Consider the following 57671-nt stretch of genomic DNA (forward strand, 5'->3'; position numbering starts at 1 on the left):
TACGGGCTGTCATTGGCAATACGGATAGCTTCCTCTTCATCATCGAAGGCAATGACCGAAAGCACCGGTCCGAATATCTCATCCCTGGCAATTGGGTCGTCATGGGAATGGCCGTCCCAGGCAAGTTGGGACCGGCTTAACCAGGAGGTCGAGGGCCAACTCGTAAAGGTTCGCTCACCGCTCGCCGCGTGCATGGAAGCGCCGTCGAGCCCCCGCTGCGCCGATGTCTTCAAGGAACTGAAGAATCCCTATTACCTCGGCGACGAGGTCGGGCTGACGCAGACCCTCGGCTGGGTCGATGGCTGGACGTCTCAGCCGAGCGCCTATGCGGTGGCCGCCCGAACGACCAGCGACGTCGTGGCGGCGGTCAATTTCGCCCGCGAGAACAATTTGCGGCTGGTCGTGAAGGGCGGCGGGCATAGCTATCAGGGCACCTCCAGTGCCCCCGATTCCCTGGTGATCTGGACACGCAAAATGAACGCCGTCGCCTTGCATGATGCGTTCGTCGCCACGGGATGTGCCGGGCAACAGCCGCCGCAGCCGGCCGTCACCGTCGAGGCAGGCGCGATCTGGGGTCACGTCTACGACGCCGTCACGACGAAGGCGGGCCGCTACGTCCAGGGCGGCGGCTGCCTGACGGTGGGCGTTGCGGGCCTGATCCTGAGCGGCGGCTTCGGCAGTTTCTCGAAGGCCTACGGGATGGCCGCGGCGAGCCTGCTGGAGGCAGAGATCGTTACCGCCGATGGCGAAGTGAGGATCGCCAACGCCTGTACGAACCCTGACCTATTCTGGGAAATCAAGGGCGGCGGTGGCGGCAGCCTCGGCGTGGTAACGCGGCTTACGCTGCGCACACACGAACTGCCAGAGTTCTTCGGTGCGGTGTTCGCGACGATCAAGGCGGCATCGGACGCCGCCTTCCGCCGGCTGATCGGCCAGATCCTGGAATTCTACGGCGCGGCGCTGTTCAATCCGCATTGGGGCGAGCAGATCCGCCTCCGGCCGGGCAACGTTCTCGATATCGCAATGGTGTTCCAAGGGCTCGACCAGCTGCAGGCGGAGACGGTCTGGCGGCCGTTCTTGAGCTGGCTGGAAGGCGCTCCGCAGGATTTTCAGCCTCGACTCGGTGCCGATGATCATGGCGGTGCCGGCCCGAAATTTCTGGGACCCCGCGTTTCTCACGCAACTTCCCGGATTGGTGATTGCCGACGATCGCCCCGGCGCGCCAAAAGCCAACCTGTTCTGGGCAGGCAACCTGGGGGAAGCGGGACAGGTCCTGCACGGTTATCAGTCCGCCTGGCTTCCGTCCTCCCTCCTGCAACCGGGCCAGCAGGGCCATCTCGCCGATGCTCTGTTCGCGGCGACCCGGCATTGGGGCATCTCCTTGCACTTCAACAAGGGCCTGGCCGGCGCCTCTGTGGAGGCGATCGAGGCGGCCCACGACATGGCGACGAACCCGGCGGTGCTCGACGCCTTCGCGCTGGCCATCAGCGGCGCCGAAGGGCCGCCGACCTACCCCGGCATTCCCGGTCACGAGCCCGACGTGCCGACCGCCCGCCGGCATGCAGCCGCGATCGACAACGCAATGACCGAGGCGCGTAAACTGCCGGCCGTCGGCTCCTATGTGTCGGAAAGCGATTTCTTCGACGAGGCGTGGCGGGAATCTTTTTGGGGCGCGAACTACGCAAGGCTCCTCGCCGTGAAGGACAAATACGACCCGGGCGGCCTCTTCTTCGTGCATCACGGCGTAGGCAGTGAACGCTGGAGCGCCGACGGCTTCACGAGAGGGACCTGACATTTGGCGATGGAACCTCACCGGACACCTCCACCAGATCTCATCATGATTCAATGTGCGACCTTTGATGGGCGAGTTCGCCACGGTCAACAGAATGATTTGGCTTCATGGGCAAAATGACGGCCGACGGATGAGCCGGGTCGCGGAAGATGCTCTGCTCAGCCAGCATCATCGTGGTCGCCGTTCCGAGCGGCTCCCCCGTTCCCAGATTTCGCGCAAATCGCGGCGCCGCTGGAAACCTGCACTCTGACGTGATGCCCCTTCTTAAAGCGATAGGCCATGGGCCACAGATCGACTAGCACCCCCCGACACCCATCCGGATCGGCGACGGGCCGGTCGGGCAAGAGGCGAAGCAGACCGTCGCCGACGTTCAGCGACTCGCCGGATGGGCGGACGTCGCACAGGGGACGAAGAAATCGGTATGCTCCAAGTTTGAACGGACGAACAATTCGGCGGAATCTCCTGACGCTTTGTGGGGACCTGAGACGCAACAATAACAAAATTGGCTTCCAAGTTGCCGTTCCCCTGTGCCCCGATCTATAGATCGCTTCGGACTCGACTCGTGACATTGGCTGCGTTCGGCGCAAACGTCAGCAGGTGGCGCTCCATGGTAGTTCCCATCGACGAGTGGCAACATCCCACCCCGGCCGGACCTTCCCGAGCCTAATCAGGCAATCTGAAGTCTGAACACACCAACCGACCATGCGCGCCAAATGCGGAAGTTGGGGTAGGCTGCCACCCGTTTGTCGAGCGTTCTGCTCGCCAGCATCGAGGGCGGACGCGTCCGATCGGAGTTACGCTCCTACCAATCGGTCATCATGCGGGACAGCCGAAGGCGGGTGACGAGCGCGGGGAGTTCCGCCTGGCGGTGTGTGTTGGTCTTGCCGAATACCGCTCTGAGCTCGGTGCGCGCGGTTTCGCGGCCGATGCCGAGAGCAATTGCCGCCACATTGATGCCATCCCCCGACGCGAGGCGCGCGGCCCGCCTGGCCTCGGCTGCCGTCAAGCCGAATGCAGCGCTCAAGCGCACTGCATCCGGGCGCGCCAGAGACCTCAGGTCGGTCACCAGGAGCCTGGGTTCAGACATTCCGCATCAAGCCAGCCGATCGCAGGGCATCCTCTATAACCTTTCGGATCTCTGCGGCGGAGTTGGGCTCCTGAGAAGGTAGACCATTTCCCCTCGCAGCGCGTGGCGCAGGGTGTGGCATTTTGGGAGTCTCGATTTCGGGCATCGACAAAGTAGTTGAGAGACGGGCAGAGCGAGTCTCGCCGTTGGCTTTCACCGGCCTGGTTTTCGCCGCCCGGTTCCTACCTGACTTCGCTATGCCCCAGAAGCGCGCAATATGCGAGGTGGACGAGATGCCGATGTCGAGCATGAACGGTCCCTCAGCGCCCAGCGCCGCGTCACCGGCCGTATCAAGCGGCGTACCGTGGCCCATTCCGGCGATGCGATATTCCTCAATGATTTCCTGCCCTTGGGCATTGCACCAGACACGCCGTGAATAACCATGCACAATTTCTGATCGGACTGAACGTGCATCGAGCCCGTGAATGGCTCGCCATTGTCCGACGATGGCATCAGCATTGGAGGATGCTACGGTTTGATCGGTGGAGCCGTGCCAGACCGATATAGATGGCCAAGGACCTTTGTGCGGCGAGGCACCGCGCAGGGCCTTCTGCAATTGCCTTTCCGAGGGCGCGCCATGACCGCGCATGCGGTCGAAGGCTTCCGGGATAGTCTTTGCGCTCCCATACGGCAGGCCGGCGATGATCGCGCCACCGACGAAGACCTCCGGGTAGCAAGCCAGCATCACCGATGTCATGGCGCCTCCGGCGGAGAGGCCGGTGATAAAGATACGCTTACGGTCGAGGCCATCTTCAGCGACAACCGCCTCAATCATCTGGCGGATCGAAAGGGCCTCTCCGCCGTTCCGCTTTGTATCGCTGGGCACGAACCAGTTGAAGCAGAGGTTGGGATTGTTGGCGCGTTGCTGCTCGGGAAACAGCAGGGCAAAACCTTCCTGGTCGGCCAGTTGCGACCAGCCGGAACCATGGTCGTACCCGGCTGCGGTCTGCATGCAGCCATGCAGCACCACGACAAGAGGCGCCGCTTCAGGCAAAGCATCCGGAACGTAGATCCTCGCCCGCAAGGCGCCCGGATTGGAGCCGAAATCCGCCAGATCCGATAACCGATCGCGGCCTTGGCCGTGGCTTTGAAAACTCTGCCCGGCGCGGAATGCCGCAAAGCAGGTGATCGTGTCGGAGATTTTTCGCAAATTAGTATCCTTTGTTCCGGCCGCCAAAAATGGCGGCAGCGCTGCGCACAACGCACAGGCAGCAATATCGTTGCTGCACTGCACAATAACAAGCGCACTATGACTTAGGGTCAGGACTCACTGATCAGAGCCAGAAGATCACGGCCGCTGCTATGCATATGCTTGAGAAAAGGTGTGGGCGCAGCGGTCGTATCGAGTGTGAATACGACGCCAGTCTTTGAGTTTTCTGAACATGTTTTCGATTTGTGACGTTGCTTGTAGAGCACAACATCGTGCGGGATTGGGACCTTTCTGTTGGCCTTTGACGGAATGCAGGCGGTGATTCTGCGATCAGCCAGCGCCTTTCGAAACCAGTCGGCGTCGTATCCCTTGTCTGCAAGCATTGCTTTGGCCTTGTGGCAAGGCTTTGAGCATAAGAGCGGCCCCTCTGAAATCGCTCATCTGGCCTTCGCTTAGCAACATGATCAAAGGTCGGCCCTGGCTATCGCACACCGCGTGTAGTTTCGAATTCAAACCACCTTTGGTCCGCCCGATACGTGTAGGAACATCCCCCTTTTTTAACAGGCTGGCTGCCGTCCGATGTGCTTTCAATGGGTAGCATCGATCATCAATTGTTCCGGCTTGCCGCGTCTGGCTGCGAGTTCGGCTAAGATTCGACTGAACACACCAAGCCTGCTCCATCGGATGAAGCGATTATAAATCGTCTTGTGGGGACCATATTCTTTAGGCGCGTCGCGCCAGCGCAATCCGTTCCGAATAACGAAGACAATACCACTGATGATCCGGCGGTCGTCCACTCGCGGAATACCGTGCGACAATGGAAAGTATGGCTTAATGCGGCGCGTCTGCGCCTCAGACAACAGCATCAAATCACTCATGGCAGCGCCTCCTCGCGCAACCGTTGAATCAATCCGTCGATGCCGCCGCAAGTGGCAAATGCCACCGTCCCCTGTTGGCCCAAGCCAGACATCGGGGTAAACTGGACACCGTACTTCGCGTCTCCTTTGAGGTGGCAGGTAGCGGATGCCCGTCTCGGCTTACTTCAAGGCAGGTTTGTTTGTGGTCGCCGCGGCCGCCGCATTGTTCTCAGCGGCCGGCACGATCGCTGTCCCGGGCTTTTGGGCCTATCTCGCAATCTTCGCTGTCGTCATGATCGTTTCGTTCGCGGCGCTCGATCCGGACCTCCTGCGCGAACGCATGCGGCCGGGTGGCAAGAAGCCGCCGCTCTCGCTGAGGGTCTTTTCGCTCGTTCTGTTCATGCATTGGATCGTTGCGGGGCTTGACCGTGGCCGTTTCCATTGGAGCGACAACGTGCCCGATTGGCTTCAGGGCGTTTGCCTGTTCACGGTCGCGGCCGGCTACGCCCTTGCACTATGGGCTATGCGTGTGAACCGGTTTTTCTCCTCAGTCATTCGCATCCAGGCCGACCGCGGCCAGCACGTCGTCAGCACGGGGCCTTATGCCTTCGTCCGCCACCCTGGTTACACCGCTGGATTTCTGATCATAGCGGCAAGCGGACCCGCGCTCGGATCGTGGCTTGCGGCTGCGCTCGTTGTGCTCTTTACCCTGCCGTTTCTGCTCTACCGCACCATCACGGAGGACCGAATTCTTCGCGCGGAGCTTGCGGGCTATTCGGATTACGCCGCGCGGGTCCGATGGCGGCTTCTCCCGGGTATTTGGTGAGAGCCAAACCTCCTTAGGAAGCGTGCTTCGAAGGTCGTCGCGGCCTGCCAATGCAGCTAATTTTTGCCGTGGTTTAGGCTCACGTTTTGGTTCCGATGTCTGCAATTGGCGCTTTTGAGACCTTGGTCTAATCTCATAATGGCGGGAAGTTGCCGTTCGAGGCCTATTCCGAAAGCGATGGCTCTTGGCAGTTGATGCCAGATTAATAGGTCCTGACCCTAGGCCGCATGAAGATAATCGTCGTTGATCCCGAGCGCCGCATCGCCAGGGCCGAAGCCGGCCTGACCCTCGGGCGAGTTCGACGCAGCCACACAGGCGCACGGCCTCGCGACGACCATGGGCGTGAACGGCGACACCGGTATTGCCGGCCTCACGCTGGGTGGTGGCTTCGGCAAGCTCGGGCGAAAGCACGGACTGAGCTGCGACAATTTGATCGCGGCTGAAATCGTCACCGCCGAGGGACGGCTGTTGCGGACAAGGGCCAGCGAGCATCCCGACCTGTTCTGGGCCTTGCGAGGCGGCGGCGGCAATTTCGGCATTGTGACGGCGTTCGAATACCGGCTGCACCCGCTCGGCCCGGCGCTTCTCGTGGGCACCGTGCTGCACGCCTACAGTCACGCGCGCGAGGCCATGCGGTTTTACGATGAATTCTCCCGCGACGCCCCGGACGGGGTGAGCGTCGATGCCGCGCTCGTCACGCTGCCCTCGGGCGAGCGGGCCTTCAGCATCTCGGCTTGCTATGTCGGGTCGCCCGAAGCGGGCGAACCAGCCATCGCGCCGCTGATGAAATTCGGATCCCCCACCGAAAGTCGCCTTAAAGCCATTCCTTACCTTCAGATTCAATCGGCGGGCGACAGCCTCTTTCCACGCGGGCGACGCTATTACTGGAAAGCGCAGTTCATGCGCGAGATCAGCGATGGTGCGATCGAGGCGCTGCTCGACAGTTACGCGAGGGCTCCCAATCACTTCCCTGCTGGTTTTCCAGCAGGTCGGCGGCGCGATCGCTCGCGTGCCCGCGTCGCACTCGCCCTATGCCAACCGCGATGCGGCCCTTGACTGCTTCCCGATCGCCATCTGGGACGATCCGGCCGATGACGAGGCAAATATCCGCTGGGCGCGCGACCTGTGGAATGCGGTCAGACCATTCTCAACCAGCGGAGTCTATGCCAACAATCTCGGTGATGAGGGTGACGACCGCGTGCGTGATGCCTACGGCGCCAATTATGCGCGCCTCGTCGCCATCAAGAAGCAATACGACCCGACCAATTTCTTCCGATTGAATCAAAATATCAGTCCTGGATAATTCGAAAATCCGTGGGGGAACCGTGCGCAGTCGCTGGACGATCCTTGCTGTTCTGTTTGTCGCCCGCACCGCAATGGCGTTTCAGTTTCAGAGCGTCGCCGCCGTCGCGCCTCTTATCAGCGATAGCGTCGGTGCGAGCCTGGCCGACATCGGCATTCTAATCGGCCTCTATCTTGCACCGGGAGTCGCATTGGCCCTGCCTGGCGCGACCATCGGCCAGCGCTATGGCGATAAGGCGACCGTTCTCGCTGGGCTCCTGATGATGCTGGAGGGTGAAATGCTGATGACGGCGTCGGCGTCCTGGAGCCTGCAGATCGGCGGCCGATTGATAAGCGGCACTGGCGGTGTCCTCCTGAATGTCCTGATGACCAAGATGGTCGCCGATTGGTTTGCCGGACGGGAAATCGCAACCGCCATGGCCATCTACATCAACTCGTGGCCAGCGGGCATCGCCATCGCTCTCATGCTGCTGCCGGCAATCGGAATGACATTCGGGGTGACCTCGGTGGGCATTGCCGTTTCGGTCCTGGTCATCGTCGGCATCGGCTTGATGACCTTCATCTATCGCACCCCGGAGGTATCGCCCGCCGGTGGGATCGAACGCCGCGGCATTTCTGCCGGGACCACCTTCGCCCTCATCACTGCCGGCCTGATCTGGTGTCTCTACAATGTCGGCTTCGCAATGGTCTTCAGCTTCGGCCCCTCAATGCTTGTCGAGCGCGGCTGGTCCAGCCCGGAGGCGGGATCGGCGACCAGCCTGGTGCTTTGGCTGGCCACCCTTTCGGTCCCCCTGGGTGGCTTGCTGGCCGATCGCAGCAAACGCGGCGACGCGGTCCTCACCGCGGGCTGTGTCGGTTTTGCACTCCTAATGCTCGTTCTGTCGCGAAGCGGACCAGTGCTTCCCCTCATCATTACCATGGGGGTCGTATGCGGCCTGCCTGCCGGCGCGATTATGAGCTTGCCCGCACGGGTGCTCGATCAAAGAACGCGATCGATCGGGATGGGAGTGTTCTACACGGTCTACTATGCCGGCATGTTGGCCGCCCCGGCGATCGGCGGCAAACTTGCGACTTGGGCCGGTACAGCAACCATCGCGCTCGATTTCGGCGCTGCCGCACTCCTCCTTTGCCCTTTCCTCCTTTGGTCATTCCACCGGATCAGCCGTCTCCCAAGGGCGATGGTGGTTCCATCCAGGTAAGGCGGCTAGTCGCGCCGATACCGCTGGTACCGCGACATCAGCACGGTTGTCCCGGCTCCCGGTCTGACCGATTCTATGGCACTACTCTGGCAGTCCAGCAGTACGCAGCGCATCACCAAGGCACTCCACGAGCGCTGGAGCACAATTCACGCCCGCAAACTGGCGGCTATAACTGAACCTTGGATGCAGTTCGAGCACCCGCGCGGCAGCTGCCCTCGCTTCTTCCAGCCGGCCGAGTTTGGCAAGGGCAGCGGCCAATTGCACGTAAGTGATGCTATGTGCGGGATTGGCCTGAACGGACCGGTAAGCGGCGCGACTCGCATAGGCGTCCGTTCCGGTGCAATTCCGGCCACCGGTGCCGTTGCCGTCTGCTTTCAGCACTAGACGAAACTGATCTCTACAGCCGACGTGGGGCGCAAAGCCGTCGTTGAAAATTGATGGGACGGCGGTCGCCTGTAGGTCAGAAATTGACGCTACCCCAACTCGGGTTCTGACCGTCGTCGCGAGTATCGTCGTGACCTGACCCATTGCATACGGTCAGACTAGTTCTGTGCAAGGGCCGACTGAAAGTCCCTGGTGTTGTTGCGATTGGGATAGGACTGGTCCGGTACTGGGACACCGAGATGCCGACAGAGCGGCGTCCACCCATCTCCCAGATTGTGGACCAGCAGCCGACCCGGCGGCACTGTCGCAATGACCGCCCTTACATTGGCTTCGTAGACGGCTATGGCATTGGCGCGATCGTGCGGCAGGCCGCCGAAGACCTGCCTGGAGATCAAGGTAAGGCCCAGCGACTCCTGATCCTTGCTCTGGCTGATGCCTGCCAGGATCGTTTTCTCGAAGCTTTTCCACCAGCTTTCCGGCGATCGGTATGTCAAGATGACCCGGGCGTCCGGATAGAACTCAATCAGATCACGCCAATAGTGCGCCGAGGGCCAGTCGATGCAGGACGCGTAGCCCGCAAACAGCTGGTTCCAGTCTGGTGCCGCGCCCTTCGCCAGCGCACGCCAAAGCCGCTTCTGGTCTTCATTGGCCATGACTTCGAACATGTGGTGACAGGGGCCGAAGCCAAGGATCGTCAGCGCCTCGCGCATCGAATCCGTTCCTGTCCGGCCAAAGCCCGTTCCGATTACCTTCATCGCCATTGTGCCCCCCGGTTCAGACCTACACCCGTCAGACCAATCGCTTGCGAGCACCATCCGCAGGCGGTTTCCCTCAGGGTCGGAGAGGTCCAGCGCCCCCTCCGTTTGCAGCGAGGGCACGTGCGCCTCGCCGAGACGTCGCGCGACGGCCGCGATGTCTCCCCGGCTGGGAAGCACGACGGTAAAATGCTCCAGACCTGCCGCGCCGAGCGGTGGCTCCTTCAGCTCGTCGCGGGCCCAGATGTTGAATGCCACCATGTGCGGACGTTCCTCGGTGCCGCAGTCGAACAGGCCAAACGTTGCGGACTGGATATGTGGCCTGAAGCCAAGCACGCCGAGGTAGAACGCCATCAGCGTTTCGGGCGACCGCACGCGCAGTGTGACCGATGAAGGTGTCCGCCGCCAGCGGAACTTTGACACGGTCCGCCGGGTCGAGCTCCTGCAGCAATCGATCGATATCCAGAGGTTCCAGCCCGGAATGCCTTGTGCCGTCCTTGGCGACAAGCGAAACACCGCCGCCAGCCATCGCTTCCCTAGACGCGAAGCGCCCGGCCGTGTCGAAGCAGATCTCGATCCCATTGCCGGAAGGGTCGGAAACGTAAAGGGATTCCGAGATTAGGTGATCCTGGGCGCTGTGCCTCAGGCCGGAGGCCCGCAGCCGGGCGGCGACTCGGGCCAATTCCTTGCGTGTCGTGACATGGGTGGCGACATGAAAAAAATCGCGGGACTTTGACGGCAGGACGTTTGTAGCCCCGGCGTGCAGCACAATAAGGCTCTTGCCGTCGACGCCGAGTTCGGCGATCCCGCCGTCCCTGGTCAGGGTCGAGAGGCCGACCACGTCACGCCAGACCGGTAAGGCGGCTGGAATGTCGACGACGCGCAGATGAACCGGGCCGAGACGGGTGGTGTCGGCTAGAATTTCTTGGCTCTTCATCGGCCGTTGTTTCCCTGCAGCGCTGGAACATATAAATTACCAGATCGTATCCTTATGTGATATGGTCAAATCCTGGCCGAGAAAAATTAATAGAAACAAAGGAGGCCGCGATGAGAGAGTATTTTTCATTTCAGCTATTCATGAGAATGTCGACTGCGTTATTTATTGGTGCCGCTATCTATTCCATCGTTTTCGGGAATACATGATAGCGCTTGGAGTCCGCGCTTAGACTTTCTCGAGACCAAGTCGCTGACATTTCCCGATCCTGAGCAGTAGCTACGACGCGGCGGGACGCGCTTCGCGAACTGCTCCGACCTGCCAGCAGATCACTCAGGGAAGAAACCACCCTGCGGCGCTAGGTGCAACCCAGTGTGGCCATACCCGCGGCAGCTCGTGGCCCCTGAGCAGACGTTGATGTGTCGAGGTGCCGGCTGGTGAAGCCCAGCCTTCCCAAGCCCTTGCGCACTTCCGGCGCGCCCATGAACAGTCTCCACAAAAGCCCTGTACGATGGTTCTCGATCATCGCGATGATTGGCCCCTGATTGATCGCTAGATATGTCCGGGAGTACCAGTTGCGAGGTTCGCAAAACGCGTCGACAAAGCCGAAGCGGTCCCATATGCGGTTTCGAGGCTTGGTCAGGAAACCGCGCAGTGCGCGCATCGCTTCCCCCGGAGCATAAGGGAAACTCGACAGGGCAGCGGACGGGGCGATTACGCCAAAGTCCCTGTCAGGTGCACTTGCGATGTATCCTCGCGGCCCATGGCTCGCGGTCAGACCCCAGCAGTCAGGGCCGTATCCCAGATGGTTATGGGGATTGCGGACGCAATGCCGATAATTGATCTGCGTATGACGGAGGTTCTGTTGCCAGTAGTCGGCGTAGCGGTCGCTTAGGCCTCGTGGATCGAGCCCGCAGAAGGAATATTGCGAAAAGAAGAGCGGACCACCAGAATCCATTCCCAATGGCAGGACGATCCCGTCATGATCGCGCCCGTTTCGAAAGTCGGATCCGCCAGCAAAGCCTTCGTGATAGATGCCCGGATCAATGGGGTGGCGAGTTGATCCCGCCGCCAGCACGAAGGTGAGCATGCATTCGTTCCAACCTCTGATCGGGCTGTCCATCGCCCAGCCGTGGTTCGGGCTCCAGTGCCACATCAGTTGCCGGGCCCCGCGTGTGAACCAGTTCCACTCGGCCTGTGACAACAGCGCGTTCACGCTATGGCGAAGGCGTGCTTCCTCGGTTGCCATCCCGGCGAAATACTCGCGGGCGCAGATCAGACCTTGAAACAGGAAAGTGGTTTCGACCAGATCAGCGCCGTCATCCTTGCGACGGAATGGAATTATCGCACCGGTACGGCCATTGATGAAATGCGGGAACACGCCGTGGTAGCGCGGCGAGCTTTCCAGGAAATCCAGCATTCGATGCAATCGGCATAATGCCGCCGCGCGATCGATCCAACCGCGTTCAACAGCAACGATGATTGCCATGATGCCGAAGCCAGAGCCGCCAATGGCTGCGAGATCGTTGGCCGGAGCACCGGTGGTCTTCTGTCGATCTCGGGCAAGACCACTGACGGGATGTGCGCCTTCCCAGAAGTACCGGGCCGTTTGCCGTTGCACGATATCCAGCAGCGCTTCATCTTCGAGGTCGCGAACGTTTGCCGGGAAGTCGGGTGCTTGGAGCGTGCTGGGAATCATCGAGCCGGTGTTCCTGAAATGGGCATACAGACCGCCGGTCAATATGAAGGATTGCCGCGTGGAGATACCCGGTCTCCGCAAGCGTAACACCACCTGCATCCGTCAAATGCAAGGTTTCTCAATGCGGATAAAAAGATCGCCGCGTTCGTCGAAATCATGCGCGCGAGTGTACTCCCGCATCGACGATATCCGGCGGTCACGGATCAAATCGAGCTAGGTGATGCGGAAATCCGCATTCATGAAACGCCGACGGTTCTGCTCCACCCAGCTCTTCCACGAGCGGAACCCGCAAAAACAATGAGCCGGAATGTTCGAGTTCCACACTGCCTGTTTATGCGACTTTTGGAAGCACAAAAGGGGAACATCTAGCGGCTTATGTGTTTTCGACGTCAACAGCCTCTGGCGGTCAGATCGGCGATCGGCCGGCATTGTGAATGCCTGGAAGGGGCCGGAACCGGACTGTCAGCTTTCAAGATGACTGGACAAGATAGCCGGCCCTTGCGTCCAGCCTCGTCTGACCGCTGTGCGCCAGAAGCGACCTTTCGGACCACCGGGGCTAATGGACGACCTCCTGGCTTTGGCCGGGCGGGCTCGTCAGGGCGCCGCGATAGGTGTACAATTTTAGCCATGTTGGGTCCGGGGCCGGATGATGATCGTCCCTCCATTGAACCGGAAACTGCTGGCGATCCTTGCAGCGGATATGGTCGGCTATTCAACGGCGATCGAAATTGACGAAGCTGGCACCATCGGACGCCTGAGAGCTATCCGGGCCGACGTAACCGATACGGCGATCGCTCGGCACCAGGGTCGAATTGTCAAACTATTAGGAGATGGCGCACTTGTCGTCTTCGACAGCGTGGTCGATGCGGTAATCTGCGCAGCCGAAATTCAAAAAGCTGTGGCCGTTCGCAATGGTGGACTGCCGGAGCATGAGCGGATTGTGTTCCGCATCGGGATAAATCTTGGCGATGTGGCGCTCGTGGATGGCGATGTGTATGGCGACGGCGTCAATATCGCCGCTCGGTTGCAGCAACTCGCTGACCCGGGCGGCGTGATCGTATCGGGCACGGCCTTTGACCATCTGCAGGGCAAGCTTGATTGGCCCCTCGATTTCGCTGGCGAGCAGCAAGTCAAGAATATCAATCGCCCCGTGCGGATGTACCGGCTGAGGCTCGATGGCAAGCCGGTGCGCCGCCCGCTTCTCGGAATGATGCCGCGCTGGGCCAGGACGGCTGCGGCGGCCATCGTGGTGCTGGCTCTGGCGGGTGGAGGGACATGGTGGGTCTTTCAGCCTGCGCCACTGGGGGCCAAGCCGTCGATCGCGGTGCTGCCCTTCAATAATTATGGCGGCGACGAGGCCACCGGGCGTTTGGCCGATGGCCTCACCGAAGACATCATCACCGATCTCGCGCAGTTTCCCGAACTCGACGTCGTGGCACGCAATTCGACGCAAGCGTACAAAGGCAAGTCGCTGGATGTCCGCCAGGTCGCGAGTGCGCTCGACGTCGGCTATGTGCTGGAAGGCTCGATCCAGCGCCTGGGCGGTCGGCTGCGGATCACCGCGCAGCTGATCGATGCAAAAACCGGCAACCATCTGTGGTCGGAGCGATGGGACCGGCCTGCTGAAGACGTATTCGCCGTTCAAACCGAGATCGCCGAGCAGGTCACCAACCGCCTCGGCAACGGCGTGGGGCTGATTCAAGGCGCGGGGCGGGCTGCAGCGAAGCGTAAACGGCCGGACAACTTGACTGTCTATGATTACTATCTGCTCGGAACCGAAAGGATTGAAAAGATTACTGTAGCGGATGAGGAGGAGGCCATCAGGCTGCTCAACCTCGCTGTCGAGCTGGACCCGGGGTTCGCCCGCGCCTGGGTGGAACTTTATCATGCTCATAACATATTGGCTGGCTTCGGTATCAATCCCGAGAGCGAGATCAAGGCGGCTGCCGATGTAGCCGAACGCGCGGTGCGGCTCGATCCGAGCGACGCCGAGGCACACGCCGTTTTTGGCATGAGCCTCAAAGACAAGGGCGACAACGCCCGCGCCAAGGTCGAGCTGGACACGGCCCTCCGCCTCGCTCCGGGTTCGGCCGAAATCCTGACATTCTATTCCGGCTTTGCGGCAGGCTTCGACGAACCCGAACGCGGCGCTCAGTTGGTCGACCAAGTTATACGGCTCGACCCGAATTACCCGATGTGGGCAACTGCTTTCTACTCCACTGCCTATTTTATGGCTGGTCGCTATGAGGACGCCTTGAAGATGCTGGAGCGCAAGACGCCCGATAACTACGGCAAAGGGGGTTGGGTGGTGCGTAGCAGCTCCTTTGCGGCTCTGGGTCGAATCGATGAGGCGAATGCTTCGGTCCGGGAAACCCTCAAACGGTATCCGGACCTGACCGTCGAGGGCATGGTCAATGAATTCAGCTTGAGCAAGACGGAGCGCGGTCGTTTCATCGAGACAATGCCGCTAGCCGGCTTCCCGGCGTGCGCCAAGACCGGGTCGCTGGCAAAACTCGCCAAACCTGTGCGGCTGCCGGAATGCGAGGCGGGGGAGGCGCAGCCTCTCGGGCAGCCATAGAACAAGCTCGGCGCAAAAGGGAGACGTGAGCCGCGAATCGCCCCGGCACTGGCGGGCGCTGTCGCCGAAGGTTGGAGGCGATGACGCGTATGGTTGTGACGCCGCGCGAGGCTCCCGCTAGCGAACGAAGAACTCAGGGTCAAACGCTCAAGTGAGTATCCCTACGGTGGAAGCCGGCTGAGCAAGTGATTTTCTGAGCAGTGGCGACTATGTCAGGAATGGGCCGGAAGCGGCCGGTCCGGTCTGCGGACAAATCGGTAAAAAAGCAGACATCTCTATGCTAAACATCGCAAGAGACACATGGACCCGCTGAATACGTCAGGCTCACGCAGCCATCGAATCGACGAACAATGCTAACCGAACGTCGCCGTTGCCGTCGAGGCTCCTATCTGCACCATCGCCGATCGACCGAGGGTGACGCAAGTCCGAGCCCATCGGTTGTTCAAGATGGCGCCAATGGCTTCCAGATGTGGGTGGAAATGATGTCCCGCAGCTCCGTGCGCACCGCACGGAAGAGTGGGCGAAAGTTCGAGGACATCGGTCGGTGCGAGGAGGTCGCGAGGATCAGCTGTCGGGTAATCGGCGGGTCGAATGGCCAGACCTCGAGGCGGCCAGCCTCAACGAGGAGATGGACCGACGCATAGGGCAGAACCGTGTAGCCGGCTCCCTCCTCCACCAGGAGCAGAGTCGAAGGCATGGCCTCAAGCTCCATCTCGACGCGCGGATAGATGCCATGCTCAGCCAATGTGTTGTCGATAAGCCGCCGCAGCCCGTGCGGGCGGCTGGGCAGGATCATCGGCAGTTCGGCGAAGATGTTGAGGCCAACCGGACCGCGCGGCAGCACGCGCTCGTGCAAGGCCGGTCCGATCAGGTACAGTTCGTCATCGGCCAGCGGTTCGGTCAGCACGGAAGGATGGTTCGGCGAATTGTAAAGTACGGCGGCATCGATGCGGCCGGCAATCAGCCATTCCAGGATATGACCGCTGAAGCCTTCGATCACCTGCAGCGCGACATTGGGAAACTCGTTCTTGATCTTCTTGACCAGCGGCACCGTCAGCACGGTACCGACCGAGGGCGGCACGGCAAGCACCAACTTCCCCTTCGGCGAGGATTTGAGGTTGGACACCGCATTCTGCGCCAGCCGCATCCGCTCGACGATCTCGTCGGCATGGGCCTTCAGAAGCACGCCCGCCTCGGTCAGCACCACACCGCGGCCGTTGCGATAGAACAGCTCGACGCCGAGCTCCTCCTCAAGCCCACGAATATGGCGCGTGACCATCGGCTGGGTGACGTTGAGGTCGAGCGCGGCCTTCGAGAAGCTGCCCGCCGCACCAACGGCGATGAATACCTGTAGCTGCTTCGTGTCCAACTCTCACCCATCTGGCCATCCGCTGCGGCAAAGCTTTCAGGAATTTTCCGTGGTGTCTTCTTACTTCCCGAATGGAAATCTCAGGCCTCGGACATTCAGGAAGACTGCATAGACCGAAGTCGTCGCCGTGATGAACAGCCGATTGTTGCGCGGCCCGCCGAACGCCACATTCGCAACCATTTCAGGCACTTGAATCTTTCCGATCAGCTCGCCATCCGCTGTATGGCACTGGACGCCGTCCCAGGCGCTGATCCAGAGATTGCCCACGACATCGATGCGGAAGCCATCCGGTATGCCCGGAGAAATCTCGGCGAACACGCGGGAATTTATCAGTTTTTCGCCCTCCACGTCAAACAACCTGACGTGGTGAGGCGCATTGCGGTCAGTGAGAAATCCGGAGTCCGAAATATAGAGCTGTTTTTCGTCTGCCGAGAACGCAAGCCCGTTCGGCATGAAGAAATCGTCGGCGACGACGGTGACCTTTCCCGATAGCGGCTCGATCCGATAGACGCGGCAGCCCGGCTGTTCCTGAAGGCTCCTGCGACCAACATAGTCGGAGATGATCCCGTAATTCGGATCGGTGAACCAGATGCTGCCGTCCGACTTCACCACCACGTCGTTCGGCGAGTTCAGCCGCTTGCCGTCGAACGCATCGGCCAGCACCGTGACCGAGCCATCCCATTCGGTGCGCACAACCTGGCGCTCGCCCTGCATGCAGGTGACGAGCCGCCCTTCCCGGTCGCGCGTATTGCCGTTCGGATTGGCGATGTTGCCGCGAAAGAGAGACACTGCGCCAGTTTCTTCATCCCAGCGCAGCATGCGGTCATTGGGAATGTCGCTCCACACCAGCGACCGGTGGTCGGCGAAATAGACCGGCCCCTCCGTCCAGCGATTCCCCGTATGGATGGTTTCGAGGAAAGCGACAGGATCGATCAGATCGCCGAACCTCGCATCGATGATCTCATAACAGGACATCGACGGTCTCGCTTACGGCAGGCGGATGGCGACGGTCTTGGTCTCGGTGTAGAGTTGGAGCGCCTGCTCGCCGAGTTCGCGCCCCCAGCCGGATTGCTTGAAACCGCCGAAAGGCATGGTGACGTCGTTGAAGTTGTGGCAGTTGATCCAGACCGTGCCCGACTTGATCTTCGCGGCCAACCGGTGCGCGGCACCGAGATTGTTGGTCCAGATCGAGGCGGCCAAGCCATATTCCGTGTCGTTGGCGTCCCTGGCGAGTTGATCTAGGTCCTCATCGTCGAAGGGCATCGCACAGGCCACGGGCCCGAATATTTCTTCGCGGATGACCGACATGTCAGGCCGCGTGTTGGCAATTAGGGTTGGCTTGACGAAATAGCCCACCTCGCCGGCGCGTGCACCGCCGGTGACGATCTCGGCGCCGTCGGATCTGCCTTCCCAGATCAGCCGCGTGATGCGTTCCATCTGCTGCTGCGAGACGACGGGGCCAAGTTCGGTCGAGGGGTCAAGCCCGGCGCCGAGCTTCAGCCTCTCGGCACGCTCGGCGACGCCGGACATCACCTTGTCGTAAATCTTCTTGTGAACGAAGAAGCGCGTTCCCGCACCGCAACTCTGGCCGGCATTGAAGAACGCGGCGCTGGAAGCGCCTGCCACCGCCATTTCGATATCGGCATCGGCAAGCACGATGGTCGGCGCCTTGCCGCCGAGTTCGAGACTGACCTTCTTGAGATTGCCTGTCGCCGCGCGCGCGATCAGCCGGCCGACTTCGGTCGAACCGGTGAAAGCGATCTTGTCGATATCCGGATGGGCCGACATCGGAGCGCCAACGGCCTCGCCAAAACCTGTCAAAATGTTGACCACGCCTTCCGGGAATCCGGCTTCCTGGACCAGCCTGCCGAAATAGAGCGCGCCGAGCGGCGTCTGCTCTGCCGGTTTCAGGATGATCGTGCAGCCGGCCGCCAATGCCGGCGCCACCTTCCAGGCCAGCATGGCGAGCGGAAAGTTCCATGGAATGATCTGGCCGACCACGCCGGCCGGTTCGCGGCGCGTGTAGGCATGCCAGTCGCCCGGCGCATTGATGGTCATGGCCTCGCCGTTGATCTTGGTCGCCCAACCGGCGTAGTAGCGGAAGGTCTCGGCGGTAAACGGCACCTCGCCATTCCTGGAATCGCCGATCGGCTTGCCGCTTTCGTAGGAGTTGAGTGTCGCCAGCATGTCGAGATTGGCGTCGATGAGATCGGCCAGCTTCCAGATCAGCTTGGCGCGCTGGGCCGGCACCATTTTCGACCATGGACCGTCGAGCGCCTTGCGCGCCGCCTTGACCGCGAGATCGACGTCGGCCCTGTCGCCCGCCGGCACCGCAGCGATGACCTGGCCGTTCGACGGATCGACCACGTCGAGCGTCTTTCCAGAATTTGCCGGCAGCCATTCATTGCCGACCAACATCGCGTGCCTACCGCCCACGAACTTGGCCACCTCGGGATCGAGTTGCGGCACGGCGTCGAAACGTATGGCCATGGCTTTCTCCTCGAAGGTCGTGTCCGATCAGCGCTGAACGAACGGCGCCGGAATGGAATTCCCGCCGTCGATCCAGACACTTTTTTCCTGGAGATATTCGTAGATGGCGGTGTGGCCGTTCTCCCGCCCGAAGCCCGACTGCTTGTAGCCGCCGAAGGGCGAGAGATAGCTGGTCGCACGATACATGTTGACCCATATGCTGCCGGCTTCGAGCCGTTCAGGCAGGCGGATCGCGCGGCCGAGATCCTGCGTCCACAGACCGGCCGCAAGGCCGTAAATGCTGTCATTGGCGATCGCCACCGCCTCGTCCTCATCCTCGAACGGAATGATCGAGAGCACCGGTCCGAAGACTTCTTCCTGCGCGATGCGCATGGACTGCTTGACGTTGCCGAAGATCGTCGGCTCGACGAACCAGCCGTCGGCGATCGACTCGTCCTCGGGCACCTTGCCGCCCAGCAATTGCGTTGCACCCTCGCCATTGGCGATGCCGATATAGTCGAGCACCTTCTTACGCTGCGGCAGCGTCGTGATCGGACCGACCTGCGTTTCGGGATCGAGCGGATCGCCAATCTTCGCGGTCCTTGCGAACTCGACCAGTTTTTCCGTCACCTGGTCATAGACGGAGCGCTGCACGAGCGCGCGCGAGCCGGCGATGCAGGTCTGCCCCGTCGCTGCGAAGATGCCGGAAACGAGGCCGGGTATGGCCGCTTCCATCTTGGCGTCGGCGAAGACGATGTTGGCGGATTTACCGCCGAGCTCCAGCGTCACCTTCTTCAGCCCACCTGCGGCCGATTGATAGACGCGGCGGCCGGTGGCGTCGCCGCCGGTGAAGGCCACTTTCGCGACATCGGGATGCGTGACCAGCCGGTCGCCGATCTCGTTGCCGAAGCCGGTTATGATGTTGACGACGCCCTTGGGAAAGCCGGCTTTTTCGAAGAGCTGGCCGAAGAACAGCGCCGAGACAGAGGAGAATTCCGATGGCTTCCAGACGATCGTGTTGCCGGCGGCAAGTGCTGGAGCCAGCTTCCAGGTCGCCAACATCAGCGGCGAATTCCACGGCGTGATCGCGGCTACGACCCCGAGCGGTTCCTGGCGCGTGTAGTTGAACACGCCCGGCTTGTCGATCGGGATAACACGCCCCTCGATCTTGTCGGCAAGGCCGCCAAAGAAGCGGAACCATTGCGGAATATATTTGCACTGCATCCGCATTTCATTGATCAGCTTGCCATTGTCGCGGGTTTCGAGAATGGCCAGATTTTCGGCTTCCTCGGCGACCAGATCGGCAAAGCGCGCCATGATCTGTCCGCGCGCGCTCGGGCTCATTTTGCGCCATTCGCCGCGGAAGGCGTCGACGGCGGCCTGAACGGCCGCGTCGACATCGGCAACCCCGGCGCGCGGAACCAGCGCCCAGGCCTTGCCGGTGAAGGGATCGAAGGATTCGAAACGATCACCCGATGCCGAGGCGACCAAGCGCCCGCCGACCAGCATCGAAAGTTTTTCCGCGGCGAGCGGCGGGCGCGTCGTCATGCCTGGGCTTCCTGCATGGCCTCGCGGGCGAGCCGGAAGGCATCGACCCCTGCCGGCACGCCGGCATAGATCGCTACCTGCAGCAGCACCTCGCGGATCTCATCCTTGGTGACGCCGTTGCGAAGCGCGCCCTTCACATGCATTTTCAGCTCGTGTGGCCGGTTGAGCGCAGCCAGCATGGCAAGATTCAGCATGCTGCGCGTCTTCTTGTCGAGCGTATCGCGGCCCCATACGGCGCCCCAGCAATACTCCGTCACCAGTTCCTGCATCGGTCGATTGAAATCATCGGCGCTGGCAAAGGATTTCTCGACGAACTCCGCGCCCAGAACCGATTTGCGGATCTCAAAACCCTTGTCGAATACGTCCTTGCCCATTTGGGTAGTCCTTTCCTGTTTGGTGGAGGTCAGAGGCCGGGGGTCGGCCGATATTTGCGGCCACGCGCAATCACATGACCGAGCGAACCATTGGTCAGATAGATCTGCGTTGCCTTGGAATCATACTGGACATTTTCCTGCCCGGGATAGCCGATCAGTTCACGCACGCGGGGGTTCATGTAATAGGTGGCGATGGCAATGGTGGTGATCGCGGAGAAGGCTTCGCCGTCTTGCCTGTTGATTTTTTCCAGATGTGCCTCCGCGCCGGTGGACGGATCTATGGCGATGGCACGGGCAAAGGCCTCCTTGAGATCGATGCGGAAATCGAGGGATTTCTCGACGTCCGCGTACGTGCAGACATCGCTGAATTTCGGCATCTTGCCATGCGCCGGGATCAGAAAATCGGCGAGCGCGAAAAAGACTTGTTCCTTCGCCATTTCAGGCCACCTTCTGATTGCGGCGCTCGGCAATCATGCGCTGCGTATTGCGCAACGCAACGGCCATGATGGTCGCCGTCGGATTGGTGGCGCCCGAGGTCGGGAAGGTCGAGGCGTCCATGACATAGAGGTTCGGCACGTCATGGCAGGCGCCCCATTGATCGACGACGGAGCGCTTGGGGTCGTCGCCCATGACGGTTGTGCCGATCAGGTGCCAGCCGGATTCGCGCACCGGTGTCGAAACCAGCGTCTCGATGGCCCCGGCGGCACGCACTGATTCCAGGCAACGGTCGATATTGAACTGCAACAGCCGGTTGGAATTCTCGTTGACCTTGTAGACGATCTGCGGTGCCGGCAGGCCATCGGAATCCACCAGATCCTTCGACAGCACCACTTGGTTGCTCTCCTCCGGCAGGTCTTCGCCGACGATTCCCCAGATCAGCGAATGGCCGAAGCGGCGGGCAACGTTCTCATGCAGTTTGGCGCCCCAGAAATCCTGGAAGCGGCCTTCCTCGGCGACATAGACCTTCGAGCCGGTCGCACCGGACACGCCGACCGGTCCGCCCGACGGCATGCAGTTCCATTTTGAGCCGCGCACGAAGCCGCGGCTTTCGTCCGTCTCGTAGAATTCCAGCGAATAGACCTGCTGACCGAAGGGGCCACGCCAGGAATCAAGCGGATCCTCGTAGGAGGCGAGCACGCTTGCGAAGGGATGCATCATCAACCGCTTGCCGACCATGCCCGAGGAATTGGCGAGCCCGTCCGGATTCCTGGAGCCACCCGACATCAGCAGCAGCCGCGGCGTGCCGACGCCATTGGCGCACAGGATGACGACCTTGGCGCGCTGGCGCCGCTCGCGCCCATTGGCGTCGATATAGACGACGCCGGTGGCGAGCCCCTGGTCGTTGGTCTCGACCTCCTTCACCCGTGCACGGGTGATCAGCCGCGCGCCGGCCTTCAACGCCAAGGGCCAATGCGAGCGGTCGGTCGTCGACTTCGCCCCCTCGGGGCAGCCGGTAAGGCAGGTGCCACGGCGCACGCATGGATTGAGCTCACCGAACTTCTCCGACGGGATTGCATTGCTTCCCGGCCACCAGTGCCAGCCCATCTTCTCCATGCCGAGCGCGCCGCGCAGGCCGACGGACCCCATCGGCAGCGCCGGAAAGGGATAGGCGCCGCGCGGCGGAAAGGCCGGATCGCCGGATAGGCCTGAGACCCCCACTTCGCGCTCAATCTCGAGCTGATAGGGCAAGAGGTCCTCATAGCTGAAGGGCCAGTCCTCGGCCACGCCGTCCATCGAGCGTACCCGGAAATCGGACGGCAGGAAATGCATCCACTGCGCGCCATAGAGCGTGGCGCTGCCGCCGACGCCGGCGAACATCAGCGGATTTATATCCGTCGTGGACGTATCGACGGGGTAGTCGTTCGGGTTGTCGCGAACATTCGGATTGGGATGCCAGAGCTTGGTGCTGACCAGCTCGTGTTCCGGGCGGGCGCCGGTGTAGTCGTCATAGTTCGGCCACTCGCCCTGTTCCAGCACGACCACGGAAATGCCGGCGCGCGCCAGATGAAGTGCTGCGACCGAGCCGGACGGGCCGGCGCCGACGATCACCACATCCACTTCTTCGTCGCGTCCCGGCCGTGCATTGCGTTGCGCTAGAATTTCAACCGTCATTCTCTTCCTCCCTCGAGGTCCATCAACCGCATGACGCTCAGGCGAGCCGTGTCCGGTAAAAGGCCGCGGCGCCGATGATGATGATGCCTTTGATGATGAGCTGCATCTCGATCGGAAAACCGAGCAGCAGCACCAGGTTGTTGATCACGACCAGCACGGCCACACCGAGCAGCGCGGCAAAGACATTGCCGCGGCCGCCGGAAAGCGCGACCCCGCCCATCACCGCCGCGACGATCGAATCCAGTTCGTAGCCTTGCCCGACCCAGTTCGACACGGTGCCGACATAGCCGAGCAGGAAGAGCCCGCCTATGCCGGCGCAGACTGAGCATATGACGTAGCAGAGGATCACGACGCGGTCGGGCGCGACTCCATTGAGGAACGCGGCTTTCGGATTGCTGCCCACCATGAATATTTCCCGGCCGAGGCGCGACCGGTGCAGCACGATGCCGAAGGCAGTCGCCAGGAATGCCAGCGTGATCAGATTGACGGGAATGCCAAGGATGCGTCCGGAGGCCAGAAAGCCCATGCCGGGCGGCAGCGTGCTGATCGGCGCGCCGCCAGTGTAGGCGAAGCGTGCGCCTTGTAGGATGATCATCATTGCCAGCGTCGCGAGAAACGGGCTGACATTGCGCTTGGCCACCAGCCAGCCATTGATCAGGCCGACCACGGCCGACAGGGCAATCGCAGCGATGAAGATCAACGGGATCGCCTCGTTGGTCGTGGCTTTGAAGGCGGTCGCCAGCACGGCCACCGTCGCCATCAATGAGGCCACGGAAAGATCCAGTCCGCGCACCAGGATGACAAAGGTCTGGCCGACGACGACCATGCCAAGCGGTGCGGCGATCGTCAGCACATTGACCATGTTGGCCGGCCGCAGAAAGGTCGGTGAAGCGACAGCCGCAACGACCATCAGCGCGACCAGGAAGATCACCAGTCCGTAGCGCTCGAAGACGGACGACATGGAAATGCTTTGCGATCGCTGCATCGGGGTATCGAGAGGCGTCATCGCTATTTCCGCCTCGCGCTGTGAATGCCTACCGCGATGATGATGATGAGACCCTGAATGACCCACTGGTAGTAGGACGAGACATTCACGAAATTCAGCAGGCTGTTCAGCATGGTGACGAGCAGCACGCCAAGGAACGTGCCAAGCACGCCACCCCTGCCCCCGGCCAGGATGGTGCCCCCGACTACGACCGGCGTCACCGACTGCAGCGTCAGCGCGACGCCGATGCGTGGGTCGCCGACACCGGTTCGCGCGGTCAGGAAAATCGCCGCTATCCCGGCGCACAGGCCCGACAGCGCATAGGCGAGCACCACGATGCGATCGACGGGCAGGCCGTTCAGCCGCGCCGCTTCCCGATCGCCGCCGACGAAGTAGATGCTGCGGCCCGTGCGCGTCCGCTGCAGCGAAAGCCCGGCGAGCGCGAAGATCACGACCAGCACGAGGGCGCTGAACGGAATGCCGCCGACCTTTGCATAGGCAATATCCGCGAAGGCGCGCGGTACGGAGCCGCCGGGCTCCTTGCGGTACATCAGCGTTGCGCCGAAGATGATCGAGGACATGCCGAGCGTGACGATCAGGGGATGGACGCGCAGCACGATCGTCAGCAACCCGTTGAGCGCGCCGACAGCGGTGGCGGCGACCAATGCGAGCGGCAGTGCAAGCCAGACCAGATCAGGGCGCCATTCCAGGAAGTTCGCCAGAAAGACGGTGAGCGCACCGACCAGCGAACCGATCGCCAGATCGATGCCGCCCATCAGCACGACGAAAGTCTGGCCAAGGCTGACCGTGCCGAGCACAATGAGCTGCTGGAGCAGATTGCCGATGTTGCGCCAGGTCAGGAACCGGTCCGACAGCAAGCCGCCAGCGACGGCAAGCAGCACCAGCAGCACAGCCACGATCAGATAGGAAAGCATCAGCCGGTTGCGGCGAAGATCCATGACGATCGCGCTCATCCAACCGGCTCCGCATGCTGATCCATGTCCGCCTTGCGGTCCCCGACGGATCGCACGGCGAGATCCATGATCGGCTCCTCGCCAAGCGCATCGCCCTTGATTTCGCCGACGATATGGCCCTGCGCCATCACGAAGACCCTGTCGGAGAGCCCGACGATTTCGGGCAGTTCCGAGCTGATCATCAACACGCCGACGCCCGAATCCGCCAGCCGGCGCACGATTCGGTAGATCTCCACCTTGGCCCCGATATCGACGCCGCGCGTCGGTTCGTCGAGGATGAGCAGCCTGCTGGCGATCCGCGACCAGCGGCTGAACAGCACCTTCTGCTGATTGCCGCCCGAGAGATTGCCGATCTTCACGTCAGGCGACGGTGTCGCGACCGAAAAATCCTGGATCTGCCGCGTGGCCACCGCACGTTCTTGCTTACGGTCGATCAGCCCGCGTTTCGTTATGGCATCGAGATCGGGTGCCACGATGTTGGCGGAGATCGGCAGGCCGAGAAACAGGCCGTCGTCCTTGCGGCTCTCGGTCAGAAAACCGAGCCCATGGCCGATCGAACCCTTCGGAAGCTTTCTCTCGAATGGCTTGCCATCGAATTCGATCACGCCGCTCTCGACGGCGCGCGTGCCGAAGATGGCCTCGGCGACCTCCGTGCGTCCCGAGCCGACCATGCCGGCCACGCCGACGATTTCGCCAACCTTGACGTTAAGGCTGACGTCGCGGACGCGCGGACCAGCCCTTAAATTGCGAACGGTGAGTACATCCGGTCCGTCCGCCGGTGCGGTACGCCGCGACGGATAGATCTGGCTGAGCCGGCGACCGACCATTCTGGTGATCATCTCTTCACGCGTCAGCGCGCTTACCGGGCTCGTGCCGACGAGCTGGCCGTCCTTGAGGATCGTCACCCTGTCGGCGATCTCGAAGATCTCTTCGAGCCGATGGGAGACATAGACGATGCCGACGCCTTCGTTGCGCAGTCTGCGCATATTCTCGAACAAAAGATCGACCTCGCGGCCAGCGATGACCGCCGTCGGCTCGTCCAGAATGAGCAGCCGCACCTCGCCGACCAGGGCTTTCGCGATCTCGACCATTTGCTGATCGGCAAGCGGCAATTCGTCGATCTTGGCGTGGGTTGGAATATCGACGCCGAGCTGTGCGAGGATTTCAGCCGCACGGGCATGGCGGGCGCGGTTCGAAATGAGCCCCAGCAGCCCACGGGGCTGAGCATCGACCAGAATGTTTTCGGCAACCGAAAGCTCGGGAAAAAGCGCGAGCTCCTGGTGGATCACGTGGATGCCCGCCGCGCGCGCTTCCTTCGGCGACTGCCAGGAAACCGGCTTGCCGAGATAGGTGATGGTGCCGGAATTGGGTTTGGTCACGCCGCCCATGACGCGGATCAGCGTCGACTTGCCCGCGCCGTTCTCGCCCAGAAGCGCGTGGATCTCGCCTGGCTGGACGGCGAAATCAACCTTGTCCAGGGGTTTGACTCCAGGATAGTCCTTCTCGATCTGGTTGAGCTCAATTACAGACGCTGACATATCCGGCGCTCGAACTGTTCAATTCACGTCCGGTGCGCGCCAAGCTTGGCGCGCACCGGGTCGCTTGGGAGGCTACTTCGGATAGTCGGGATTGAATGTGCTCGGATTATAGCCGGCGGGCAGCCCGTTGCTTGGCGACAGATCGCCCGGATCGTCCATGCTGACGTGATCGAGCAGATGCCTATCGCCCTTGACCGAGACCGTATCGGCGCCCGGCGACGTGACGACCTGGAAGCTGACCTCGACCTTGTCCGGGACCGAAATACCCTTGAGCACGTCGAGCGCCGTCTCGATGCCGGTGATGCCCATCGATGTCGGATAGTCAATGCCGACCATCTTGATGTTGTGCTGGTTGGCCAGCTGATACATCCGGGCGACGTCGCCGCCGGTCATCGGCGGAAATTCGCCGTCCTTGTAGCCGGCATCAAGAAACGCCTCGATCGCGCCATAGCCCTGAAGCGCGCTGTCGGCCAGGACCCCGTTGATGTTCTTGCCGTGCTTCTGGATCAGCGCCGCCATCACCGACTTGCCGGTGGCCGGGTTCCAGTCGCAATACTGCTTCTCGAGCACCTTGATATTAGGGAATTTCGAGAACACTTCCTCGTTCGCCTTGATGCGGATTTCCGCCACGCTGGAACCGGCAATGCCTGGCAGCATGACAATATTGCCCTTGCCGCCGAGCGTCTCGCACAGCCACTGAGCCTCGAGACGGCCAAGCGCCCAATCGGACGCGGTGACGTAGGTGATGTAATTTGCGGCCGTCTTGACCTTGCGGTCGACCATGACGACGGGAATGCCCTGCTCCGTGGCGCGGCCGACCACGGAATCGAGCGCGTCTTCGGTCGAAGCCGCGATAAGCAGGATGTCAACGCCCTGGCTGATCAGATCCTGGATGTCGGCGATCTGCTTGGAAGGATCGTCATTGGCATCGGTGACCAGGAGATGAGCGATCTCGTCGCGGTGCTGGCCGGCGGACCAGAGGACGCCGTGCTGGAAGGCGACGCGCCAGGCATTCGAAATTGAGGCATTGGAGAAGCCGATCGTATAGGGACCGTCCTTCTTCCACTTCGATGTGTCGACCATGGTATTGGCATTAGGATTCCACATCCAGGTGCGCGGCGCGCCATAGTAGCCGGGTTTCGTTTCCGGCTCCGAAGCGACGGCTGCGCTGGTCTGGGCGAGCTGGATGGCCGGCGCGGCGGCCATGGCTGCCGCCACGGCCGGCATGCCTCGGATAAAGCTCTTACGCGAGATCCTGTGGTCTAATATGCTCTTTATTGACATTGGTTCCTCCTCCTGAACGCTCGACAGAGCGCTTAAAATTCTCCTCGTATTCGTGCACACGAGACAGTATAAACACACAATAGATGTTTATATCCCGGGCAAATCGCCCGACTATTTCCTGACAACCTCCAATTCAGGAAAATTCGATTGAAAGCGATTTGACGCAAATTAGCCGTCGATTACCCACGATCGTCAATCTGCCGTCTTGTAATAACTGCTATTACCTTTTTGCCCATTGGGAGCAGCGAAGAATGCGACTTATGTAGCAGCCGGTGCCGGGCGCTTGAGGTGCGTTCCGTCGGAGGAGAGGCCGTGAATATTCTTGTTGTCTTGCGCATGATCCCGGATTCCGCGGGCGAACTTCAGCTTGGCGAAGACGGGCGCAGCATCGATCGGGAATGGCTGGATTTCCAACTCAACGATTTCGACGATCACGCCCTCGAGGAAGCAATCCTGATCAAGGAGGCCGTCGGCGCGAAGGTGACTGCGGTCGCCGTCGGCGAAGGCGCCAGCCGGGTGCTGCAAATGGCTGCGGCGCGCGGCGCCGACGAGGTCGTCGCCCTTCAATCCGAAGAGGATGCCATGATCTCCTCGCGCGATATCGCGGCGTCCATTGCGTCGATGGCGCGGGTAAAATCCGCCGACCTTGTCCTGTGCGGCGTTCAATCGACGGAGGACATTTTCGGCCAGCTCGCACCCTATGTCGGCGCGCTGCTCGACTGGCCGCATGTTTCTGGCACCAACCGTATCGTTGCGAACGGCACCGTGCTTCGGGTCACGCAAGAGCGCGGCGCTGGTGTCGCCGTGACCTACGAGCTGGCCATGCCGGCGGTTCTGGGCGTCCAAACGGCGTCCAAGGCACCGCGCTACGTCTCCGGCAGCAAGCTCCGCGAGGCATCTAAGACGCCCATCGGCCGCGCCACGCCCGAATCGTCAGGCTTCGAGCGTTCCGCCGAGATCATCACATTGCGTCTGCCAGTCCAGGGCGGCTCCGGCGAGAACCTCGGCGGCAATGCGGAGACCGTCGCCGATCGCCTCGTCACCATCCTGACAGCCAAAGGCCTGGCAAGGAACTAAGCCATGAAATTGATTGCCTGCACGGAAGGCCGCTCCAGCAAGATCGAAGCCTTCTCACTTGAAATGATCGCCGCGGCGCGATCGCTCGGTCAGGCCGGGGACGAGGTCGTCGCCTTTTTCGCCGGCCGTGACGCGGAAGGCGCTTCCGCTTCCTTCGGTGCCGCCGATCGCCTAATAGTGGCCCGCGCCACAAAATCGGATGTTATTCCCGCCGAGACTTATGCTCGACTTCTACGCGACGTCATCACTGCCGAGAGCCCTGGTCTGGTCCTGGTTCCCTATTCGGCAAATGGACTGGACGTGGCAGCCGACATCGCGGCGCGAACCGGCTGGCCGCTCATCTCCTATGTCAATGAAATCAAGCGGCATGGTGAAAGCCTGACGATCGTCGCGCAGATGTATGGCGGCAAGATACTCACCGAATGCGAAGTGCAGCTGCCCGCCATTCTGATGATCAACCCGGGGGCCTTCGCGGAGGCAGCGCCAGGCCCGATCGCCGCCGTGAGCGTGCAGACGATCGATGCCGACCCCGCGCTCACCAGCGGCAAGGTGAAGATGGTGGCCATCGACGTGCCGGATTATGCCGACGTCGATCTGACGACAGCCGAGAGGATCGTGTGCGTGGGCCGCGGCATCGGCGACGAGGCAAGCATCGACCTTGCCCGCAATCTGGCGACGATGCTGGGGGCGGAGATCGCCGGCAGCCGTCCTGTCGTCGACAATGGCTGGCTGCCTAAGCTGCGCCAGGTCGGCAAATCCGGCCAGAAGGTGAAGCCGAAACTCTATCTGGCGCTCGGCGTGTCCGGTGCGCCCGAACATCTCGAGGGCATGTCGCAGGCCGACCTCATCATTGCCGTCAACACCGATCCGAAGGCCCCCATCTTCAATGTCGCGCATTACGGCGCGACCTGTGACCTGTTCGATCTCGTCGCCAATCTGAGCGACAGGCTGCGGGCCGGCTCTGGCCGTTGAGATGGCGTCGACCCTGCCACTCTGGATCCTGGTCATCACAGCACTCGCGTTGACGGCCTGGCGCTCGCGCCGTTACGCGGTTGCTCTTGCCAATGCACCGGCAGCGGCCCGCTTCGACCGCCCGATGCTGCGTCTCCAGGGCGTGATGGTCGCCATCGGCATGCACCGGAAAATGCTCCGCAAGCCGCTTTCCGGCGTGCTTCACGCAATCATCTTCATTTCGTTCTTCGTGCTGTTCACCGCCACGATCGATGCCTTCGGCTCGCGGCTGTTTCCCGGGTTCTCACTTGCGCCTATCGGTGGCGAAACCTGGATTGCCGCTCTGCAGGATATCTTTTCGGTGCTGATGCTGGTCGGCGTCGGACTTGCACTCTATCAGCGTTACGTGCTGCGGCCTGCCCGTTTCGACGGCTCGAGCGGCAGTGATGCGGCAATCATCTATGTGTTGATCGTCCTGATCGTGGCGTCCCTGTTGCTTGAGGCGGCGGCACGCATAGTCGGTGGCGCCGACGGCTCGTGGCGGCCGGTCGCGTCGGCGCTGGCAGGACTGCTCGATCGTGCCGGCATGTCGGCACATGCGGGCGAAGAGCTGTTCTACTGGATTCACATAGGCGCCATTCTGGCGTTCCTTGTCTATATCCCCGGTTCGAAGCACCGGCACATGTTTCTTGCCGCGCCCAACATCTACTTCCGCAGCCTGGAACCGCGCGGCCTGGCGCCCGCGGTCCCGGAAGCGCGTGAGGCTCCAGGCATCGACAGCCTGGGACAGTTCGACTGGAAACAGCAGCTCGACCTTCTGTCCTGCACCGAATGCGGCCGTTGCCAATCGGTCTGTCCAGCCTATGCGGCCGGTCTGCCGCTCAGCCCGAAGTTGCTGATCACAGACATGCGCGATGCGCTTGCCGCGGGACCATCGGCGGCCCCGCTGGTCGGCGGCGTGATTTCCGAGGAGACGCTGTGGGCCTGCACCACCTGCCGGGCCTGCATGGAAGCATGCCCGGTCGAGATCGAGCATCTGCCCAAGATCATCGACATGCGCCGTCATCTGGTCGACGAAGGCCGTGTCGGCCCCGGTCTGCAGGAGGCGCTATCGAACCTGACCCGTCTCGGCAATTCCATGGGCAAGCCTTCCAAGATGCGGGCCCGCTGGACCAGGGAGCTCGGCTTTCCGGTCAAGGACGCGCGCAAGGAACCCGTCGACGTTCTGTGGTTCGTCGGAGACTACGCGTCCTACGATCCGCGCGTTCAGGAAATCACCCGCAAAGTTGCCGAACTACTGACCGCGGCTGGCGTCGATTTCGGCATTCTCTTCGATGCCGAGCGCAACAGCGGCAACGATGTGCGGCGTGCCGGCGAAGAAGGTCTGTTCGAGACGCTCGCTCAGTCCAACATCGATGAGATCAAGGCGTGCAGCTTCAACCGGATCATGACCACCGATCCGCATAGCCTGAATGCGCTGAAGAACGACTATCAGCATTTCGGCGCGGCGTTCGAGGTGCTGCACTATACGGCGCTGCTGACGGAACTCATCGCGGCTGGAAAACTCGACCTGCATGTCGCCGACGGCGCCAGGGTCACCTATCACGATCCCTGCTATCTTGGACGCTACAATGGCGGCTTCGATGCGCCGCGCGAGCTGATCCGCGCCGCCGGCTACACGCTTCACGACATGCCGCGCTGCCGCGAGAATTCCTTTTGTTGCGGCGCCGGCGGCGGCCGCATCTGGCAAGGCGACGACGGCGTGACCGAGCGGCCGAGCGAGAACCGCATCCGTGAAGCGCTGCGCCTGGGCGACGTCGCCTATTTCGTCGTCGCCTGCCCGAAGGACAAGGTGATGTACACCGCCGCGATCGATGCGCTCGGCGTGGCCGACAGATTGAAGGTCGTGGACATAGCGGAACTTCTGGTGCCGCGCACAAGCCAGGCGCTCGAAATGCCCACGGTGGAAACGACCTGACGGAATGCAATCCAAGAGATCGAGACCAAGCACCATGGGCAATAGGCCCCGACGAAGGAGAGAGCGATCATGTCGACCCTGAAAATCGGCTTTGTTGGCATCGGAAAAATGGGCACGCCGATGGCGACCCGTCTCATCAAGGCCGGCTACGAAGTGACTGTCTACGACGTCGACAGCAAAGCCGTTGCGGAGTTGACCAATGCGGGCGCGAAAGCCGCCGCCGGTGCGCGAGATGTTGCCGATGTTGCGGAGATCGTCTTTGCCAGCCTGCCCAGCCCGCAGATCCTGGAAAAGGTCGTGCTCGGCGAAAGCGGTATCGCCGAGGGCAAGGCGGTTCGCATCTTCATCGACATCTCGACGACGGGTCCGCGGACGGCCGCCAAGGTTGCCGAAGGCCTTTCAGCCAAGAACATCGCCATGATCGACGCGCCCGTCAGCGGAGGATTAAAAGGCGCGCGCAATGGCACACTCGCCGTCATGGTGTCGGGGCCGAAGGCTGCCTTCGATACGGTGAGGCCGGTGATCGAAAATTTCGGCCGGATATTCTTCATGGGCGAAGTTCAGGGCTCCGCCCAGACCATGAAGCTTGCCAATAACCTGCTTGCGGCGGCGGCACTTGCTGTCTCCTCCGAGGCAGTGGTGATGGGCGTCAAGGCGGGCCTCGATCCGAAGGTCATGATCGACGTCATCAATGCCTCCAGCGGCCGCAACAGTGCCACCGAGGACAAGTTCCCGAAATCCGTGCTGCCGCGCACCTTCGATTTCGGCTTCGCGACCGGCCTGTCGTTCAAGGATGTGCGCCTGTGTGTGGACGAGGCGGAGGCAATGGGCGTGCCGATGGTGGTAGGCAGCGCCGTGCGCCAGTTGCTGAGCGTGACGAACCAAATCTACGGACCCGACTCCGATTTCACTTGCATGGTCAAGACCGTCGAGACATGGGCGCATGTGGAGGTCGGCTCGGCCGAGCCCACCGATGTCGCCAAGGCAAGCTGAGCATGGTTGACGCCGCACGCTATGAAATCCATGCCGTTCGCTACGGCCATTTCGAGCGCCGGTCGGGCGAGAATTTCCTGGGCGGCGACACGCATGATGTTCCAATGCCGCTCGACTACTTCGTCTGGGCGATTGTCGGGGAAAAGCGCACCTTCATCGTCGACACCGGCTTCGACAAGCCGACCGGCGACAAACGGGGACGCAGTGTCGTCAGGCCCGTTGATGAAGGTCTTGCGGCAATCGGCATCGACCATGCGGATGTCAGCGACGTTATCATCTCCCACATGCATTACGATCATTGCGGGAACCATCATTTGTTCCCAAAAGCGACCTTCCACCTCCAGGATGCAGAGATGGAGTTCGCGACCGGCCGCTGCATGTGCCACCATGCCATGCGCCATCCCTTCGAGGCCGAAGATGTCACCACTATGGTGCGGCGCGTCTTTGCCGGAAAGGTTTGCTTCCACGATCCGGAATCGCAGATCGCGCCCGGCATCACGCTCCATAAGGTTGGCGGCCACTCGCGCGGATTGCAGGTGGTGCGGGTGGAAACCGACAACGGGGCGGTCGTGATCGCGTCCGATGCAGCCCATTTTTACGCCAACATGGAACGCGAAAAGCCGTTTCCCGTCTTCGATCGGCTGAGCGATGTGATCTTCGGGGTCGAGCGTATGAAACAGCTCGCCAGTTCGCCTGCTCACATCGTTCCGGGACACGACCCGCTTGTGCTCAAGCGCTTCGCGCGCACCCGCCGCGACGTCGAGGACATTGTTGCGTTGAACCGACCCCAAGGCTGATCGCATTAATGCCGTGGCAAGCGGTCTCCGCGGCACGTCCGCGATTTTGCACAACCAAGAGATCTCGTACGAACAAGTTTCACTTGTCCGCATTGAAACAATCCACGTCTGCTTTGAGGATTGTGCGGATCAGCGGAACGGCTGCAATCGGGCGCGAAGCGGTCATCCAAGGTTCGGCCTACGGAAGTCGTCTTGGTAGCAGGGGCATCAACTCATGCCACGCGACAGCAGGCAACTATGCGAGCTCGTGGATCGTTACGCCGGGAACAACAGCCTTCGCGATCTCGCATAGATGCTGGTGATGCGTCAGATAAATCACCTGGCCAGCGCTTGCCATCTCGCCAAACAACCTGAAAACCTCCTCGGATCGGAAATGGTCGAAGGTCTCCATGATGTCGTCGGCAATGAATGGCACCGAGGGTCGAAACTGGGCGAACTCGTAGTATCCGGCATGTCGCAGCGCCAGGTAGAGCTGAAAACGCGCACCTTTTGAGAGCGCGTCGGCGACCTTGGACTGACCGTCTCGCTGCAAAGCGATGAGGACTTCCCCGCCCTTCACAGGTTGGGTGGCAAGCCCCGAATACTGACCGCGCGTGATGAGTGCGAATGCGTCAGATGCCCGCTTCATCATCCCGGAGCGATGGCGCTCGCGGTACACGCGCAGAGCGTTCCCGGCGGCCATGACGCCCAGTTTCAGCTCGATGTAGCGGACAGCCTTTTCTTCGATTTCCAGCAAGACGGTGCGGCGCTCGGCATCTATCCGCGCAACCGCGCTGTCGCCACCGATTGCGTCCAGCTTGTCGGCCGCCCGGGTCTGGCGAATAAGCTGCTGTTGTATCGCTTCATCGAGATCCCGAAGCCGCTGCTCATTTTCAGCCTTCTCGACCAGGAGGCTATCGACCTCGACACAATCCAGCGTGGAACGCGCCTGGTCGAAGCGTTCCGCCGCCAGCTCAGCCGACAACTGCTCCTCAAGCTCGGCAACGGCAGCGCGCAGACGATCCCTTTCCCGTAGCAACTCGTCGCGTTCCACGACTTCCGACAAGGTGGTGACGCCGAAAGCGACCAAGACCTCACTTTTGCGTCGCTCATGCGCCGCTATCTCCAGATTGAGACTGTCACGAGCGTCCTGCAGGCGCTGCAGGTCATTGATGAGGTTTGCCTTCATCTCTCTGGCGCGATCGGCGCGTTCCAGACGCTCAGCCAGCCGAATGGCCAACTGCTCCGGTTCGTCGCCGTTCGCGGGCTCACCCGCTTCAGCCGCGGCAGCGGTGACCTCGACAAAGAAATTTTCTCTGTCTGCCTCCATTTTCTCGATGCGGAGCTGCATGGCATCCCGCTCCTGGATGCTTTTCGACAGCTCAGCCAATTGATCGAGCACGTTGCCGACGCCGGGCGCCGATATGCCGCTCTCAAGCCAGGTGCCGGCAAGCGCCTCGACAATGCCGGCTAACCATTCTTCCTCGCGCCTTTCCGCCACGTCTAAAGCCCGCCGTCTGGCGGCCAGGTCCTCCTCTTTCGCGCTCACGGTCTTAAGCGCCTCGGCACGCTCCGCATCGACCTTGAGCTGCCTGTCGAGGAACAGTTCTGCCATGGCCATGGTTGTCTCCACGCTGTCGCCGGGTTCCGAGTCTACCCCGACGCTCGCCAGCGCCCGGATCAACTCCAACTGTACCCTCTCTCCCTCGGCGGCCGCGCGGCGGGCTTTCTTGCGTGCCAGCTCGATGTCCTCCCAGGCCGCGAGCGCATCACTGCGGGCAGAGGCACGATCTTCGATGATTTCGATCAGACGCTCGGGCGAGAATTCCAGGCACTCTGCCAGCAGCTCGCTGGCCACCGCACGAAGTTCGGAGAGTACAGCCTGATCGTCGAGGTCGATCTGTGCAAGCTGGTGGCGGATACGTGTGATGGCGGCTGTTGTTTCAGCGAGGCTGCGGATTGTTGTGCGGATCTCGGCGAGCTCCCGCGCGTTGGCCAGCCGAACCGCTCCAACACTGTCGTCGCGAGCCAAAAGAGCCTCGAAATCGTCCGCCGTTTCGCCGCTGAGCTCACCTCGATGCTTGGCCCACACCTCATCCCGGGCGCGGCGAATGGCAGAAGCCGCTTCATCGTCGGTTACATCGACCGAGGCACGAAGCGCATCCAGGCGAGCCGAGAGCAGGTCGTGACTCTCCTGGTGTTCGGCGAGACGTTCGCAAAGGACAGCCCTGCTCTTTCCCAACCCGGCTGCCCGCACCTTCCATGCACCAACCTGCCCAGCACTCGGGACCGGCACCCTGGCCAGTGCCCCGGCATCTCCAGACCAGGGATGCAGGCGAGCGATTGCCGCCTCCCATCGAACCGTGCTCGCGTCCTCCGCCTCGCGAGCCATTTTCATGTCCGTTAGGTGCCCGCTGCCTCGCGCCTTCGACAAGGCCGAGGCCAGCCTTGCCCTGGCAGGTTCGGGTACAGCCCTCTCTTGCCCAACCCGCTCGCGTGCCGCCTGAAGTGCATCGAGCGCCGCCGCGGCTTCGTTGCGGTCAACGCGCACGGTGGTGGCGATTCCCGATCGCTCCTCGAGCATGGCGCGGACAGCGCCAACGGTGGCAGCAGGCAAAAGCAGCGCAGCCGGATTTGCCTCGGACGACCTTCCAAGCGCGGCAAGGCAAGTCCCCACGGCTTTGTCGAGTATTTGCAGCTCGGTCCTGCGACTTGGCAGGTCCAGCCCTGCGGAGACATAGCGCACCTTACGGTCCGCGAGCGCCCGAATCCGCTCGGAGATTGCCAGGATCGCCTCGTCCACATCGACTGAGGCGATTCTCGTTGTCACGCGCTCGGCGTCGTCGATGTTCCCGGACAGCCGCGTTCTCAGGCTGGCGTCGTCATCGATCAGTTCGGTGACGCCGCCTGTCCAGGTTCGCAGTGGTGACGCGATGTCAGGCAACTCGGCAAGCTGGGCCGCCTTGCGCCGGATGTCGGCGAGGATCGGGATCGCGCGAAGATACGTGGCAATCGTGTCGAGCCGAGCCGACAGCAACGACCGTTCGGCGATACTGCGGCCATACTTTTCCGCCGCGTCGAGACATTCGGCCTCAAGGCTCTCATAGGTCGAGGCCAAGGTGTCGATCGCGTCCCTGCGTGACTTGAGCAAGGCGCTTCTTGAGCAGCGCAAGTTCGGTCCCGTGCGCCTGCTTGCGATAGAGCCCGTCTGCTTCTGCCTCGAGCGCGCTTAATGTGTCGCTCGCATGCCCAAGACCGGCGCTGGCCGTGAACAGGAGCTTGCCCAGGTCGCCACGAGACTCCAGGATCGATTTTCCGCCTGCTTCCAGTGTCTCGTCGTCCAGCGAGAACATGGTCTCGTATGCGTCACGCGACAGACCTGCGAGATGCGCCGTTATCGCCACCTCGCTCACCGGTTGGTCCATCGCGTTCAGCAGCGAGTTGGTGCGCTGTTTCGTGCGCGTGAATGTGTGCTCCGTGCCGGCGAGTTCGAGAACCCCGCCGATACGCATCGCGCTGTACTCGTGCAGGAAATTGTAGCGGCTGCGTTCCTCGATACCGAACAGCAGGTCCAGGTAACCGGAAAGTGCAGTCGACTTGCCCGCCTCGTTCAGCCCGAACACAATATGGAAGTCGGGACCGGCCTGCGGCCTTCGGCCGAAGTCGATCGTCCCATCGGTGAACTTTCCATAGCGAATGAGGTCAAGGCGCCGGAGCCTCATTGCGCCCCACCTGCCTTGAGGCGGGCCGTGACCAGGTCGGCACCGCTGGCAAGCACCCTGTCGAGGAACAGTTCCAGCCCAGCTTCGTCCCGTCCGGCGAAGTCGCGCCCGTCCGGCGGCAGATCGGCAATCATCTTCTGGACAAGCGCCCTCGCCTCGGCGCGGAAGGCCTCTGACTTGGCATCGGCATGCATGGATTGCGCGAGTTCGAATATTGGATCAGCGATGCCATCGGCTGTGTCCGTCGTCGGTGGTGCGAGGTCAAGCTCAAGCTTTTCGACCCATGTGTCGCCCGTCTGCTCCGCCGCCTGCTCGGCTTCGGCCAGCAGCAGGTCCCTGTCGCGGATCAGCGCCCAGGACAAGGGCGTCGCCCCCGTCAGCCCAAGACGGACCACAGCGTGGCGGGACCTGACGGAAGCCCGAATGTCTTCGAGCGCGGATCGGACGCGGCCCACGACCTCGGGCCATTCCACCGTGCCGGTCAGGTCGACGCTCGCCCGTTCGAACTGCGCGATGCTGGTCAGCTTTTCCTCGATCTCGACGGACCGGTCGTCCCGTATCGTGACCAGAGTGACGGATTTCTCTCCGGCCTCGTTGATGTCCCTGCCCTGCGGCATTCCCGGCATCACCACCGTGCTCGCTCCAGGATGGACTTGGCGCGCGTGGATGTGCCCAAGCGCCCAATAGTCAAAACCATGGTCGTGCAAATCAGCAACGCTGCAGGGGGCGTAGACGTCGTGGCCGGGTGATCCAGCAAGGCTGGTATGCATGATGCCCACATTGACCGCCCCTTCCCGGGCGGCCGGATACTTGGGGAGCAGGCTTTCAGGCGCCTTGGGGTTCGCGAAGCTCAATCCGTGGAACATGACGTCCAGCCCGCCAGCTGTTTGCAGCAGAGACTGGGGACGGCCGCCGAAGATCGTCACAGTGTCGGGAAAGACGAGCTGTTTCGAAATCCTCGACATGGCGTCGTGATTTCCGCGGATCTTGAAAACCCTGATGCCGGCCTGGTGGAGGCGTGTCATCTGCGAGGCGAGGAACCGCGCCGTTTTCATCGACGTCTGTTCGCCATCGTAAAGATCGCCGGCAATGACGAGCGCATCGACACGCTCGGCAAGGCAGAGATCCACGATTCCGACAAACGCCTGGCGACTGGCGTCTCCGACGAGTTCGGCAAGATCAGGGTTTCGCAGCGCCAGCGAACGCAGCGGCGAATCGAGGTGAATATCGGCCGTGTGTAGGAATCGAAATGCCATTCGGGTCTCCGCCCACAGAGCATAGAGGGTTCGGCCGCGGCCCGATGCAAAAATTCCAGGATACGCGTTGTTGGTTGTCCAAAAGGTGCGCAATCGCTTACGCTTTACGCTTCCGTTTCAAATCCATCTGCGTCGCCGCTATCGGCGCCATGCCGATCAGTAGTCGTTTGATCGTTTGTCATCCGCATTGGTCGGTTTTTTGGAGATAGCGCGCCGCAAGGTGTCGTTGATCCGATCCTGCCAGCCCGGCCCATCTTCCTGGAAATGGTCCAGCACGGCCCTATCGATCCTAATCGAGACAAGCTCTCTGACATTTGGAGCAGCCGCCGTTTCGCGAACCGGCACCGCCGGCTTCTTGATCGGCTTGAAGGCGGCTTCGGCGGCTGCCATCGGATTTGTGGGTCGGCGTGGAGGATTTGCCATTTTATGATCCTGACTGGTCATAATGCTTGTCGAGCGGGACTGTGCGAATGCGCAACCATAACCCATGTGCCGCAGGCCACCGAACGATGGGACAAAAAAGAAAAAGGCCGGACGACAGGCCGGCAGGATAGGCAAAGGTGACTTTAGGGGCCGGTCAAAAGCCCGCAGTCCTTTGGGCCTATTCTCGGCCAACCATCTCAGAGAGGGAATCAAGCATGTCGGCAGCACCCTCCAACATTCCATCCATCTGGTCGGAAGCGCATGGTTCAATGCTTCGACTATCAGTCGCAGACTACACTCACAAGGAAACGGATATTCGACTCACTTGCGGATTACCCATTGATCACGCAGCGTCCAATATGTCCGACTCCGCCTCAAGAATTCCCACAGGTAGGGACAGCGATCTCGCGATCCGATCCCGATAGCCCTTATTGTACCTCAGACCCGACTCGATGTTTTGAATTTCCTCAGCGGCTAGCCCGCACGCCACCGCCAGGTCCTCGATCGAATATCCAAGGTGCTCACGATAAGCGCGGATGATGTGGGTCCCCTCTGACATAGCCGTTAAGACTGTCTCGGGAATGCGCGAATCCTTCATAGACACCTCCAAAAAGAACAGGATGCCCGCTACAATCGGGAGATTTCCTCCCGACCTGGCGCTCCCAGCAAATCAAATAAATGAGCGTCGATTCGGCCGGATCGGCCTCGTCATGGAATGGGCCACCTGAAATTGGCAGCCGGATCGGAATATGGCGGCTTGCCTGGTTCTGATCAAGTCCAAGATCCTGCCTGCCCAAATCACTCCCTGCGCGATCCTTCGCGGCTCATCATCGCCAATGGGTCCTTGAACAGGAACTCGAACTCGCCCATGCCGCCGCGACCAGTGGCTTTATGCGGCACAATCCACCGAGCCCGACCACTGCAGCGCTGTTAACCAAATTTTTTAACCCGCCAATGCTATTCGCGAGACTGAAGGGATGAGGTGACCGATGGGTGATTCAAACATAAGCGCGTTTCCGCTGCATCGGCGGCGGAAATTGGTCGAAGGGATCGCCCGGGTCCTGGAATCCAAGAACGGGGAGGACGCGAATGCCTTCTGGCGCAGCACCGCCAAGACAATTCTCGTTCAACTGTCCGAATCAGGAATCGCACCCGAGGTCGCCGAACAGGAAGTTGGAACGCTTCTTCATGTTGTCTTAGCCGACATAGCCACCCGCAGCGCTGCGAAACTTGCACGATAGCATCGGCTCACCAGGAAGGATCGCCGCGTGGAGACACCCTGGGACTCCGCAAGCGTGCCACCACTGCATCCCGTCAAATGCAAGGCTTCTACGCCGAAACAGCACAATGCGCCCAATTGCCGACGCTCAGCGCCAAGACAATGAACGACCTATTTGGGCCGACAGCGGACTAGCAGCTTCAGGCTGCGGTTCTTCAGGAGCGGACATTCAGGAGCGGACATTCAGGTCGGCTCGGGCATAGTCGTGACCTGACCCAATCCTGACCTTCCGGGACCCATTTTCCTTCCAGAAACCGGACATTGGGCCCAACCAGCGCTCGTGACCCGAAGGCGACCTTCATTTCCTAGAAGCGCGTATGACTGCTCTTAGACGAAAAGCCGGCATTTGATGGATGCTGTGCTTGGAGGCGGGTAATGAAGCGTCATAGCACTGTCGGCATGATAGGCGCCGTCGGCTTGCTTCTCGCCGCTGTGTTTGATTGCCTGTTGCCTTCCACTGATGAACGAGTCGACTAGGACCTTTTTTTTGCTGTGACGGCACCGAATTGGTCATTAGATAAGTTGTCATGTCCGACCCACGCATCGACAGGGGCGATGACGGGCGCAATTCCAAAGATGTGGAACTGGTCCGCCGCGCGTTGGCGCGCGACGCGGACGCATTACGAACCATCATGCAGATGCACAACCAGCGCCTCTACCGTATCGCGCGTGGATTGGCCGACGACGACAGCGAAGCCGAGGACATCGTTCAGGAAGCCTATGTCAACGCCTTCGCCCACTTTGCCGAGTTTCGAGGAGAATCGGCATTGTCGACATGGCTCTGCAGGATCGTCGTCAACGAGGCATTAGGACGCTTGCGAAGGAGTCGGCGCGCGACAGCTTTTGCAAAATCCGCGGCACGGGCCAATGCCGAAGTCATACAGTTTGCTCTCGACAAGCATTCCGGGGACGCAGAGCGAACGGTGGCGCAACGACAAATCCTGAGCTTGGTCGAACAGGCAACCGATAGGCTGCCCCCCGCCTACCGCGTTGTTCTTATTGCCCGAGCAATCGAAGGACTCTCTAATGACGAGACAGCGGAACTGCTCGGCGTGCGTCCCGAGACAGTGCGGACGCGGCTCCATCGCGCTCGCCGTCTCCTTCGCCAAGAGCTAGACGAGCAGATTGGCCCCGTGCTGCTCAATGCCTTCCCCTTCAAGGGCCGACGCTGCGAGCGACTAATCGACACCGTTATAGATCGCCTTCGTTTTCCAGCCTGACTGCGTGACGGAAGGTCTTTCTGCGCCTCTCTCTCCCATGCCGGCAGAAGGTCCATGCTCTATCGATCGATCGGTTTTCGCGCCGGACGCGGGAACGTTTTGACGGTTCGGTCATCCAATATTGTCAGCCAGATTCGGTAGCCACGCAATCGGGACGTCGCCGAACGGGTAGACCAACTGGAAAACAATATTCGGGAGGACAAGGCAGTGTCAGCACGGTTCAATCGTATTGGTGTCTCCTTGGTCATTCTGGTCTCCGCGGCTTTGATTCCGGCCGCTGCCCAGACGGGCGCAAAAGGATCGGTCAGCGGAAAGGATTTTGACGCCGCCGCGGCCGAGCAGGCCAAGCGATATCTCAAGGAAGGTCGCGAGACTTTCCGTTTCGATACCTTTGGTAGCGAGGAGTTTTGGGGCGGCAAGCTCAAGCTCCATGAGGCGATCGCCGGGGAGAAACTGGGCGGGGTCGGACCTGGCCTCAGTCCGGAAATGGCTCTCGAACTTGGCCTCAAGGTCGATGTCAATGCAATTCCGAAGGATGTGGCTGCAGCTCTCGACAAAGGTGAGGTCGACCTTACCGATCCTGCAAGCACGCTTCTCCTGCTCAAAGCCAATGCCGTTGTCGGGGTGACCGGGTTCTTCGCCGAGGACGGAAAGACGCTGACTTCGGTCGGCATACAATGTGCCGTGTGCCATTCGACCGTTGACGACGCATATGCGCCAGGCATCGGGCATAGGCTGGACGGCTGGCCGAACCGCGACCTCAATATAGGCGCTGTCGTTGCATTGGCGCCTGACCTCACGGCGTTCACCGAAATGCTGCAGATATCCGAAGCGGAGGTGAAGAAGGCGGTGGAAGCATGGGGCCCTGGCAAATTCGATGCTGAACTGAACCTCGACGGCAAGGCATTCCGGCCGGACGACAAGACGGCCGCCACGCTCAATCCACCCGCCTTCGGATTGGCCGGCGTGAACAACCATACATGGACCGGAGCCTGGGGCACGGTGAGCTACTGGAACGCCTATGTCGGCAATCTCGAAATGCACGGCAAAGGCGTTTTCTACGATCCGCGCCTGGACGATGCAGAGAAGTATCCGGTCGCAGCGAGAACGAAACAGGGCCACAAGCAGGACGAGGAAGACCGGATCACGGCGAAGCTGCCGGCGCTTCACTTCTATCAGCTTTCGCTGCCGACCCCGAAGCCGCCCGAGGGCGCCTTCGACAGTGCGGCGGCGGAGAAAGGCGAGGCACTTTTCAACGACAAGGCCAAATGCGGCACTTGCCACGTGCCGCCACTATTCACCGAGCCGGGATGGAACCTGCATACGGCCGATGAGATCGGGATCGACGATTTCCAGGCAATGCGATCCCCGGACGAGCGTTACAGGACGGCATCGTTGCGTGCACTTTGGAACACGGAAAAAATCCACAAGGGCGGTTTCTACCACGACGGGCGGTTCGCCACCCTCAATGAAGTCATCAAGCATTATGACGACCATCTGGGCCTTGATCTGACCGATCAGGAAAAGAGTGATCTGATCGAGTACCTCAAGTCGATTTGACCCAGCACTTGACGGCGTCGGCGTTGCGCTCGGCGTATTTGTATTTGCTCTTGAAGGACTCTTCCCTATCGCCATCACCGAGGCCAAGACGGTTACAGAGGGCAGGCACATCATTCGCGCTGAAATCGGCAGTGGCCGATGCGGCCTCATGACGGAGCTGCTTGATCAGCGCCGACCAATACTGCGGCTTGCTCTCTCGACTCACTCCCTGCCCCCTCGAGAGGATAGTACCCTCTAGCGCTCGTCGCATCCGACGATCTAAATTATTGCTAACCTTAGATCGTCCGCAGTGATTAATGCGAGCGCTTCTTCGAAGACAGTGGTCAATGTTCCAACACGGTTAAACACCCCGACACCGTGTTGCTTTCGCTCGACGAGGCCTTCGCGTTGGGAAAGCTCGTTAACGAGCATCTCTCGGAGCGGAACTGGCCCGCAAGCAGACAGGAGGGCAGTGATTCCAAACGATATGACAACTGTGGACGAACTGTGGGACGTGGGGTTTTCGACAGCGACTGTCGATTGCCATACGGCGTCAGTGTCTGGCAGGAGCCTGCGGCTGCTCAACGGCCGGCATCGTACCTAATCATAATCTTCGAGTATGGTGGATCAGCCGATGCGGGAGGCGAGCACGGGAGGTCGAGTCATGGGTGTCACCTTCAAGGGCGAGAGCGCCGACTATCGCGCCGCGCGCGACAGGCTCTTGCAATCCGAAATCGCGCTGCGCCGGCAGATGGAGGCAGTAGCCGCCGAGCGACGTGCTCAGCCGCCTGGGCCGTTGGTCGAGATGGATTATCAGTTCGAGCGAATCGGCGCGGACGGCAAGCCGCAGAAGGTGAGGCTGTCGGACCTGTTTGCACCAGGCACGACATCGCTGTTGATTTACAACATGATGTTCCCACGCCACGCGCTGGACGATCGGCCGCAGCCCTCGACCGGCCTTTTTGCCGACCTGCCTCGTGAGGAAACGCCATGCCCTTCCTGCACGGGTTTGCTCGACCAGTTGAACGGCGCGGCGCACCATTTCTGTGCCGCCGGCTTCAATTTTGCGGTGGTCACGCAAGCGCCCGTGGAGCGCGCACAGGCTTTTGCAAACCAGCGCGGCTGGAGGAACCTCGACATGCTTTCGGCTGTCGGCACAACGTTCAAGCAGGATTTCAACGCACTGTTTGAGGACGGGCAACTCGCCCCGATGACCCATGTCTTCCAGAAGACGCCAGATGGTATCCGCCATTTCTGGTCGTCCGAAATGATGTACGCCGAGTCCGATCCTGGCCAGGATCCGCGCCAGCAGGGCACGATCGAGCCGCTGTGGAACATGATGGACCTGATGCCCGAGGGCCGGCCGGACTTCGATGAACAGGTGGAATATGCGGGACAGGATGTTGCGAATGAGAGCTGACCCCTCTGCGACTTGCTGATCCGGGACATTTCGTCGGCTCTGTCGCAAACCCGGTGGTAGGGTCATGAACAGCCATGTTCCCGCCGGACACATGGTTCGTCTCCATGCCGCCCTCCGCAGCCGTAGCGCTCGACGCGAGCCTGCGAATTGTAGCGTCTCACCAGAAAGCGCTACTAAGGATTCGGTTTGAGAATTGCTGGTTGGCGGTGCCCGATGAAGTGCACCTTGGCAAAGGGCACACTGGGCGCCATTTCCCGACATTGCATTGATGCTTCGGCTGCAACCAATTCATGAAGCCTCTCCCTACGAGGCGAAGGCGGCCGGGGCAGGACCGCCTGCAAGGGGCTTCTCCGCTGACTTGCAGGATTGGCAGCATAGGTTCGCCTCATTGCGATTCCTTGGCCGCGAAATGCCTGCGCAGCTCTTCGACGAGGACGCGGGCATTCTCCGAATAGTCGATCGGGACGTCCACCAGATGGACGCCGCCTCCCTTGAAGGCTTCCTCCAGCGTTGGAACCAGCTCCTCCGCTGCGCCGACGCGGGAACCGCTGGCCCCGTACGACTCGGCGTAGCGGACGAAGTCGGGATTGCCGAATGTGAGCCCGAAGTCCGGAAATCCGTCGACCGCCTGCTTCCAGCGGATCATGCCGTAGGCGGAATCGTTGAGGATCATCACGACAAGGTTAAGCCTCAAGCGAACGGCTGTCTCGAGTTCCTGGGAGTTCATCATGAAGCCGCCGTCACCGCATACCGCCATCACGCGGCGCTCGGGATAGAGGAGCGACGCCATGATCGCCGACGGCAATCCCGCCCCCATGGTCGCGAGCGCGTTGTCGAGCAGCAGCGTGTTCGCATGATGGGTGCGGTAGTTGCGGGCGAACCAGATCTTGTACATGCCGTTGTCCAGGCAAACGATGCCGTCCTCGGGCATGACCGTTCTGACGTCGTGTACGATGCGCTGCGGCTTGATCGGGAAACGATCCTCCAGGCTGCGCTCGTTGATCCGCGACAGAATCGTCTGACGAAGCTCGATGATCTTCGTGTCGGGGCTGAGCCGACCCTCGAGCCGATCGGCGAGCACGGCCGCGGTCGTGCCGATGTCGCCAACCACTTCGGCGTCGGGGTGGAACACCTGTTCGACTGTCGCGGACGTAAACCCGATATGGATAACTTTCGGGCCGCCCTCGTCGCGCATCAGAAATGGCGGCTTTTCAACCGTGTCGTGTCCGATGGCGATGATCAGGTCCGAAATTTCGATCGCATCATGGACATAATCGCGCTCGGAAAGTGCTGCCGTTCCGACATAGAGGTTTGAACCGCCGTCGACCGCCCCCTTGCCCATCTGCGTATTGAAGAACGGGATGCGCATCCGCCGCACGAAGTCCGACAGCGAACCAACCAGCCGGGGGCGATTTCCGGCCGCGCCGATCATGATCAGCGGACGCTTGGCCGCCAGTATCATCTGCGCCGCACGATCAATCGCGTCGGGATGAGCGATGGGACGTTCAAGCGGATGCACCGGAATGAGTGAAACCAACGGGATCTGCTCGGCCGCGACATCCTCGGGGAGCTCCAGGTGAACTGGCCCTGGACGCTCTTGCGCAGCAACCCTGAAAGCATCGCGCACCACGGTCGGAATGCTGTGCGGGCTGACAATTTGCCGCGTCATCTTGGTCAGCGGCCGCATTGATCCGATCACGTCGACGATCTGAAAACGGGCCTGCTTGGCTGTAAGTATTGGCTTCTGCCCGGTGATCATGATCATCGGCATTGCGCCCAGATGGGCATAGGCCGCGGCGGTCGAGAAATTGAGCGCGCCGGGTCCAAGCGTCGAAATGCAAACGCCGGGCCGCCCGGTCAGCCGTCCATGCGTGGCCGCCATGAAGCCGGCCGCCTGCTCATGCCGCGTTGTGATCAATTCGATCCGCGAGGTGCGCAACGACTCCAGGACGTCGAGATTTTCCTCGCCGGGGACACCGAAGATCCGATCCACTCCCTCATTCTCGAGGGCGGCAACGAGGAGGTCAGAGCCCTTTTTCAAATTTCGGCATCCTTGTGGTTGAAGCGGGACCCAAATGAACGGATCGATCCTAAGCGAAACTGACAATGCTTTGGACCTACTCTATCTCAACGGGGCGGGTATTGTGACCGGAGCGAAGGGGCACTCGCGGATTGTTGTTCAACTTTGTCGAAGGTAGGTTAGCCCGATGAACGACCGCATCCATGATCGGTGGCCGGACATACCGTATGGTCCTTGGCGCGGTACCTGCTCCGCGCTGCATCTTTGTTCCCAGATCATAGGGAAATATCGGCTTGCGCGCACGCCCTGGGTGAACCATTCGTGGCACGCGACCCTCTATCCTAATGCTCGCGGCTTCACGACCGGGCTCGTGCCTGATGGAGCTGGCGGGATCGAGCTCAGCCTCGACCTGGTTGACCATCAGGTGGTCGGAGCGGCCACCGACGGACGCACTGCCCGATTTCCGCTCGAGCCGATGTCGGTCGCTTCCTTCCATGCTCACGCATTAGACCTCGTTCGCAGCCTCGGCGGGACGGCGGAGCTGAACGGCATGCCGAATGAAATCCCGAACGCGATTCCGTTCGCAGAGGACCGGGCCGAGCGGCCCTACGATGCCGATGCCGTCGCGCGCTTTTTCAAGGCAAGCATAGCGGTGACAGCCGTACTCCAGACCTTCCGCACCGCTTATCTCGGCAAGGTCAGCCCGGTGCACCTGTTCTGGGGGAGCTTCGATCTCGCAGTGACGCGCTTTTCCGGGCGGCGAGCGCCCCTGCACCCGGGTGGCATTCCCGCCCTGCCCGACGAGGTCACCCGCGAAGCCTACAGTCATGAGGTTTCGTCGGCTGGCTTTTGGCCGGGCGGTGGAGCGGTCGACTTTCCCGCCTTCTATTCCTATGCCTATCCGGCACCGGCTGGCTTCGCCGCGGCAAAGATCCTTCCCGACGCCGCATACTTACGAAGCGAGCCTTGGAGAATTCCTGCTGCCTTATGACGCGGTGCGCGGAGCAGCCGATCCGGAAGCGATCCTCATGGGTTTTCTCGAGAGCACCTATCGCGCCGCTGCCGACCTCGCGGAATGGGATGCCGCCGCTCTCGAATGCGCAATCGGACAACCTCGCCGACCACGGCGCCTGTAAGTGCCTTCTCGCCCAACGTTCGTAACGGATTGCCCTAGGACCTCGAAAGCGACACTGGCTGAGAGCTGTACGTGCACTTACAGCCGCAGAACTAAACAGCTGGCGATCGTCAAACGAGCGAATTGCGCGGATATCGTTGAAGAAGTCGGCTCGTAGTCGCGATTCACATCAATGCGTTCGAAGGTTTGGCGCGCCAGAGAAGATGAGGAAACTGGATAGTCAGGGTCCGAGCTATGAAGTGGGAAGCCTGTTCCCGCTGCCAAGACGAAGCGACTCGCAATCGCACGGTGGTGGCGGTCGCACGCCGGCGTGCCAGGCGACTTTCCGCGCGCACGCGAGCTGTCAGAGGATCCCCCACGCCCGGTAACGTCCCCTGCCCGTGATCTCGCGCAGGCCGAGTTCGGCGACGAGATTAAGCGCGCCGCGTGTACTTAACTTCAGCTCCTTTTCGATCATCGCCGTGGAGACGAGCGGCCGGGCGAGCACCAGCTCGACCAGTTGCGGCAGCTTCGAATGCCCCCGCCGGCCGCGCAGGCGCCGAGCCATCTGCTCCCGGGCGAGCACCACCAGCCGGTCGTGTTCCTTCAGCCCGGCGACGGCCGCTTCAGTGACGCCCTCCAGAAACCCGATCAGCCGCGCCGTCCTGTCGCGGGCGCGCCGCCTTTCGCGCGGAATGGCGCGCAGCCCGGTGTTGAGACAGACGAGGTGTGCGCTCGTTTTTCGGACCTGCCTGAGCATGGCGCCGACGAGCAGGTGTCCGAGCCAGGGCAGATGCTGCAGCGGTTCTTTTGTTTCCCACGCATCCCATAGCAGGGCGGCGCTCAGCACGGGCGGCTGGCCAGTGGTCCGGTTCAACATAGCCCGCCAGTCCGACAGCCGTTCCTCCTCGTCCCAGTCGGGATCGTAGACGAGCGGATTTTTTTCGTCCGTCGGGACCTGTTGCGGTCGCGAAACCGGCGCGGCGGCGAGCCCGTCGAGCACGTTGCGCGTGCGATCGAGCAGCGCATCGATGGCAGCAAATTCGGCGCCGAGGCCATCGTTCAGATCGTCGTTGGCCGACTCGCCCGCCTCTTCATCACCGGCGCCCTCCGCTGCCGTCGCATGACGCTCCGGTGGCAAAGCGTTCTGGGCGCTAGCGCCACGCCCGCGCAATTGGCTTAGGCCGTTCGGGCTCAGCGCCCAGTCCGGCCTGTTGGCAACAATCAGCCGCCGTGCCCGCAGCACCGCATGGGCACGGGTGAGCTCGTGGGTCGGCGTGCGGATGTCCATGTGGGTGTCGTGTAGGACCCAGATCCTCGACATGGACAAGCTCGCCCTCGAGCCACAGCGCGGCGGCGGCGTCGTAGAAATGCGTGCGCGCGACAAAACCTTCGCGCACCGGACTTCTGGCCAGCCGCTCATCGAGGCGCGCCAAAGAATCCTCTGCGGTGACGAGCGGTCCCGCGAGGTCGCGCCACGGGATTGCATTGGTACGGTCAAGGTCAAAAAGAGTCATCGGGCGTCGTTCCGGCCTTCGCTCTGGCGCTGCCAATTGAAATTCTTAGGCAAAAATCGGCGCACCCGCTTGCGGCCCGTCTCCAGCCTCTCTTGATGCAAACTGGTGACGTCGTAAGCCATTGATATCGCTTTAGCCGATTCGACTTGCTGAAGCTATCTTGCACTTTGCTTCATTCACACCGGGTCTTCCTTGGGACAACCCTCACTATCGATAATTACCTCTTATCGATACTTAGATAATACCATCCGCAAATTCTAATACTATTGGGTTTTGTTCCTGCTGAGCCCATCAAAAACAAGAGTGCGTTTTCGATCATCGCCTCAGAGGCGCTTTTTTTGCGGGATACGCCCAAATGGAGTCCAGTTGGGTCCTCACCCGCCGCAACGAAGTAGGTAGCGCGGATGTGGGGAAAGGCGGTAGCGTTCTACTGACTCGAGCCCGACCGTTTCTTAGGTCGCGCCTACCGTTTTGCACGCCCTCCCCTGCACGGCCGTGACGGAAGGTTGAACCCGTCGGGCGGCTTGCTAGGTTCCAGACTTAGGTGGTAACCCGGCATGAACACGGCACTGCTTTTGATGGCTCAGTATGGTGGTCAGGCCATCATCCCGATCGATGACGTCTGCCGAGACTATTTCTCCCACCTGACGCCGCAGAAATTGATTCAGCATTGGCATCCTCGGCTATGGCCATATCGGCAAGATGCTTGCCCTTCGCGCCAGAGCTTTTGGCGCATTGCGCCTGTTGAATACCCATCCTTGTCAAGCCGGATTGGGTTCCATAAGCGCGTCAGTCGAACCCCAAGGCTGCCCCAACAGCGGGCTGGATTGGCCGATCCGCGGGGCGGTGAAACGCAGTGCAGGGCGCCGTGATTTTCCCGATCCGTCATTGCTGCGACGAACTTTGCGCCTAGAGTAGTGGCACATGCCGCAGCATGGAGAGTTCTCATGCGCCGCCTCTTCCGCTTTATCGCACTCGCCGCCAGCCTTGCCGCCTTCCCGGCCGACGCGCAGGAACGTCAGGTCTACAGTCTCCCGCAGGGCGCGCATCCCCATGACGTCGCGCCCGCGCCCGACGGAGACATCTGGTACACGGCCCAGCAACAGGGGGCACTGGGTATTCTCGATCCCGAGACCGGCAAGGTTCGCCAAGTACCGCTTGGCGAAGGATCCAGCCCTCACGGTGTCATCCAGGGTCCGGACGGTGACGCGTGGATAACCGATGGCGGGCTCAACGCGATCGTGCGCTTCGACTCGACAACCGAGGAAATCAAGGTGTGGGCGCTTCCGCAGGACGTCGGCTACGCCAATCTCAATACTGCCGCGTTCGAAGGCGACGGCCTCCTCTGGTTCACCGGGCAGAGCGGAATCTACGGAAGGCTCGACCCTGCGACGGGCGACATGAAAATTTTCCACGCTCCAGAGGGCCGCGGCCCCTACGGGATTACTGCGACCCCCAACGGAGACGTCTACTTCGTGTCGCTCGCCGGCAGCTATCTGGCAAGCATCGACCGCAAGAGCGGTGAAGCTCGAGTGATCGAGCCTCCGACCCCGGACCAGGGGGCGCGCCGCGTGTGGTCGGACAGCCGGGGACGGCTTTGGATTTCGGAATGGAACGCGGGACAGGTATCGGTCTACGACCCCCATGACGGCGGCTGGAACGCTTGGCGTTTGCCCGGCGACCTTCCTCGCACCTATGCGGTCTATGTGGACGAGCGCGACATTGTCTGGCTCTCCGATTTCGGAGGGAATGCCGTGCACGCGTTCGATCCGCAGACAGACAAGTTTACGACGTACCCCAAGTCCACGGAAAACGCTGATGTCCGCCAGATCAATGGCCGCCGCGGAGAGGTTTGGCTGCCAGAATCTGGGGCCGACCGGCTGGTCGTGATCCGCACCGTCTCCGCCAAGTGAGGCGGTCCCAGCCGCGGCTTCATTAGCGCCAGCATGGCGAAGTTCGGTCTCCCCGTCCTTCCTCCGCGCTGCTAGCGCCGCGCTCCGTGCAGGATCGACGCGGATCCGCATCCGCGGATCGGCGCCGCCCCTTTTGCGGCGGCTCATTCCGTCAACGCTGTGCGCTTCATTGCTATGACCGTAAAGGCGCTTTCGAGCACGCAGAGCGGCTTGGATAGGCTCTTGAGGTGAAAATGGCGAAATGGTTCGAGTCGACCGGCGACAGCTATTTCTCGCATATCAACCGCCAGAGCATCGAGGCCGTCATTCGGGAGGCGAAGGGTGATCAGGCCGCGCTTGCCGTCAAGGCGGCGGGCAAGAAGTTCGACGATCATTTGCATCGAGTTGTGGCTCATCTGGGGATCACGACCTGCACGGCCCCCACTCCGGTAACAACAGGCTGCAAAATTGGAACAGTCGTTTGGCCCTCTCCATAGCCCTTCAGATGCGTCTTTGATCATTGCCTGAGGAACGCGCCCGTGTAGGTCTGGCCAGCAAGCCTAACGGTTCCGGCGAGGGCTCCGTCGGACAGCATAACAAAACTGACCTCCGCGCCATTCGGTAGGCGCTCAAGCTTCAACGTAGTCCCCACAATTCTTCCAGCGCCGGCGGCCTCCCCCGGATAGTTGTCGCCCAGATTTCCCCACGCATAGGTGACCGTCACCTTCCCATCGGAAGAAATCGTCTGAACAGCAAGTTTGGCGTCATACATCCCATCCAGTCGTCCGGCCCATAGACCCGAAAAAGCAGCGTACTTTGTTGGAACGCCCTTGCCAGGGGGAGTGACCGCCACGGTTTGATGCATGATTGCTGAGCCGGAAGGAACCAAGGCAGGTTGGGGAGGAATGGCACCAGGTTCTAACGCAGGTTCGAGAGTGGCCGGTTGCGACGTTTCAGGAGCCGATTGGCACGCGGCTAGGGCAAGTGCCGCGAAGCCAAGCATTGCGTTGCACATTCGGTGTGCCATCTTCTGGTGCCCCGGCCATCTTTGAATCTAGCGCAGGCCGACCTTATCGCGCGTTTTCACAAGCTGTGTCTACGCAAGGTAAGTCATACGACAGCGGGTCGTCGAAGAACCCGCAGCGGTCGTGAGTGAATGCCTCTATTCGTCGCCCAAGTAGCGGCCTGGAGCGCCATTCGCCCGGCATCCGCTGGTTCATTAGGAGTTGAGCGGGAGGATCAGCAGTTGACCTTCCAGATCACATAGTGAGGCCGTTGCGACTGTATTCCTGAACCTTCGACAAACGAGTACACGCCGGTCGAACGGACTCACCAAGCTGCTGAATGAACGCTCTAGATGCATTCGACAGGCGTTTGACCGACGAAAGCTTAAGCCCCCCAAGATGCCGCGGCCTATTTCAAGTGCTGCGAGGCGAGTATGATCGACGCGTTGGTGCCAGGCTTCTGAATGATAATCACGACGATGGTAGTCATTCTCGACGATACAAGAGTTGCTGCCACTTATTCGGACAGGAGCTACCGGTTCGATTGAACCGGTAGCGGTGAACGGAAGGGGCACAAACACCCTTCGGCCGCGATTTCGCCAATAGCAATACCGCAGAAACGTGCCACCTTGGCGGAGGATCTGCGCCCTCCGAAGGCAGAAGTTACAGGTTCAAATCCTGTCGGGTGCAGCATTGCACAGTTCGCTTGCCGACAACTATTCCTGCTGGAATTGACAGGGCCAATCTTCAGGCCTCGTCAAGCCAGAAGGCAACTCGGTCCGGGCGTCTCCGCAAGCCATGTTGAGCTGCCACTGGGACAGACCCGCCGAATTGGAAAGATCGACGCCCTCGATACGGGTCAGAAAGAAAAAGGCGCGGTCAAAGTCTATCGGCGCGGTGGACGTCGCTCCTCGGAAGTCCGCCCGTGCGAGATTGGCAAACGAGAAGCGGCTGCCGCTGATATCGGCGTCATGGAACTGCGCACGCCCCAATTCTGCCTTTGTGAAATCAACATTGGTCAGATTGGCGCCCTGGAAATTCGAGCGCTGTATTTCCGCGCTCGCAAACACAGCGCCCTGCGCGTCCATACGGCTGAAGTCGGTCCTGTAGGCCTCGATTCTGTCGAACCGGGCGCCTTTGGCGGTCGAGTCGGCCAGGGAAGCACGCACAAGCGTTGCCTTCTCAAGATTTGCCGCAAGGAGATTGCTGTTCCTGAGGTCGGTCGAAGTGAAATCAACACCGAACAGGTTCGCCCCGCTCAGGTCCTGTCCTTCTAGGATGAGAAGCTTCTTGTCACACTCGTGCCAATTGACGCCAGGCGTCGCGGCTGCGTGGCAATTGTGAGCAGCAGTGGCGTTCTGCCAAGCAAACACAGTGCAAACCGCTAGAACCAAGCCGGATGCGCCGTAAGCTCTGGTTCGCCTCAAAGTCATTGTTGCTGGACCTCTGCTACTCGCCGACACTCAACCTTACCACATCTGCTGACACTCGAGCCACGGTGACCACCGCCGTCACAGTTAGCGCATTTCTCATATTCAAGCTTTGATGTTGATCAACCGATCAACCCGCGCGTAGGGCGCGATTTGCGAGCGCCTCCCCATATCATCGGCGGTCCAGCAGAGATTCATTTGTCACCGGCCAGGCGCATCATTCCGTAGGTATGCTTGACTAAGCCGAGGAGAGCGGTCGTTCAGGCTGGCGAAGTCGCGTGCCAAGATTGGCCTCCGCTCTGGACGTTTGTCTCGCTAATTGGGAGCCTGCTCGGGTGCTGACCGCCACCGCCGGCGTCCGCTGCCGACAAGCGTGAATCCGCTTGGTTCCGCACCGATCGGTACTTCCCGACGGCGAGGTTGACCCGGCACGGGGTGCTCGTCGCATATCCTGATTCCGCTGTCGCATGAACCCCACGACTTCGCTTAGCGAAGCCGAAGTTGATCTCTGCCATCTACAAGGTCGAAGCATCAACCCCGCATATTTGTGTCGTAAGCTGACGTGCCGCGAATACGCCTTTTTCGGTTGGCGGGCTTTATGGCGGACGCGCAACCTATTCTTGTATTTTTATCAACGTAAACAATGTCGTATGGCGGAGAGGGAGGGATTCGAACTCCGCGCTTGGAAAAGCGTCCCTCGGCGGTATCCCTCTACCGACTCGAACCGCGACCGTTTCTTAGGTCGCGCCTACCGTTTTGCACGCCCTCCCCTGCCCGGCCGTGGCGGAAGGTTGAACCAGTTGGGCGACTGCTAGGTTCCAGACTGGAGGTAAGGTCGGCTCGCTAAAAGCACGGCAGGTGGCATGCGGCACATGCGCGACAACGGCGGCGGAGGGTTTGAGAGGGCCGGAGCCCCGAAAGCTTTCGGCAGTTCGAACGATATAGTCGAACGGCCGAAATCGGGGCGCAAAGCTGCCATTCGGCACAAAGATAACAAATAGCATCGGCGATCGGCTGAAGCCGCTCCTTGTCAGTCTGCTGGCGAACCGCGTAACCGGGACAGATTTCCGGGCGAAGGGGTTTGCAGGCGAGCGCGTTCGTGATTCACCCTATGCGTGACGCTACCACCGACTGATTCGTTTGAAGGCTGTCGCTCGCGGAACTCCGCGGGTTGGTTACTGCGCTGATCGGCGAAGTGCGCGGTCCAAACATGGTTCGAAGTGGTCGATCGCAGGGCCGCGTCGCACGGTGCAGAAGGCCATGCATCGTTGATTATGCGCAAACTGCTATCGCGCGCCTAGTCGGAACTCGCGCATCGAACAGTACATCACGTCTTCCGTCCCCAGCGCACCGGCGGCCTCCCCGCTCGCAATCCAAATAGACGTCTTTCAGCTGTTTGATTGGCATGTCAGCGTGAGCGAACGCGAGGTCCTGAGCGTCAGAAGCCGACAATGAAGCCGGACTGATTGCGATCAGCACGGTGCCGAGCGTCACAGGCGCGAGGGACTTAACAACTGACATGATCATTTTGAGATCCTCCCCAGCTCCCGTCGGTCAACATTCAGTCCTTGGGGTCGCAGGTGTAGTGCCGTTCGAAGGTCCCGTCCGCGCGCCGCTGCTTGTCGAAGCCGCGATGTAAGGCTCGATCGCGCGCTCGTGGACCAGCCAAAGGGGATCTCGGCCGAGGCGTAGCCACTGCCGGCGGCCAACCGTTTCGGGATCGAGGCCGAAGCGATCCTGGTGCGCTCGATCGTCGTGCCGGCCGCGCCTGCCTCCGCATGACGGATGGCGCGGCTTCGCAAATCGCACATGATTTCGTCACGTGAGATGCCGATGTCGCCAAGAACGTCATCGGGTAAACGGCTCAACTGGTCCGTTGCCGACAAGAGAGCTTTTCGCTCGGCGCGGAGGCGTAACCACCTGCGAAATGGACCAATGGCGGCAGCATGAATTATAACCATGATCAGATCGTCCCTTCATTGATCTGAATTGACCGGTACGGAACGGCGCGAACGGCACTCCGGGCGAGAGCGTCAGCCGTCCGCGAGGCAAATTAGGCGTAGTGGTCGATGGATTGGTTTTGCCGCGGCGTGCCCATACGGCGGGCGGTGGCTGGCCCCGGGCCACGCATGTAATAAAGCTCCGGGCGGTAGCGCGGCGCGACGAATTTGCGAAACCCCGCAGCAAGTTTTGTGACGGGAGCCAAGAATTTCATGACTGTTCCCTTTCCCTTCGCCGGCTTGCACACGAGCCGGCGGGCCTGACGTGCAACAAGGATATGACAGTCGAACCAGGCTCGGCTGTGGGAATTCCCACACCGGGGAAAACATTGGCGAAATCCGCTCCCAGTTTGCATCCCGGAAAGCGGGGCCTGCGGCCATCAAATTTCCTTGGATAGGGAGTAAGGTGAAGTACACTTGATTGAACAAGAGACCGTTGTGACAGGCTCTCTGGCCTTCATCTCAAGACTTTGCGATGCCGACCTCGCCGCGCTGACCAAACGGTGGCACGAGCGCAGCTATCGACACAACGAGCTAATCATTTCCCACGGCGACACTGGTCGCGATGTCTTCTTCCTGCTGGAAGGACGGGCTCGCGTGACACTGGTTTCAGCGGACGGCAGGGAGATAGCGTATCGCGATGTCGAACCGGGTGACATTTTCGGGGAGCTCGGAGGCATTGACGGGATTGCACGCTCTGCCAGCGTAGTCGCGCTGGAGGCAACCCGCGCTGCACGGCTGTCCGGCACAGCATTCCGGGATATCGTGATGACCCACCCGACTTTTGCCTGGATGCTGCTTGAGCATCTGTCTGCCCAGCTCCGGCGCATGACCGAGCGGGTATTCGAATACAGCACTCTGGTCGTGCGAAAACGGCTGATCGTCGAGCTCCTGCATCGGGCGGAGAAAGCCGCACTCGTGGACGGCGAGGTGTCCATAAGCCCGGCACCGACGCATTCCGAGCTGGCGGCAACGATGAGCACGCACAGGGAAGCGGTCTCGCGCGAAATGAGCGACCTCGCCAAGAGAGGCCTGATCGAAAAGCGCGGCAGCAGGTTATTGCTGCATGACGTCTCGGCACTACGGGCGCTGGTCGACAAGAAGGAATAGCGAAGGCTGTCGCTGCGGCGGGGGGCACCGCACGTTTCATACTCCTCGGCCGCAAGTGATTATTCCTTCCGGCAAACCGGGCAACCTAGCGTGCCAGCGCGCGGATCGGACTTTGATCGCTTCACCCCTTGCAAGAATCATGACTCGGCTTCTTGATGCGGGCACGGAACGTTATCCCCAGCCTGCTTGCAGACTTACAAGGGCGGATCGAAGGGTGAAGCCGCATGACGTTAAATACCAAATCTTCGTCAGCTCGACCTACGCCGATTTGGTGGACGAAAGACGGTCGGTCATCGAGTCCGTCTTAACCTAGGGCATATTCCTGTGGGGATGGAGGCATTCCAAGCCAGCGACGACACTCAATGGGATTACATTAAGCGGCGCATCGATGACAGCGACTACTACGTACTCATCGTAGCAGAGCGGTACGGCTCAGAGTTGAAGGGTAAGAGCTACACCCAGATGGAGTACGAGTACGCCGTCGCCCAAGGCGTGTCTACCGTGGCGTTTTTGCTCGAAGGCGGTGCTCGCAAGACGTGGGCCGCGGAAAAGGTCGAGTTCGAGAAAAAGGCCAAACTCGAGAGATTCCGAAAGCTGTATGAAAAGAAGCTCGTCAAATATTGGCGCAACAAGGACGATTTGGCGGGTAAGGTTGCGATGGCTATTAGACGTTATGACCGTGGTCTGAGCGGCGGCCCGCCCTTAGTCTTTGCAGCTGTTAAGCAAACGGGGGTTGCTCGGGAGTGCCGAGCCGAGCCCCAAGCGAAGAAAGGACGAGCCATGGAGCAAGATAACGTTTTTTACGTCGGTGTCGATGTGTCGAAAGCCAAGCATGCTGTTGCGATTGCCGAGGGCGGACGCGGTGGAGAGGTCCGGTATTTCGGCGAGGCGTTCCCCGCGCGTCGTCACCGGAACGTCGTAGCCGTGAAGCCGAACCGTGACGGTCCCGTCATCATGAACAAGCGTCACCTCGCCAGTCATCGTGATCGTGTCGCCTTCGGACAGTTTCGCCATCGGCATCGCCCTCGCAAAGGCCGCCGCTGAACTGGACGTGGAAAGCGCCATCATCGACGGTGAGATCGTCGTATTGAACGAGACTGGCCTGTCTGACTTCGGAGCCTTGCGGAAAGCCATCACCCGACGCCAGCACGACCTCTATTCGTCGCCTTCGATCTTCTGCATCTCAATGGTCACGACCTGCGCGACATGGCGCTGGAGGACCGCCGCGAGATCCTTGCCGAGATGATCCCGGACGGTGGCCGTATCCAATTCAGCCAGGCGCTTCCCGGCGAGGCTAAGGCGATCTTCCCACCTGATAGACCAGGCGGGGCTCGAAGGCATGGTGTCGAGGCGCAAGGACAGCAAATACCGGAGCGGCAATTGCGACTGGCTGATGGATTGACCCACGACCTCACCACCGATTTGGCAAGCTTTCCGGGGCTCGTTCTCGAAACGATTGCCATGATCCACCCTGAGCTTTCCAAGCTCAGAGCTCCGGGGGTTCGAGTCCATGTTATGAGCGCTTTACAAAAAATCTAATAGAATCAATTGCTTAAATTCATGTTTTGGTGGGCCCGGAGGATGTTTGGAAAAGAAGCTAAATCAAGCAGTTAGGAACCAGTGGGACAGCAAAGCATTCAAATCTGTTCCAATGTTTTTCGATGTTCTTGTCCCACCTGCGGCGCTACATTTCCA

At 61.0% G+C, this 57671-nt stretch carries 47 protein-coding genes and 8 pseudogenes; 23 read left to right on the plus strand and 32 right to left on the minus strand.

What is annotated here, in order from left to right:
- A pseudogene (locus NKH23_RS31145) lies at positions 1–95 on the minus strand (aldehyde dehydrogenase family protein); the annotation flags it as partial.
- 97 nt (positions 96–192) lie between these two features.
- On the opposite strand from NKH23_RS31145, the pseudogene NKH23_RS31150 reads away from it, so the two are divergent.
- Positions 193–744, plus strand: a pseudogene (locus tag NKH23_RS31150) (FAD-binding oxidoreductase); the annotation flags it as partial.
- A 39-nt stretch (positions 745–783) separates the two neighbouring features.
- On the opposite strand, the gene NKH23_RS31155 reads toward NKH23_RS31150, so the two are convergent.
- Positions 784–1137: a hypothetical protein gene (locus NKH23_RS31155; protein ID WP_353036316.1), complete on the minus strand. Its 354-nt coding sequence runs from the start codon at positions 1135–1137 to the stop codon at positions 784–786.
- Here NKH23_RS31155 and NKH23_RS31160 point away from each other — a divergent pair.
- Complete coding sequence (locus NKH23_RS31160) at positions 1130–1792, plus strand: BBE domain-containing protein (RefSeq protein WP_353036318.1); 663 nt, start codon at positions 1130–1132, stop codon at positions 1790–1792. The two genes, NKH23_RS31155 and NKH23_RS31160, sit on opposite strands and share 8 nt — an antisense overlap.
- Before the next feature lie 158 nt (positions 1793–1950).
- Here NKH23_RS31160 and NKH23_RS31165 read toward each other — a convergent pair whose 3' ends face one another.
- The 4 genes and pseudogenes from NKH23_RS31165 to NKH23_RS31180 form a co-directional block, all read right to left on the minus strand.
- On the minus strand, positions 1951–2361 hold the full coding sequence (locus tag NKH23_RS31165; RefSeq protein WP_352917029.1) for a CocE/NonD family hydrolase C-terminal non-catalytic domain-containing protein: 411 nt from the start codon (positions 2359–2361) through the stop codon (positions 1951–1953).
- A gap of 233 nt (positions 2362–2594) precedes the next feature.
- On the minus strand, positions 2595–2816 hold the full coding sequence (locus NKH23_RS31170) for a hypothetical protein (RefSeq protein WP_352917031.1): 222 nt from the start codon (positions 2814–2816) through the stop codon (positions 2595–2597).
- 55 nt (positions 2817–2871) lie between these two features.
- A complete protein-coding gene (locus NKH23_RS31175) occupies positions 2872–4068 on the minus strand; it encodes an extracellular catalytic domain type 1 short-chain-length polyhydroxyalkanoate depolymerase (protein WP_502912394.1) in 1197 nt (398 codons plus the stop codon).
- A gap of 124 nt (positions 4069–4192) precedes the next feature.
- Positions 4193–4946 (minus strand): annotated as a pseudogene (locus tag NKH23_RS31180) (IS5 family transposase).
- Positions 4947–5091: 145 nt separating this feature from the next.
- Between NKH23_RS31180 and NKH23_RS31185 the strand changes: the two are divergent.
- From NKH23_RS31185 to NKH23_RS31200, 4 genes are all read left to right on the plus strand, one after another.
- Entirely contained in the window at positions 5092–5751 is a 660-nt protein-coding gene (locus NKH23_RS31185; protein WP_352917033.1) for a methyltransferase family protein, read from the plus strand.
- A gap of 342 nt (positions 5752–6093) precedes the next feature.
- Positions 6094–6807: an FAD-binding oxidoreductase gene (locus NKH23_RS31190; RefSeq protein ID WP_352917035.1), complete on the plus strand. Its 714-nt coding sequence runs from the start codon at positions 6094–6096 to the stop codon at positions 6805–6807.
- Positions 6761–7054, plus strand: a complete 294-nt coding sequence (locus tag NKH23_RS31195) for a BBE domain-containing protein (RefSeq protein ID WP_352917037.1) — start codon at positions 6761–6763, stop codon at positions 7052–7054. The genes NKH23_RS31190 and NKH23_RS31195 overlap by 47 nt, the downstream gene beginning before the upstream one ends.
- Positions 7055–7076: 22 nt before the next feature.
- Positions 7077–8252: an MFS transporter gene (locus NKH23_RS31200; RefSeq protein WP_352917039.1), complete on the plus strand. Its 1176-nt coding sequence runs from the start codon at positions 7077–7079 to the stop codon at positions 8250–8252.
- Between the two features lie 81 nt (positions 8253–8333).
- Here the strand turns inward: NKH23_RS31200 and NKH23_RS31205 are convergent.
- The 4 genes and pseudogenes from NKH23_RS31205 to NKH23_RS31220 all read right to left on the minus strand — a co-directional run.
- Positions 8334–8573: pseudogene (locus NKH23_RS31205) on the minus strand (transcriptional regulator); the annotation flags it as partial.
- Between the two features lie 221 nt (positions 8574–8794).
- Positions 8795–9745, minus strand: a complete 951-nt coding sequence (locus NKH23_RS31210) for a sulfotransferase (RefSeq protein ID WP_352917041.1) — start codon at positions 9743–9745, stop codon at positions 8795–8797.
- A gap of 274 nt (positions 9746–10019) precedes the next feature.
- Positions 10020–10328, minus strand: a pseudogene (locus tag NKH23_RS31215) (VOC family protein); the annotation flags it as partial.
- Between the two features lie 355 nt (positions 10329–10683).
- Entirely contained in the window at positions 10684–12066 is a 1383-nt protein-coding gene (locus NKH23_RS31220; RefSeq protein WP_353036321.1) for a glucoamylase family protein, read from the minus strand.
- 607 nt (positions 12067–12673) lie between these two features.
- Here NKH23_RS31220 and NKH23_RS31225 point away from each other — a divergent pair.
- A complete protein-coding gene (locus tag NKH23_RS31225) occupies positions 12674–14602 on the plus strand; it encodes an adenylate/guanylate cyclase domain-containing protein (protein ID WP_352917343.1) in 1929 nt (642 codons plus the stop codon).
- Between the two features lie 442 nt (positions 14603–15044).
- Here the strand turns inward: NKH23_RS31225 and NKH23_RS31230 are convergent, their stop codons facing one another.
- The 11 genes from NKH23_RS31230 to NKH23_RS31280 form a co-directional block, all read right to left on the minus strand.
- Positions 15045–15971, minus strand: a complete 927-nt coding sequence (locus NKH23_RS31230; protein WP_353036323.1) for a LysR family transcriptional regulator — start codon at positions 15969–15971, stop codon at positions 15045–15047.
- A 60-nt stretch (positions 15972–16031) separates the two neighbouring features.
- Positions 16032–16946, minus strand: a complete 915-nt coding sequence (locus NKH23_RS31235) for an SMP-30/gluconolactonase/LRE family protein (protein ID WP_352979807.1) — start codon at positions 16944–16946, stop codon at positions 16032–16034.
- A 12-nt stretch (positions 16947–16958) separates the two neighbouring features.
- Entirely contained in the window at positions 16959–18461 is a 1503-nt protein-coding gene (locus NKH23_RS31240) for an aldehyde dehydrogenase family protein (RefSeq protein WP_352721289.1), read from the minus strand.
- Between the two features lie 27 nt (positions 18462–18488).
- A complete protein-coding gene (locus tag NKH23_RS31245) occupies positions 18489–19988 on the minus strand; it encodes an aldehyde dehydrogenase (RefSeq protein WP_502912395.1) in 1500 nt (499 codons plus the stop codon).
- Positions 19985–20362: a 4-carboxymuconolactone decarboxylase gene (gene pcaC / locus NKH23_RS31250; protein ID WP_352721290.1), complete on the minus strand. Its 378-nt coding sequence runs from the start codon at positions 20360–20362 to the stop codon at positions 19985–19987. Before pcaC ends, NKH23_RS31245 begins: the two co-directional genes overlap by 4 nt.
- Positions 20363–20391: 29 nt before the next feature.
- A complete protein-coding gene (locus NKH23_RS31255) occupies positions 20392–20799 on the minus strand; it encodes a hypothetical protein (RefSeq protein ID WP_352721291.1) in 408 nt (135 codons plus the stop codon).
- 1 nt (position 20800) lies between these two features.
- Positions 20801–22474 carry a GMC family oxidoreductase gene (locus tag NKH23_RS31260; RefSeq protein WP_352721292.1) on the minus strand — a complete coding sequence of 558 codons (1674 nt, stop codon included), beginning with the start codon at positions 22472–22474 and terminating at the stop codon, positions 20801–20803.
- Between the two features lie 37 nt (positions 22475–22511).
- Positions 22512–23480, minus strand: coding sequence for an ABC transporter permease (locus NKH23_RS31265; protein ID WP_352721294.1), 969 nt, complete (start codon positions 23478–23480; stop codon positions 22512–22514).
- A 2-nt stretch (positions 23481–23482) separates the two neighbouring features.
- The gene (locus NKH23_RS31270; protein WP_352721296.1) at positions 23483–24433 is read right to left on the minus strand and encodes an ABC transporter permease; all 951 of its coding nucleotides are present in this window, start codon (positions 24431–24433) and stop codon (positions 23483–23485) included.
- Positions 24430–25971 carry a sugar ABC transporter ATP-binding protein gene (locus NKH23_RS31275; protein WP_352721298.1) on the minus strand — a complete coding sequence of 514 codons (1542 nt, stop codon included), beginning with the start codon at positions 25969–25971 and terminating at the stop codon, positions 24430–24432. Before NKH23_RS31275 ends, NKH23_RS31270 begins: the two co-directional genes overlap by 4 nt.
- A gap of 72 nt (positions 25972–26043) precedes the next feature.
- Positions 26044–27255, minus strand: a complete 1212-nt coding sequence (locus NKH23_RS31280; protein ID WP_352721300.1) for a substrate-binding domain-containing protein — start codon at positions 27253–27255, stop codon at positions 26044–26046.
- Positions 27256–27567: 312 nt separating this feature from the next.
- Here NKH23_RS31280 and NKH23_RS31285 point away from each other — a divergent pair, with 312 nt between their 5' ends.
- The 5 genes from NKH23_RS31285 to NKH23_RS31305 all read left to right on the plus strand — a co-directional run bounded on the left by NKH23_RS31285 (position 27568) and on the right by NKH23_RS31305 (position 33051).
- Positions 27568–28332 carry an electron transfer flavoprotein subunit beta/FixA family protein gene (locus NKH23_RS31285; RefSeq protein ID WP_352721302.1) on the plus strand — a complete coding sequence of 255 codons (765 nt, stop codon included), beginning with the start codon at positions 27568–27570 and terminating at the stop codon, positions 28330–28332.
- Positions 28333–28335: 3 nt separating this feature from the next.
- The gene (locus tag NKH23_RS31290) at positions 28336–29304 is read left to right on the plus strand and encodes an electron transfer flavoprotein subunit alpha/FixB family protein (RefSeq protein WP_353036328.1); all 969 of its coding nucleotides are present in this window, start codon (positions 28336–28338) and stop codon (positions 29302–29304) included.
- A gap of 1 nt (position 29305) precedes the next feature.
- A complete protein-coding gene (locus NKH23_RS31295; RefSeq protein WP_353036330.1) occupies positions 29306–31261 on the plus strand; it encodes a heterodisulfide reductase-related iron-sulfur binding cluster in 1956 nt (651 codons plus the stop codon).
- A 69-nt stretch (positions 31262–31330) separates the two neighbouring features.
- Complete coding sequence (locus NKH23_RS31300; protein ID WP_352721307.1) at positions 31331–32254, plus strand: NAD(P)-dependent oxidoreductase; 924 nt, start codon at positions 31331–31333, stop codon at positions 32252–32254.
- A 2-nt stretch (positions 32255–32256) separates the two neighbouring features.
- Positions 32257–33051 (plus strand): N-acyl homoserine lactonase family protein, encoded by a 795-nt coding sequence (locus tag NKH23_RS31305; RefSeq protein WP_353036332.1) that lies wholly within the window; start codon positions 32257–32259, stop codon positions 33049–33051.
- A 235-nt stretch (positions 33052–33286) separates the two neighbouring features.
- On the opposite strand, the gene NKH23_RS31310 is transcribed toward NKH23_RS31305, so the two are convergent.
- The 5 genes from NKH23_RS31310 to NKH23_RS31330 all read right to left on the minus strand — a co-directional run bounded on the left by NKH23_RS31310 (position 33287) and on the right by NKH23_RS31330 (position 39029).
- The gene (locus NKH23_RS31310) at positions 33287–36181 is read right to left on the minus strand and encodes an ATP-binding protein (RefSeq protein ID WP_353036334.1); all 2895 of its coding nucleotides are present in this window, start codon (positions 36179–36181) and stop codon (positions 33287–33289) included.
- A complete protein-coding gene (locus tag NKH23_RS31315) occupies positions 36132–36752 on the minus strand; it encodes an ATP-binding protein (RefSeq protein ID WP_352721313.1) in 621 nt (206 codons plus the stop codon). Before NKH23_RS31315 ends, NKH23_RS31310 begins: the two co-directional genes overlap by 50 nt.
- A complete protein-coding gene (locus tag NKH23_RS31320) occupies positions 36749–38008 on the minus strand; it encodes a metallophosphoesterase family protein (protein ID WP_352721315.1) in 1260 nt (419 codons plus the stop codon). Before NKH23_RS31320 ends, NKH23_RS31315 begins: the two co-directional genes overlap by 4 nt.
- Positions 38009–38164: 156 nt before the next feature.
- Positions 38165–38431 (minus strand): BrnA antitoxin family protein, encoded by a 267-nt coding sequence (locus NKH23_RS31325; RefSeq protein WP_352721340.1) that lies wholly within the window; start codon positions 38429–38431, stop codon positions 38165–38167.
- Positions 38432–38774: 343 nt separating this feature from the next.
- The gene (locus tag NKH23_RS31330) at positions 38775–39029 is read right to left on the minus strand and encodes a helix-turn-helix domain-containing protein (protein WP_352721317.1); all 255 of its coding nucleotides are present in this window, start codon (positions 39027–39029) and stop codon (positions 38775–38777) included.
- A gap of 391 nt (positions 39030–39420) precedes the next feature.
- On the opposite strand from NKH23_RS31330, the gene NKH23_RS31335 reads away from it, so the two are divergent.
- The 4 genes from NKH23_RS31335 (at position 39421) to NKH23_RS31350 (ending at position 43889) form a co-directional block, all read left to right on the plus strand.
- Positions 39421–39672 carry a DUF6074 family protein gene (locus NKH23_RS31335; protein ID WP_352917337.1) on the plus strand — a complete coding sequence of 84 codons (252 nt, stop codon included), beginning with the start codon at positions 39421–39423 and terminating at the stop codon, positions 39670–39672.
- Positions 39673–40237: 565 nt separating this feature from the next.
- Complete coding sequence (locus NKH23_RS31340) at positions 40238–40930, plus strand: RNA polymerase sigma factor (protein WP_352721319.1); 693 nt, start codon at positions 40238–40240, stop codon at positions 40928–40930.
- A gap of 207 nt (positions 40931–41137) precedes the next feature.
- Positions 41138–42490 carry a hypothetical protein gene (locus tag NKH23_RS31345; protein ID WP_352917335.1) on the plus strand — a complete coding sequence of 451 codons (1353 nt, stop codon included), beginning with the start codon at positions 41138–41140 and terminating at the stop codon, positions 42488–42490.
- A gap of 643 nt (positions 42491–43133) precedes the next feature.
- Positions 43134–43889, plus strand: a complete 756-nt coding sequence (locus tag NKH23_RS31350) for a DUF899 family protein (RefSeq protein WP_352721323.1) — start codon at positions 43134–43136, stop codon at positions 43887–43889.
- Between the two features lie 385 nt (positions 43890–44274).
- Here the strand turns inward: NKH23_RS31350 and NKH23_RS31355 are convergent, their stop codons facing one another.
- Positions 44275–45930 carry an acetolactate synthase large subunit gene (locus tag NKH23_RS31355; protein WP_352721324.1) on the minus strand — a complete coding sequence of 552 codons (1656 nt, stop codon included), beginning with the start codon at positions 45928–45930 and terminating at the stop codon, positions 44275–44277.
- Between the two features lie 166 nt (positions 45931–46096).
- On the opposite strand from NKH23_RS31355, the pseudogene NKH23_RS31360 reads away from it, so the two are divergent.
- Positions 46097–47045, plus strand: a pseudogene (locus tag NKH23_RS31360) (DUF5996 family protein).
- Between the two features lie 342 nt (positions 47046–47387).
- Here NKH23_RS31360 and NKH23_RS31365 read toward each other — a convergent pair.
- Positions 47388–48314 carry an RHE_PE00001 family protein gene (locus tag NKH23_RS31365; protein WP_353036337.1) on the minus strand — a complete coding sequence of 309 codons (927 nt, stop codon included), beginning with the start codon at positions 48312–48314 and terminating at the stop codon, positions 47388–47390.
- A 31-nt stretch (positions 48315–48345) separates the two neighbouring features.
- On the opposite strand from NKH23_RS31365, the gene NKH23_RS31370 reads away from it, so the two are divergent.
- From NKH23_RS31370 to NKH23_RS31380, 3 genes and pseudogenes are all read left to right on the plus strand, one after another.
- Positions 48346–48636: a hypothetical protein gene (locus tag NKH23_RS31370; protein ID WP_352979814.1), complete on the plus strand. Its 291-nt coding sequence runs from the start codon at positions 48346–48348 to the stop codon at positions 48634–48636.
- A gap of 461 nt (positions 48637–49097) precedes the next feature.
- Positions 49098–49208 (plus strand): annotated as a pseudogene (locus NKH23_RS31375) (pyocin activator PrtN family protein); the annotation flags it as partial.
- Between the two features lie 279 nt (positions 49209–49487).
- The gene (locus NKH23_RS31380; RefSeq protein WP_353036339.1) at positions 49488–50453 is read left to right on the plus strand and encodes a Vgb family protein; all 966 of its coding nucleotides are present in this window, start codon (positions 49488–49490) and stop codon (positions 50451–50453) included.
- Positions 50454–50596: 143 nt separating this feature from the next.
- On the opposite strand, the gene NKH23_RS31385 is transcribed toward NKH23_RS31380, so the two are convergent.
- From NKH23_RS31385 to NKH23_RS31400, 4 genes are all read right to left on the minus strand, one after another.
- Positions 50597–50833: a hypothetical protein gene (locus NKH23_RS31385; RefSeq protein WP_352721331.1), complete on the minus strand. Its 237-nt coding sequence runs from the start codon at positions 50831–50833 to the stop codon at positions 50597–50599.
- A 116-nt stretch (positions 50834–50949) separates the two neighbouring features.
- A complete protein-coding gene (locus tag NKH23_RS31390) occupies positions 50950–51297 on the minus strand; it encodes a hypothetical protein (protein WP_352914147.1) in 348 nt (115 codons plus the stop codon).
- A gap of 855 nt (positions 51298–52152) precedes the next feature.
- On the minus strand, positions 52153–52869 hold the full coding sequence (locus NKH23_RS31395; protein WP_353036341.1) for a pentapeptide repeat-containing protein: 717 nt from the start codon (positions 52867–52869) through the stop codon (positions 52153–52155).
- 2050 nt (positions 52870–54919) lie between these two features.
- Positions 54920–55081 (minus strand): hypothetical protein, encoded by a 162-nt coding sequence (locus tag NKH23_RS31400; protein WP_167522729.1) that lies wholly within the window; start codon positions 55079–55081, stop codon positions 54920–54922.
- Between the two features lie 223 nt (positions 55082–55304).
- On the opposite strand from NKH23_RS31400, the gene NKH23_RS31405 reads away from it, so the two are divergent.
- The 3 genes and pseudogenes from NKH23_RS31405 (at position 55305) to NKH23_RS34730 (ending at position 57515) form a co-directional block, all read left to right on the plus strand.
- The gene (locus NKH23_RS31405) at positions 55305–55976 is read left to right on the plus strand and encodes a Crp/Fnr family transcriptional regulator (protein WP_029356805.1); all 672 of its coding nucleotides are present in this window, start codon (positions 55305–55307) and stop codon (positions 55974–55976) included.
- A 234-nt stretch (positions 55977–56210) separates the two neighbouring features.
- Positions 56211–56630: pseudogene (locus tag NKH23_RS34725) on the plus strand (DUF4062 domain-containing protein); the annotation flags it as partial.
- Between the two features lie 552 nt (positions 56631–57182).
- Positions 57183–57515 carry a hypothetical protein gene (locus NKH23_RS34730; RefSeq protein WP_502912396.1) on the plus strand — a complete coding sequence of 111 codons (333 nt, stop codon included), beginning with the start codon at positions 57183–57185 and terminating at the stop codon, positions 57513–57515.
- Positions 57516–57671: the final 156 nt, after the last annotated feature.

The organism is Mesorhizobium sp. M1328 (genome assembly GCF_040318075.1).
GTDB lineage: Bacteria > Pseudomonadota > Alphaproteobacteria > Rhizobiales > Rhizobiaceae > Mesorhizobium.

Coding starts and splice junctions, on each gene's coding strand:
- NKH23_RS31160 (WP_353036318.1), top strand. CDS start 1,130: ATGATCATGGCGGTGCCGGCCCGAAATTTCTGGGACCCCGCGTTTCTC.
- NKH23_RS31155 (WP_353036316.1), bottom strand. CDS start 1,137: ATGATCATCGGCACCGAGTCGAGGCTGAAAATCCTGCGGAGCGCCTTC.
- NKH23_RS31165 (WP_352917029.1), bottom strand. CDS start 2,361: ATGTCACGAGTCGAGTCCGAAGCGATCTATAGATCGGGGCACAGGGGA.
- NKH23_RS31185 (WP_352917033.1), top strand. CDS start 5,092: ATGCCCGTCTCGGCTTACTTCAAGGCAGGTTTGTTTGTGGTCGCCGCG.
- NKH23_RS31210 (WP_352917041.1), bottom strand. CDS start 9,745: ATGGCGTTCTACCTCGGCGTGCTTGGCTTCAGGCCACATATCCAGTCC.
- NKH23_RS31225 (WP_352917343.1), top strand. CDS start 12,674: ATGATCGTCCCTCCATTGAACCGGAAACTGCTGGCGATCCTTGCAGCG.
- NKH23_RS31235 (WP_352979807.1), bottom strand. CDS start 16,946: ATGTCCTGTTATGAGATCATCGATGCGAGGTTCGGCGATCTGATCGAT.
- NKH23_RS31240 (WP_352721289.1), bottom strand. CDS start 18,461: ATGGCCATACGTTTCGACGCCGTGCCGCAACTCGATCCCGAGGTGGCC.
- NKH23_RS31245 (WP_502912395.1), bottom strand. CDS start 19,988: ATGACGACGCGCCCGCCGCTCGCCGCGGAAAAACTTTCGATGCTGGTC.
- pcaC (WP_352721290.1), bottom strand. CDS start 20,362: ATGGGCAAGGACGTATTCGACAAGGGTTTTGAGATCCGCAAATCGGTT.
- NKH23_RS31255 (WP_352721291.1), bottom strand. CDS start 20,799: ATGGCGAAGGAACAAGTCTTTTTCGCGCTCGCCGATTTTCTGATCCCG.
- NKH23_RS31260 (WP_352721292.1), bottom strand. CDS start 22,474: ATGACGGTTGAAATTCTAGCGCAACGCAATGCACGGCCGGGACGCGAC.
- NKH23_RS31265 (WP_352721294.1), bottom strand. CDS start 23,480: ATGACGCCTCTCGATACCCCGATGCAGCGATCGCAAAGCATTTCCATG.
- NKH23_RS31270 (WP_352721296.1), bottom strand. CDS start 24,433: ATGAGCGCGATCGTCATGGATCTTCGCCGCAACCGGCTGATGCTTTCC.
- NKH23_RS31275 (WP_352721298.1), bottom strand. CDS start 25,971: ATGTCAGCGTCTGTAATTGAGCTCAACCAGATCGAGAAGGACTATCCT.
- NKH23_RS31280 (WP_352721300.1), bottom strand. CDS start 27,255: ATGTCAATAAAGAGCATATTAGACCACAGGATCTCGCGTAAGAGCTTT.
- NKH23_RS31290 (WP_353036328.1), top strand. CDS start 28,336: ATGAAATTGATTGCCTGCACGGAAGGCCGCTCCAGCAAGATCGAAGCC.
- NKH23_RS31295 (WP_353036330.1), top strand. CDS start 29,306: ATGGCGTCGACCCTGCCACTCTGGATCCTGGTCATCACAGCACTCGCG.
- NKH23_RS31300 (WP_352721307.1), top strand. CDS start 31,331: ATGTCGACCCTGAAAATCGGCTTTGTTGGCATCGGAAAAATGGGCACG.
- NKH23_RS31305 (WP_353036332.1), top strand. CDS start 32,257: ATGGTTGACGCCGCACGCTATGAAATCCATGCCGTTCGCTACGGCCAT.
- NKH23_RS31315 (WP_352721313.1), bottom strand. CDS start 36,752: ATGAGGCTCCGGCGCCTTGACCTCATTCGCTATGGAAAGTTCACCGAT.
- NKH23_RS31320 (WP_352721315.1), bottom strand. CDS start 38,008: ATGGCATTTCGATTCCTACACACGGCCGATATTCACCTCGATTCGCCG.
- NKH23_RS31325 (WP_352721340.1), bottom strand. CDS start 38,431: ATGGCAAATCCTCCACGCCGACCCACAAATCCGATGGCAGCCGCCGAA.
- NKH23_RS31330 (WP_352721317.1), bottom strand. CDS start 39,029: ATGAAGGATTCGCGCATTCCCGAGACAGTCTTAACGGCTATGTCAGAG.
- NKH23_RS31335 (WP_352917337.1), top strand. CDS start 39,421: ATGGGTGATTCAAACATAAGCGCGTTTCCGCTGCATCGGCGGCGGAAA.
- NKH23_RS31340 (WP_352721319.1), top strand. CDS start 40,238: ATGTCCGACCCACGCATCGACAGGGGCGATGACGGGCGCAATTCCAAA.
- NKH23_RS31350 (WP_352721323.1), top strand. CDS start 43,134: ATGGGTGTCACCTTCAAGGGCGAGAGCGCCGACTATCGCGCCGCGCGC.
- NKH23_RS31365 (WP_353036337.1), bottom strand. CDS start 48,314: ATGGACATCCGCACGCCGACCCACGAGCTCACCCGTGCCCATGCGGTG.
- NKH23_RS31370 (WP_352979814.1), top strand. CDS start 48,346: ATGGACAAGCTCGCCCTCGAGCCACAGCGCGGCGGCGGCGTCGTAGAA.
- NKH23_RS31380 (WP_353036339.1), top strand. CDS start 49,488: ATGCGCCGCCTCTTCCGCTTTATCGCACTCGCCGCCAGCCTTGCCGCC.
- NKH23_RS31385 (WP_352721331.1), bottom strand. CDS start 50,833: ATGCAAATGATCGTCGAACTTCTTGCCCGCCGCCTTGACGGCAAGCGC.
- NKH23_RS31390 (WP_352914147.1), bottom strand. CDS start 51,297: ATGCATCAAACCGTGGCGGTCACTCCCCCTGGCAAGGGCGTTCCAACA.
- NKH23_RS31395 (WP_353036341.1), bottom strand. CDS start 52,869: ATGACTTTGAGGCGAACCAGAGCTTACGGCGCATCCGGCTTGGTTCTA.
- NKH23_RS31400 (WP_167522729.1), bottom strand. CDS start 55,081: ATGAAATTCTTGGCTCCCGTCACAAAACTTGCTGCGGGGTTTCGCAAA.
- NKH23_RS34730 (WP_502912396.1), top strand. CDS start 57,183: ATGGCGCTGGAGGACCGCCGCGAGATCCTTGCCGAGATGATCCCGGAC.